Raw genomic sequence first — 56,070 nt, 5'->3', positions numbered from 1 at the left:
GGCCGCACGCGCCGCTGGGTCATCTACCGCAATTATTCGGAAGCTTCGGCGATACCGCCCGGCTGGCACGGCTGGATGCACCACCGTGTCGACGTCGCGCCGTCCAGCGAGGACTACAAGCCACGCGACTGGCAGAAGCCGCATCAGCCCAATCTGACCGGCAGCCCGGCGGCCTATCGCCCGAAGGGCTCGGTGCTCACCAATCAGCATCGCCCGCAGGTCACCGGCGACTACGATGCCTGGACACCCGGGTCGTAGCGACAGGGTGCAAGCCGGTCCTTTATCGCCACAATTGGTGTTTAGCTGCTTGCTGATCAGAAAACGGCGACTAGCCTTGGCGATCGACAGAATCGCCCGGGCGCGAACCACCGGTATCTTTGCATGAGCTTTTCTTACTCAATATCGGCCAGTCTGGCGCTAGCCGCCGGTCTTGCCGTCAGCACCGTGGCCTTCGCCGCTTCGCCTGAGCCCGCGGCACCCGCGCCGGCGCCGCCCGCGGGAGCGGACCGGGTTACCAATGCCGTTGCCGAGTTTGCCGGTATCGACAAGATCACCGGCCGGATCATCACCTTCGATGTCTATATCGACGAGACGGTGCAGTTCGGCGCTTTGCAGGTGACGCCGCGCGTCTGCTATTCGCGGCCGCAGGCGGAGGCGCCGAAGACCGATTCCTTCGTCGAGGTCGACGAGATCACGCTCGACCGCAAGATCCGCCGCATCTTCACCGGCTGGATGTTTGCCGAAAGCCCCGGCCTCAACGCCGTCGAGCATGCCGTCTACGACGTCTGGCTGAAGGCCTGCAAGCAGAAGTCGGATGTGCCGGCGCCCGACGGAGCCAAGGCTGACGCAACCAAAGCGGAGGCTCCCAAGCCCGCCGCAGCCAAACCGGAAGCCGCGACCACTCCGGACGTCACAACGCCTGATGTGACGGAGCCGGACGCTTCGGAACCCGATACTACCGACACCAACTGATCCCCCGGAACCGTCCTGGCCACAATGCGTTGGGCCACGGACGAGCGCACATTCATGCGTAAGGAGGATCTTCCGATGTCAGACAGCAAACGGATCACGGCTAGCAAGGCCGAATTGCTGGAACTCGAAAAGGGATTCTGGACGGGCGACTCCGCCTACTACGCGGCCAACGCCGACACCGAATGCCTGGTGGCATTTCCGCAGATGGCACAGGCGATGGACAATGCGGATCTGGCCAAGACCGCGGCCAAGCCCAACCGCTGGCGCAACCTGCAGATGGATCTCAAGGGCATTATCGAGCCGGGCAGCGACATCATCATGCTGACTTACGAGGCGCGTGCGACACGGGAGAATGGCGAGGCTTATGCCGCGCTGGTCAGCACCGGCTACGTCCATCGCGCCAACGGCTGGAAGATGATGTTCCATTCGCAGACGCCATTGGAAGCCGCTACCGGGAAGTAGGCTCAATCCTCAGGGATAGAATATTGCCTCGCCCTTCAACGCATCGGCGAGCATCTTCTCATACTTGCCGCGCGGCACGTCGACCGCGCCGAACCGCTTGAGGTGCTCGGTGGTGAACTGCGTATCAAGCAGAGCAAAGCCCCGCGCCTTCAAGCGCTCGACGAGGTAGAAGAGGCAGGTCTTGGAAGCGTCCGTCTCTCTGGCGAACATGCTCTCGCCAAAAAACACCCGGCCGAGCGACACGCCATAGAGGCCGCCGACCAGCCGGTCCTCACGCCACGCTTCGACCGAATGACAATGGCCTATCCGATGCAACTCGATATAGGCTTCGCGGATCGGCGCATTGATCCAGGTCGAGCGCCGCTCCGCGCGCTTTTCGGCGCAGCCGTCGATGGTCGCCTCGAAATCGAAATCGAAACGGATGTCGAAGGGATGTTTCTTGATCGTTTTCCAGAGACTTTTCGGCGTGTGAAAGCCGTCAAGCGGGATGATGCCACGTGTCTCCGGCCGCACCCAGAACACCTCCGGGTCGCCGGCACTTTCTGCCATTGGGAAGACGCCCGAGGCGTAGGCCTTGAGCAGCAGGTCGGTGGGGATGCGATAGCCGGGCGCATAGGGGCGGGTCATCGCGTCTCCGCGCTACTCTTCCTTGGCCAGGTATTTTTCCAGCCAGTGGATGTCATAATCGCCATTGGCGATGTCGGCATTGCCGACGAGATCGCGAAACAGCGGCAGCGTCGTCTTGATACCGTCGACGACGAACTCGTCCAGGGCGCGGCGCAGGCGCATCATGCACTCGACGCGGTTACGCCCATGTACAATCAGCTTGCCGATCAAGCTGTCGTAATAGGGCGGGATCTTGTAGCCGGAATAGACGCCGGAATCGACGCGGATGCCCAGACCACCCGGTGTGTGGAAATGGGTGATCGTACCGGGCGAGGGGGTGAAGGTGCGTGGGTCCTCGGCGTTGATGCGGCATTCGATGGCGTGGCCGTTGAACTTGATGTCCTCCTGCTTCACCGAGAGGCCGCCGCCGGAAGCGACGCGGATCTGCTCATGCACGAGATCGATGCCGGTGATCGCTTCCGTCACCGGATGCTCGACCTGCAGGCGCGTGTTCATCTCGATGAAATAGAACTCGCCATTTTCGTAGAGGAACTCGATCGTGCCGGCGCCGGAATAGCCGAGGTCGGCGATCGCCTTGGCGCAGATGCCGCCGATACGGGCGCGCTCTTCGGCATTGAGGGCCGGCGAGGGCGCCTCTTCCCAGACTTTCTGGTGGCGGCGCTGCAAGGAACAGTCGCGCTCGCCGAAATGCACGCCGCGGCCAAAGCCGTCGCCGAACACCTGCACCTCGATATGGCGCGGCTTTTCCAGGTATTTCTCGATGTAGACCGCATCGTCGCCGAAGGCCGCACCGGCTTCCGTGCTCGCCGTCTGCAAGGCGACCTCAAGGTCGGCCTCGGTAAGCGCTACCTTCATACCGCGCCCGCCACCACCGGCCGATGCCTTGATGATCACGGGATAGCCGATCTCGGCGGCAATGCGCCTGGCTTCCTTTTGGTCGGTGACGGCGCCGTCCGAACCGGGCACAACCGGAATGCCGAGGCGCTTGGCGGTTCGCTTGGCCTCGATCTTGTCGCCCATGATGCGGATATGGTCGCCGGACGGACCGATGAAGGTGATGTTGTGCGCGGCCAGTATGTCGGCGAACTTGGCGTTCTCCGACAGGAAGCCGTAGCCCGGATGCACGGCGTCGGCGCCGGTGATTTCGCAGGCCGCAACGATCTGATGGATGTTGAGATAGCTGTCGCGCGATGGCGGCGGACCGATGCAGACGCTCTCGTCCGCGAGCCGCACATGCATGGCGTCGGCATCGGCGGTCGAATGCACCACCACCGTCTGGATGCCGAGTTCCTTGCAGGCGCGCAGCACCCGGAGGGCGATTTCGCCGCGATTGGCGATGAGGATCTTCTGAAACATCAGGCCCGCTCTACTCGATCACGACGAGCGGCATGCCATATTCGACCGGCTGCGAATCCTCGAAAAGGATCGCGGTCACCGTGCCGGCGCGTGGCGAGGGGATCTGGTTCATCGTCTTCATTGCTTCGATGATCAGCAGCGTCTGGCCTTCCTTGACCTTCTGGCCGACTTCGATGAATGCCTTGGCGTCCGGCGACGGAGCCAAATAGGCCGTGCCGACCATCGGTGAGGTGACCGCATTCTTGGAAAGGTCCGCCACCACAGGCACGGCAACGGCGGCAGCCTGCGCTGCTGCCGGCGCATAGGCCGGTTGCGGCGCCGCGATTGCATGGACGGCCGGCGCCTGCCGCGAGACGCGCACCTTCAGGTCGCCCAGTTCAACCTCGATCTCGGTGAGGTTGGTGTCGTTCAGTATGCCCGCCAGATCGCGGATCAGTTGCTGGTCAACACCGGTCTTCTTTATCGACATTTTCGAGCCTTCTGTTTGTTGGCCGGTCATAGGCGTGCGGCCAGCGCCTGTAGCGCCAGCGTATAGCCGAGCGGCCCAAAGCCACAGATCATGCCGACGGCGACCGGCGCGACCATGGAGACGTGGCGGAATGGTTCCCGCGCATGGATGTTGGAAAGATGAACTTCGGCCACCGGCAACGGTGCGACGGCGCGGATGGCGTCGTGGATGGCAATCGAGGTGTGGCTGTAGGCGCCCGGGTTGATGACGATGCCGACAGCCTTGTCGCCGGCTTCCTGAATCCAGTCGACAAGGTCGCCCTCATGGTTCGATTGGCGGAAATCGATCTCGAACCCCAGCGCCGTGCCTGCCTGCTTGCAGTCGTCGGCGATCGCGGCAAGCGTCTTGCCGCCATAGATGCCCGGCTCGCGCTTGCCGAGCGCGTTGAGATTGGGACCGTTCAGGACGAAAACCGTTTTCAAAAAAGCCGACCTTTCCCGGCGCCGTCATCAAGCCGGCGCGCTGGGCCCTCTATAATGGGCATAGCCGCCCGCGGAAAGAGCGCAAGTGCGTTCTTTCACTGTCCACAACAGGCGGAAATGTGCCAGTGAGAGATAGCTGGCGAGCAAGATCAGAGCGCGGCTTTCGCCGCCTCGATCTTTTCAGCCAGCACTTCCTGCCCGAGCGCCCCGAACACCACCTCGTTGCCGACGACATAGGACGGCGTTCCGGTGATCGCCAGCTTGTTGGCAAGATCGTAGGTCTTGGCGAGGGCCTCGTTGATTGTCGGGTCCTTCATCTTCTCGCGCAGCGCCGCTTCGTCGGCGCCGAGCGACAGCGCGACCTTCATGGCCGCCGCCTCGGTGGCGCGTCCCTGACCGCCGAGCAACGCATTGTGGAACTCGCCGTACTTTTCCGGGTGCATCAGGTGGAAGGCCATCGAGACCACGCTCGCCTTCTGCGAATCCGGTCCGAGGATGGGGAATTCCTTGAGCACGAAACGCAGGTCCGGATCGGTCTTGGTCAGCGCCTTCATGTCGTCGATGGCACGTTTGCAGAAGCCGCAATTATAGTCGTAGAACTCGACGATGGTGACCTTGCCGGTCGGATTGCCGACGACGCCGTCGAAGGCGGAGTTGAAAATCTGGTCCTTGGCATCCTTGATCACGCCGAGATGAGCGATGCGCTGCTCTTCCTTCTGCTTGGCCTCAAGCGCGTCCTGGACCTCCAGAAGAACTTCCGGGTTTTTCAACAAATAGTCGCGGATGATGCCTTCGACCTCGGTGCGGTCGATCTTGGTATCGGCCGCCGCCGTCTCGACCGGCTGTGCGGTCCCGGCCTTGGCGATCTGCGGGTTTCCGGCAACGAATCCGAAAGCCAGCATGGCCAGAGCGACCGCAACCCCCGTGGTGCCCAGCAGCAGTGCCTTTTTCATCGTTCCTGTTCCTTCTGCCTGTTTTCCGGTCTGGCTATGTCGTGGCGCGGGGCCGGAAGGTTCACTTGATCTTGGTTGATGGCTTGTAGTTTATGATATCCTGGGCGCGAAGCCAGCGCGGCTCGCCGCGTTTCATCTGCTGCTGCGCCCGCATGGCGAAAATCTTCGCATCCTTGTAGTTGCCGGAATAGAAATGGCTTTCGGCGGTGGCAAGTTCAGCGCCAGGTATGTCGCCCAACTCGCCATAGGCCTGCGCCAGATAGCGATATCCGGCTGAATTTTCCTTGTCGCGACCGAGGCCATTGTTGATCTGCACGACGGCTTTTTTGAGGGAGTCGGGCGTGCCGACGGCCATCAGCGCCTGGCCCACGGACACCGGCAGCAGACCGGACCGAGCCGAATCGAGGCTGACCGCCTTGGCATAGGCGTCCGCGGCTTCCTTGGGCTTGTTGGCTTTCATCAGGATGTCGCCGCGCAGTTCCTGGAAATAGGCATTCTTCGGTTGCGCCTTGATCAGTGCATTGGTCTTGGCGAGGGCGGCGGCGATGTTGCCGAACAGGTAGGTCGACTGGGCGTCGCCGTACTGGGCGGCGAGGGTTCCTTGCATCTTTCGCATCAGCCGGGACGCGGCCGCCTGGCCTTCCATGTAAACGGCGATCTTCACCCGCATCATGTCATGGCGCTGCTGCAGCGCGGGCGGGTCCGGCCTGTCGACATTGGGGTCCTGTTTCACCAGCACTTCGAGATTGGCGATGCGGTCCTGCGGCATCGGATGGCTGATCCGATACGGATCGACCTGGGCGCCCGAAAGCGAAAGTGCGGTCTGGAAGCGGCGGAATGTCTTCAGCATGCCCATGCCGGACTGGCCGGTGGCGTTGAGATAGGTGATCGCCGAGCGGTCGGCCGTCATCTCCTCGGTGCGCTGATAGGCGAGGATGCTGCGCTGTGCCATTTCGCCGCCGCCGGCAGCCACGCCCATGCCGGCGCCGGCGAGACCGCGGCTGCTGGTTGTGGCACCGGCGACAATGGCGCCGGCGCCAAGCAATGTCGCGATGACGGCCATCGTCTTGGCTCGTTCGAGCTGGTCGCGCAGCTTCTGCTGGTGGCCGCCGGCAATATGACCGGCTTCGTGCGCGATGACGCCGATGATCTCGTTGGGCGTTTCAGCCGTCATCAGCGCGCCGGTGTTGATGAACAGCCGACGCCCGGTGACGAAGGCGTTGAAACTCTGGTCGTTGACCAGGACGATGTCGATGCCGTCATTCGCCAGGCCGGCCGCCCTGAAGATCGGCCGCGCGTAATCGCGCACCAGCGCCTCGATCTCGGCGTCGCGCACCACCGGCACGTTCTGGGCGAAGGCGCTGACCGAGCTCGACATTGCAACGGCAAGGCCAAGCGAAAGCGTCGCGAAGACGCGCGCTGCCTGGGCAATCGTCGATCTGGGTCGGCTCAACATGATGTGTCCACTGGTAGACGAGCGGGCGAAAGATGAAAAGTCGGCGCCGGAAACTTCCTCAACTTGTGATCCTCACATCAATCGGGCATTTGTGCGGCACATGCGCCAGTGCCTGGCGCCGTCAGTCATCGGGAATACTGGTTAAATGGTCGTTTCGCTCTCACGCCGTGGCAATGTCGAGCCCTTCCATGCGATGGACATTCTGGCAGAGGCAAACCGGCTGAAGTCCCAGGGCGTGCCGGTTGTTTCGATGGCCGTCGGCCAACCCTCCGATCCCGCACCGGTTCTGGTTCGCGCCGCAGCAGCCAAGGCGCTGCAGGATGGGCGCATCGGCTACACCGACGCGCTCGGACTGGCAGGTTTGCGCAAGGCGATAGCCGGACACTACGCCGATCACTATGGGCTTGATATCGAGCCCGGCCGGATCGCGGTGACCACCGGATCGTCGGCCGCCTTCAATCTTGCCTTCCTGGCGATGTTCGATCGGGGTGACCGCGTCGCTATCGCGGCACCCGGTTACCCTGCCTACCGCAACATCATGGCCGCACTCGGCATCGAGGTGGTCGAGATCGAGCTCGGCGACGCCGCCTACCTGCATGCCGGCCATTTGGAAGCCGCGCATCGTGAAAAGCCGCTGAAAGGCGTTCTCTTCGCCAGTCCCGCCAATCCAACCGGCGCGGTCATACCAGCCGATGAACTGGCGGCCCTGGTAAGGACGGCACAGGACCTCGGCATCGCCGTCATCTCCGACGAAATCTATCACCGGCTGGCCTATGCCGCCCCCGACACCACGGCACTTGCCTATGGCGGCGATGTGACGGTGATCAATTCCTTCTCCAAATATTACTGCATGACCGGCTGGCGAATCGGCTGGATGGTGCTGCCGCAGGAACTGGTGCGGCCGGTCGAGCGCGTCGCCCAGAGCCTCTACATCTCGCCGCCGGAGCTATCGCAGATTGCCGCGATCGAAGCGTTCAGGGCGACCGAGGAACTGGAGGCGGTAAAAGGCCGCTACGCCTGGAATCGCGAGCTCTTGATGAAACGCCTGCCGGAACTCGGCTTTCCGCTGGCGGCGCCCATGGACGGCGCCTTTTATGCGTTCTGTGACGTCACCAGGCATACCAATGACAGCATGGCCTTCGCGCGAAAGATGCTGGCCGAGGCGCATGTTGCAGCAACGCCCGGTCGCGACTTCGACACTCAGGCTGGGCACCGGACCATGCGTTTCTCCTATGCCGGCAGTCACGACGACATGGTCGAGGCAATGGTGCGCATCGAACGCTGGTTGAGGTAGCACCATGCCGGAACTTGAACAGGCCCCCAAACTTGATCGGGCATTGGCCGAAGTCGCCGCCGAAATGGCCGAGCGCACCGATCGCGGCGACGTCGCTTCCTACATTCCGCAGCTGGGCAAGGTCGATCCGAAGAAGTTCGGCATCGCGGCGGTCACCAATGACGGCCGCGTGCTGATGGCCGGCGATGCCGACCAGGCATTTTCCATCCAGAGCATCTCGAAAGTGTTCACGCTGACACTGGCGCTCGGCAATGTCGGTGACGCGCTTTGGCAGCGGGTAGGCCGCGAACCGTCAGGCAATCCATTCAACTCGATCGTGCAGCTCGAGCATGAGAACGGCATTCCGCGCAACCCGTTCATCAATGCCGGCGCCATTGTCATTTCCGACATCCTGCTTGCCGGCCACCAGCCGCGCGAGGCGATCGGCGAAATCCTGCGCTTCATCCAGTTCCTCGCCGACGACGAAACGATCATCATCGATCGTGAGGTCGCGGCGTCCGAACGGGCCACCGGCTATCGCAACTTCGCGCTTGCCAACTACATGAAATCCTTTGGCAATCTCCACCATGCGCCGGAGCTTGCGCTGGGCGTCTACTTCCACCATTGCGCCATCGCAATGAGTTGCCGGCAACTGGCGCTCGCCGGCCGCTTTCTCGCCAATGGCGGCAAGAACCCGGCGACCGGGCATTCCGTGGTGTCGGCCGAACGGGCACGCCGCATCGGCGCGATGATGCTGACCTGCGGTCACTATGATGGCTCCGGCGATTTCGCCTTCCGCGTCGGCATCCCCGGCAAGAGCGGCGTCGGCGGCGGCATATTGGGCATCGTGCCGGGCGTGGCGTCGCTTGCCGTCTGGTCGCCCGGCCTCAATGCCAACGGCAACTCCAAGCTGGGGTCGATCGCGCTGGAAAAGCTGGCCAGGATGATGAACTGGTCGATCTTCGCGCCGTGATGCATGTCGCCCAAAAGTGCGCAGCGGTTTTGGGACAACGACATGCATAAAAATCAAAGAAGCGTTTTAGCCTTTCGCGATCCGGAATAGCGCCAGATAAGAAAATCCCGCACCGTCTTCGAGACGGCGCGGGATTTTTGTCAACAAACTAGCTCAGGTGGCTGAAAGGCTTAGAAAAAGCCCTTCCGCTGCCACCATCCGCCGCGTTTCGGCTTGTCGTCGGTCTTGTCGTCGGTCTTGTCCTCGGCCTTGGCCGCGGGTTCTTCCGCTACGGTCGAAGACACCACCGGCTCGACCGGCGCATTCACCGCCGCCGGCTTGCGCCGCGACGGGCGGGCCTTCGGTGCCTTCTCGACAGCCGCTGCTTCGTCGGACGCCGTGGCCGGCGTCTCGACCGGTGCTTCCGCCTCGGCAGCCGGCTCTTCGGCGACGATTTCGGCTGCGGCCTTCTTCGGCTTGGCGGCACGGCGTGGCTTCTTCGGCTTCTCCGTGCTCGGCGCGTCGTCATTGGCCGGAGCAAGCACCACCGGCTCTTCGGCCGCTGCGGTAACCACCGGCTCGCTAGCGATCACCTCGGTTGCCGAGACTTCGCCTTCGGACGCGTCGGCTGCTTCGCCAGCACTTGCCTCAGCCTCGCCTTCACCGTCTTCGCGGCGGTTGCGCTTGCCGCCGCGCTTGCCGCGCCGGCGCTTCTTGCCCTGGCCTTCGTCCGAAGCTTCAGCTGTGGCAGGAGTTTCGGAAACACCAACAGGGGCATTGTCGTCCGCTTCCGCGTCGCCATCTCCGGCTGCCGAGTCCGAGTCCGAAAACTCGCCGGCCGGAGCCGAGACGGAAGCACCGTCCGCAGGGGCGCCATGTTCGCGATCGCGATCCTTGCCGCCACGCCGACGCCGACGCTTGCGGCGCTTGCGGTCGCGGCCTTCGCCTTCCTCACCACCGGCAGCGGGCCGCGGCTGCTGTTGCTGCGGCTGCTGGCGTGGCTGTTCTGCCTGGATCGGCGCCTCGTCGTCTTCCTCGATGACGGCAATCTCATCCTCGGGCTCGTCCGGCTCGACATAGGCCGGGAAGCTGCGCGCCTCGACAAAGCCTTCCGGCTTCTCAGCCAACGCGCCGCGGAAGATCGCATAGTGCTGCGAACCCACCGAATCGTCGGCCTCGACGGTGATCGTCAGCCCGAAGCGGCTTTCGAGTTCCACCAGCGTGCCGCGCTTGTGGTTGAGCACGTAGAGTGCTGTCGCCGCCGGCGTCCGCACCGTGATGTGGCTGCGCGAATCCTTGAGCAGGAATTCCTCGATCGCCCGCACCACCATCAGCGCGACCGACGAATCGGAGCGCACATGGCCGGTGCCGCCGCAATGCGGGCAAGGCTTCATGGTCGATTCCAGCACGCTGGCGCGGATGCGCTGGCGTGACATCTCCATCAGGCCGAAATGCGAGATACGGCCGACCTGGATGCGCGCACGATCGTTCTTGAGGTGATCCTTCAGCCGCTTCTCGACGGAGCGGTTGTTGCGGTTCTCCTCCATGTCGATGAAGTCGATGACGATCAGGCCGGCAAGATCGCGCAGCCTGAGCTGACGCGCGACTTCCTCGGCCGCTTCCAGATTGGTGTGGAGCGCGGTGTCCTCGATCGAGTGCTCCTTGGTGGAACGGCCCGAATTCACGTCGATGGCAACCAGCGCTTCGGTCTGGTTGATGATGATGTAGCCGCCGCTCTTCAGCGTCACTTGCGGCTGCAGCATACGGTCGAGCTGTGCCTCGATGCCGTTGCGCACGAAGATCGGCGTCGTGTCGCGGAACGGCTGAACCACCTTGGCGTGGCTCGGCATCAGCATGCGCATGAAGTCCTTGGCCTCGCGGTAGCCTTCCTCGCCGGAGACAAGAATCTCGTCGATATCCTTGTTGTAGAGGTCGCGCACCGAGCGCTTGATCAGGCTGCCTTCCTCGTAGACCAAGGCAGGGGCCGTGGACTGCAAGGTGAGATTGCGGACATTTTCCCAAAGCCGCATCAGATATTCGTAGTCGCGCTTGATCTCTGCCTTGGTGCGGCTCTCGCCGGCGGTGCGCAGGATGACGCCCATGCCCTGCGGCACTTCGAGATCGGCGACGACCTCCTTGAGCCGCTTGCGGTCGACCGCGCTGGTGATCTTGCGCGAAATGCCGCCGCCACGCGCCGTGTTCGGCATCAGCACCGAATAGCGGCCGGCCAGCGACAGATAGGTGGTCAGCGCCGCGCCCTTGTTGCCGCGCTCTTCCTTGACGACCTGCACCAGGAGGATCTGCCGGCGCTTGATCACTTCCTGGATCTTGTACTGGCGGCGCACCGGCTTGCGGCGGTTGCGCACTTCTTCCAGCGCATCCTCGGCGCCGACCGATTCGACCTCGTGATCGTCCGGATGCGAGGACTGCACTTCTTCCAGCATGCCGCGATCATTGTCGCCGGAGGTCGCTTCGCCGCCTTGTTCGGCCAGCGGGACGGCTTCGGAAATCACATCGGCCTCGACCGAGGCGGCGATCGACGTCGGGCCGCCTTCGCGGATTTCGCCTTCGTCCTGTTCGGCCGAATCCTCGCCATGCTCGGACGCATCTGCATGTTCGGACGAATCAGCCGCATGTTCGATGATCTCGGACGTATGCGAGATGTCCTCGACACCAGCGTCGGCACCTTCTTCTGCCTCGTCGGCAGCGTCGCTCGCCTCGCTGGAATCGGCTGCATCGCGCTTGTGCTCGCCCCGGTCGCGGGGCTTGCCGCCGCGCCTGCGGCCGCGCCGTCCGCGATCGCGGCTCTGGCGATCATCGCCGTCGCCGTCCTCGTTCTCCTCGTCCTCAGCCTCCTGCGCTTCCGCGCGCAGCAGTGCCTGACGATCGGCGACCGGAATCTGGTAGTAATCGGGGTGGATTTCACTGAAGGCGAGAAAACCGTGACGGTTGCCGCCATATTCGACAAAGGCTGCCTGAAGGGAGGGCTCTACGCGCGTTACGCGGGCTAGGTAGATGTTTCCTTTGAGCTGCTTCTTGTCCTGGGATTCAAAGTCGAATTCTTCAATACGGTTACCGCGTATGACGACAACGCGTGTTTCCTCCGGGTGGGAGGCGTCTATCAGCATTTTGTTGGGCATTATTTCGTTTCCCCCCGGCAGCCGTCAGCCGCAGCTTGCGAGGCAAAGCCTGCTGCTGCGTGTCTGGAATGTGGGTGCCGGATATTTGAACGTCCGTCGGCCGCCGCTTGAGCGCCATGGCGGTGCCGCCCGCAGCCATAATGGCGCGGTTTGATGCGGACCTTTCCATGATTGCGCTTGAAGCCATCGTCACCAACAGAACCTTTTGAACCAAAGCCCGGACGAACCGGACCAGCTTGTTTGCTCATACAGAGCCGGCACGGGAACAAACCCGGCCGTTTTCCTCACGCAGGCGATTCCCCCGCCACGGGAGCACGCCTGCGAAATTCGTCGCGATCACCTGAACCCTTTTCGCCTGAAGCGAAAGGAGCCGCCTTTACGTCTGACCCTGTAGCAAGAAGCTGCGGAGGAGGGCGGTTCCAGGATTGCAGTGATCCACCATCGCTTTTATGATTTGGCGGGGTGGAAGGCAACCCCGATTTCCGATGCCGGCAAAAAGCCGTTCCGTAGCGTAAAGCCAGGCTTGCGGCCCTGCATGAAAAGGCTTGGTTAACCTTCTCTGGATACCAATCGTTAATCGAGTTCGCGGCCTAACCGGCATTCCGACGAAACGACCGGGCGCCGGGCGCCAAACCGGGAGCGACTGCAAGAGAGATGGGATTGGCGGACTTCACAGACAAGGGATGTCGTGTCGGCGGCCGGATCCTGGCCTCTTTCTGCCTCTTGCTGCTGCTGGCGGCCTCATCCGTCTTGTCTTCAAATGCCAGTGCCGCCGACGCTCCGCTCGTGGCAAAAGGCTACAAGATGGCCGGCGATGCCACCAAGATGCGCATCGTCATGGATTTCGACCGCGAACCCGATATCAAATGGTTCCTGCTGCGTGGTCCCAACCGTCTTGTCATCGATCTCGCGAATACGAGATTCGCCGTGGATGCCAAGGATTTGAAGGCGCGGGGCCTGGTCAAGGGCGTGCGCCTGGGCGAACTCGGCGAGGGCGTTTCGCGTCTGATCCTCACCGGCAAGGGACCCTTTGCCGTCGACAAGCTCGACGTGCTCAAGAACGAGGACGGAACCGGCTACCGCATTGCCATCGATATGTCGGCGGCATCCGAACGCGAGTTCGATGCCGCACTTGCCAATCAGGCGCTGACCACCGGATCGACCGTTTCGACCGACAAGGGAGGGCGGGTCGGCACCGGGCCGGTCTCCAATCCGGGCCATCGGTTCACCGTCGTCATCGACCCCGGCCATGGCGGCATCGACGGCGGTGCCGAGGGCCTGAACGGCACCATCGAAAAAAACGTCACGCTGGCCTTCGCCACGGAGCTGCGCGACAAACTCGCGGCCGTCGGCAATTATGATGTGTTCATGACGCGCGACACAGACGAATTCCTGCGTCTGGACGACCGCGTGCGCATTGCCCGTCAGCATGAGGCCGACCTGCTTATTTCGATCCATGCCGACACGATCAGCGTCAAGGGCATTCGCGGCGCCACCGTCTATACCGTCTCCGACAAGGCTTCGGACCCCGAGGCGCAGGCGCTTGCCGACCGTGAGAACCTCTCCGACCAGTTCGCCGGCATGGAAATCAAGAACGACAACAAGGAAGTCACCGACATCCTGATCGACCTGATCCGCCGCGAAACACACAATTTCTCGATGAGTTTCGCCCACACGCTGGTTGGCCAGTTGTCGACCAGCGTCGGTCTTATCAACAATCCGCAGCGCTCCGCGGGTTTCAAGGTGCTCAAGGCACCCGATGTGCCGTCGGTGCTGGTCGAACTCGGTTATCTCTCGAACGCCAAGGACGAGGCGCAGTTGCTCAACGCCGACTGGCGCGGCAAGGCGGCCCAGAGCATAACCAACGCCGTCGCGCTGTTCGCGTCGGCCAAGGCCGGATCGGGAACCGGAGGTTGACATGACCGGCGACGCCTGCAACCAGAGGCGGCGTTGCGCGACGACAACACCCAGTGCTTTTATTTCCGGCCAGCAGCCGTGAAATCAGGCATTGCCGTATTTTGTCCACATGGCGGCGACAAGGGTTTTCGATTACGGATTGGGACCGGCTCGAAAGCTTGCGTGAAAGGCGGCTTCGTTTAGGAAATTCCCGAACCAAGGACTGGAGCGGGTATGATTCGTCTCATTGGCTATTTTTTCGGCATCGGCACGACGCTGGCCCTTCTGGTCGCGGCGGGCGTTGCGATCTACATCGGCCATTTGTCGAAGGATCTGCCCGACTACGAGGTGCTGGCCAAATACGAGCCGCCGGTGACCACCCGCATCCATGCGTCCGACGGCGCGCTGATGGCCGAATATGCGCGCGAACGGCGCCTGTATCTGCCGATCCAGGCCATTCCGGACCGCGTCAAGGCGGCCTTCCTGTCGGCGGAAGACAAGAATTTCTACAATCACCCGGGCATCGATGTGACCGGCCTCGGCCGCGCCATCATCGTCAACCTGCAGAATTTCGGCTCGGGCCGGCGCCAGGTCGGCGCTTCGACGATCACCCAGCAGGTGGCGAAGAACTTCCTGTTGTCCTCGGACCAGACCTACGAGCGCAAGATCAAGGAGATGATCCTCGCCTTCCGCATCGAGCAGGCCTATCCCAAGGATCGCATTCTCGAGCTCTACCTCAACGAAATCTTCTTCGGCTTCGGCGCCTATGGCGTCGCCGGTGCGGCGCTGACCTATTTCGACAAGTCGGTCAACGAACTGTCCGTGGCCGAGGCCGCCTACCTGGCCTCCCTGCCCAAGGGGCCGAACAACTATCACCCTTTCAAGCATGCCGATCGCGCGATCGAGCGCCGCAACTGGGTCATCGATCAGATGGTCGAGAACGGCTATGTCACGCGTGAGGAAGGCAACAAGGCCAAGGCCGAGCCGCTGGGCGTGACGCCGCGGCGCAGCGGCACCTATCTGTTCGCCGGCGAGTACTTCACCGAAGAGGTGCGCCGCCAGATCATCGCCCGCTACGGCGAGAATGCGCTCTACGAAGGCGGCCTCTCCGTCCGCACCACGCTCGATCCGAAGATCCAGCTCATTGCCCGCAAATCGATGCAGAACGGGTTGATGAAATACGACACGCTGCGCGGCTATCGCGGGCCGGTGACATCGATCGATGTCTCGGGCGACTGGGGCGTGCCGCTTGGCGCCGTCAAGGGACTGGAGGATGTTCCCGAATGGTCGCTCGCCGTCGTGCTCGACAGTTCGGCGACCGGCCTGTCGATCGGCCTGCAGCCCGCACGGCAGGCGTCGGGCGAGATCGTCAAGGAGCGCGTCGAAGGCACTATCAGCAAGGAGGACATGGGTTTTGCCATGCGCCATGTGGTCGCCGGCAAGACCGTCAAGGCCAAGTCGCCGGCGGAGGTGCTGAAGCCGGGCGACGTCATCTTCGTGCAGAAAAACGATGGTGCCGAGGGCACCTACAGCCTGCGCCAGGTGCCCGAAGTGGAAGGCGGCCTGATCGCCATGGACCCGCACACCGGCCGCGTGCTGGCCATGGTCGGCGGCTTCTCCTATGCGCAGTCCGAATTCAACCGCGCCACGCAAGCCATGCGCCAGCCGGGCTCCTCGTTCAAGCCGATCGTCTATTCGGCAGCGCTCGACAATGGCTATACGCCGGCCTCGGTGATCATGGACGGGCCGATCACGATCCAGAGCGGCAACACGAGCTGGACGCCGAAGAACTATGACGGCACCGTCGCCGGTCCGGCGACCCTGCGCTCCGGCATCGAGAAGTCGCGCAACCTGATGACGGTGCGGCTTGCCAATGACATGGGGATGAAGCTGGTGGTCGAATATGCCGAGCGCTTCGGTGTCTACGACCATCTGGCACCCTATCTGCCAATGGCGCTGGGTTCCGGCGAAACCACCGTGATGCGCATGGTGTCGGCCTATTCGATCATGGCCAATGGCGGCAAGTCGATCAAACCGTCGCTCATCGACCGCATCCAGGACCGCTACGGCAAGACGGTGTTCAAGCAGGACGAACGTGGCTGCCAGGGTTGCAATGCGCAGGAATGGCAGAACCAGCCGGAGCCGGAGCTGGTCGACAATTCCGAGCAGGTGCTCGACCCGATGACCGCCTACCAGATCACCTCGATGATGGAAGGCGTCGTGCAGCGCGGCACCGGCGCCACCATCGGCGAACTCGGCCGTCACATCGCCGGCAAGACCGGAACCACCAACGACGAAAAGGACGCCTGGTTCATCGGTTACACGCCCAACCTCGTCGTCGGCCTCTACATGGGCTATGACACGCCGCGCGGCCTCGGCCATGGCGCCACCGGTGGCGGCCTCGCAGCCCCGATCTTCAAGGACTTCATGCGAGTGGCGCTGGACGGCACGCCCAATGTCGACTTCAAGGTGCCCGAAGGCATGAACCTGGTCGCCATCAATCGCAAGACCGGCATGCGTGCCGCATCGGGCGATCCCGGCACCATCATCGAAGCCTTCAAGCCGGGCACCGGTCCCGCCGACAGCTATTGGGTGATCGGCATGGGCGCCGATGGCTCCAATGCCACCGGTGGCGCACTGTCGCCGCAAGCCAATCAGGCTATCCAGTCCGGCGGCGGCGGCCTCTACTGACGATTTTCAGGGGCGGATGGGCTGGCCTTGGGCCGGCCCATTTTGCTTTACAGCCGGCGGCGGCGTGCCTATGTATCGCGCCGACCGATTTCAGCAAACAGGACAGAACAGCCAGCCATGCGCGCGGAAACGCAGAATATTGTCGACGAGATCAGGCAGGCGATAACCCTGCTGAGGAGGCATCTTTGACTGGGATCAAGCCATAAAGCGGCTTGAATACCTCAATGTGCGCGCCGAGGACGCCAGCCTCTGGAACGAGCCGCTGGAAGCGCAGAAGCTGATGCGCGAACGCCAGAGCCTCGAAGAAGGCATCGCCTCGGTGAAAGGTCTGACGCAGGCGCTGGAAGACAATATCGGCCTGATCGAACTCGGCGAGGAAGAGCGCGATGAGGGCGTGATCGCCGAGGCGGAAGCCGCGATCCGCTCGATGCAAGGCGAAGCGAAGGCCCGCCAGGTCGAGACGCTGCTGTCGGGTGAAGCAGACTCCAACGACACCTATCTCGAAATCCATGCCGGTGCCGGCGGCACCGAAAGCCAGGACTGGGCCTCGATGCTGCTGCGCATGTACACGCGCTGGGCCGAGCGGCGCCGTTTCAAAGTCGAAGTGCTGGAAATGCATGACGGCGAAGAGGCCGGCATCAAGTCCGCCACGTTGATGATCAAAGGCCACAACGCCTATGGCTGGATGAAGACGGAATCGGGCGTTCATCGCCTGGTGCGTATTTCGCCCTATGACAGCAATGCGCGCCGGCATACGTCCTTCGCCAGCGTCTGGGTCTATCCGGTCATCGACGACACGATCGAGATCGACGTCTCCGAATCCGACGTCCGCATCGATACTTATCGTTCGTCCGGCTCGGGCGGCCAGCACGTCAACACCACCGATTCGGCGGTGCGCATCACGCATCTGGCCACTGGCATCGCGGTCGCCTGCCAGGCCGAACGTTCGCAGCACAAGAACAAGGCCAAGGCCTGGGAGATGCTGCGCTCGCGCCTTTACGAGGAAGAGCTGAAGAAGCGCGAGGCGGTTGCAAACGCCACCGAAGCATCGAAGAGCGATATCGGCTGGGGCCACCAGATCCGCTCCTATGTGCTGCAGCCCTATCAGTTGGTGAAGGATCTCCGCACCGGCGTCGAGAGCACCAGCCCGTCGAGCGTGCTCGATGGCGACCTCGACGATTTCATGGAAGCCTCGTTGTCGCAGCGCATCGAAGGCGGTGCCGGCGAAGCCGTGGCGGACCTGGACTAGGATATGCCCATATTCAGGTGAGGCTGGCCTGGCCTCATCTGAACATACCCCTGCGCACCACAGCAATGGAGGAGAGAGTGCCGAGCAAGCTCACCGGAAAATGCTTTTGCGGCGCGGTTCACTACGAGGTGGCCGACGAATTCCTCTATGCCGCGAATTGCCATTGTTCGGACTGCCGGCGCACCACCGGTTCGGCATTCAAGCCTTTCGCCGGTATCGAGCGTGAAAAGTTTGTCCTCACCGAAGGCGAGGACAAACTCCTGATCTTCGGCGACCAAAGCGGCCACAACGCGCATTGCTGCCAGTGCGGCTCCTTGCTTTATTCGCTCGTGCGCGACGGCGCCTACGTCGATGTCGCCATGGGAACGCTCGTCGACGACCCATCCATTCGTCCAACCGAGCACATCTTCGTCGGTTCGAAGGCGGGCTGGTTCACCATCACCGATGACCTGCCGCAGTATCAAGAGCACGTGATTGCCGGCTTCGACCAGCAATAGCTGGAACCACAGCGGGCCAATCCCGTTTATTCGACGCCCGTTTGCCGGGAATTGACCTTGGCCTCATCTCGTCGGCGGTAGCGGATGCCTGACGTCTGTAGAACGATGTCGGGAATGCATGTTCTTGCGCCGACCAAGGAATCAGCCCAGCATCCAAGGGCTGGGAGAGAAAAAGCATTTATGGCCGGACGCGGCATATCTGCGACCCGACGATCCGGCCACTGGGAAGATACGTTCCGGGAACGGGCAAGCGAAACGCTTGATGCTCGTTTGAAAGGAACGTTTCCATGTCTGCTGCCACACTCAGATCGGCCAATGCCGTTCAACCGGCTGGCCGACTTTTGTTTTCCCTGTTCGCGATCGGCGCGATGGCAATGCTGACGGCACCTGCCTTCGCGCATGACGCCACGCCCACGGCGGCAAAGCCACAAGGCTGGAGTTATCCGTTCGCATGCTGCGCCAACTATGATTGTCGCACGACCCATACGGGCGAAGTGCTGGAGAAACCCGAGGGCTATGTCATCGCCGGAACGGGTGAGGTCGTTCCAATGACCGACAAGCGTGTCAAGGACAGCCCGGACGGCGAGTTCCATTGGTGCGCGCACCAGGGGGGGCTCGACGCCGGCAGGACAATCTGCCTGTTCGTGCCGCCGCGCTCTTATTGACGATAGGAACGCATTCCGAAGTCCGCCTGAGCGCGTGTGACGGGACGGGCTTGCTGAGACCAGCCTGTCGCGGTAGCGCCGGGTGATGCTTGCTGACAGACAGTTGTCAGGAGCACCTCTTTATGCTGCCTTTGCCGCACAGGGTGGCGGCGACAGGAGGAGTTCGTTGATGACCATCAAGGCAAGCTGTCATTGCAAGGCGACGACGTTCGAGGTTTCGCAAGCACCGCAGACGGTGACGCAATGCACCTGTTCTTTCTGCTCGAAACGCGGCTCGCTCTGGGCCTATTACGTGCCTTCGCAATTCAAGCTCACCAGCCCGATGGAGAACGTCTCTTTCTATCGTTGGGGGTCGAAGACCGTAAAGCACGGTTTTTGCGCCACCTGCGGCTGCGGCACCTTTACCGAAACGCCGGACTGGTCGACAGGCGAGCCGGATTTCGACAATCCCAAGATCAGCGTCAACTCGCGGCTGTTCGATGATTTCGATCTCGAAAAGGTCGAAGTGGTTGTCATAGACGGCAAGAACCTCTGGTAGCTTATCCAAACAATTCCGGCACGGCGATGCGGCGCCACCACCGGGTATTGGTCTCTCGGGAAAAGCCGTGAACGGCGCTTTTGCCGTTCCGCTTTTCGCCGCAATTCATGGTACAAGTCGCGGGAAGGGCTGATTTGGCGCCACCGCAAGGCGTGACTTGGAGAGGGACCATCCTATGAAAAAGACTGTGCTCGTCGTCGTGGCGACGGCTGTGCTCGTGAGCGCCTGCACCACCACCGATCCGTATACAGGCGACCAGAAGATTTCCAACACGGCAGCCGGTGCCGGCCTTGGCGCCCTGGCGGGTGCCAGCCTTGGCCTGCTTGCCGGTGGCAACGACCGCCGCAACGCACTGATCGGCGCCGGCATCGGCGCGCTGGCCGGCGGCGCCATCGGCGCCACGATGGACCAGAACGAGGCCGAACTGCGCCGGCAGCTCGAGGGCACCGGTGTCAGCGTCACCCGCAGCGGCGACCAGATCATCCTCAACATGCCGTCCGATATCACTTTCAACTCGGATCAGGATGCGGTGAAGCCCGGCTTCTATCAGGTCCTGAACTCCGTCGCGCTGGTGCTGAAGAAGTTCAAGCAGACCACGGTCGACGTGTTCGGCCACACCGATTCGACCGGTGGCGACCAGCACAATTTCGATTTGTCGCAGCGTCGTGCTTTGGCGGTGGCGAACTATCTGTCCGGTCAGGGCGTGGATCAGCGGCGCTTCGCCGTCACAGGCTTCGGCAAGACACGTCCGGTCGCATCCAATGCCACAGCCGAAGGTCGGGCCCAGAACCGCCGCGTCGAGATCCAGCTGTCGCCGCTCACCTGATCCGTCCGGCAAGCGGATGCGAAACGGCCCTCATGCGGGGCCGTTTTTGTTTGAGCTGACATCGGCGCTCTGGATGGGTACGGTATAGATTTAGTTATTGCTAAAATATAGCTTTCCGGCGGCCATGGAAAGGAATAGCATCATGGCAGTCCAGCGGGGATGAGGCGGTGTAACCGGCCGCGCAATCAGCATTTTTCCGCCTCGGTCTTGCACGGCCAGATCAGAAATCTGGGAGGAATGCATGACAAGAACAGCCAGCCTTGGGCGCTGTGGCGTCCTCGTTTTAACAGGTTTGGTAGGCGCGTGGCTGAACGTTGCTTCGGCTCGGGCCGAGGACGCCAACAAGGCCGACATCGAAGCCTTGAAAAAGTCGCTCGCCAAATATGAGGATTACACCGCTGCCGTCCGCGACCTCTATCTGTCGACGGTCGGCTGCGTCTACTACAGCGGAGAAAAGATAGCGGGCGCGATGGATTACCCGAAGGGCGCCATGGGTATTCACTTCGTCAATGTCCCGAGTGTCGGCCAGAAGCTCGACCCGATGCACCCCAACGTGCTGATCTATGAACCGACCAAGAAGGGTTTGCGGCTGGTGGGCGCGGAATGGCTGGTGCCTCTGACGCCGGACATAAAGGAGCCTCCGAAGCTGTTTGGCCAAACCTTCATGGGGCCGATGGAGGGGCACTACCCTCTCATCCCGAAGGAGTTCGTCCACTATGACCTTCATGCCTGGCTCGGAGACAATCCGAACGGCATGTTCAGTCCGACGAACCCGAACGTGAAATGCTCGAAGGCCGAGTTTCCGATGCTGGAAAAACCGACCAAGATGATGCCTGGGCCGATGTAACGGGCGAACCAGGCTGGAGCTCTACCGAGAAGGCAAGCCGGATGGCTGGCTTGCCTTCGAAGCGGTCGGGATCAGACCTTGGCGACGATCCGCATGAAGGCCGGCATGTCATCGCCGAAGCCAACGGTGGAATCGTTGTCTTCCTGGTGACGTTGGCGGGCAGGGCGGCTGTTGTCTCGCTGCGGCCGGGTATCGCCGCGTTCCGGTGCGCGCTGTTCGTTGCGATCGGACGATTTGCGCTCGGTGTTTTCCGAACGGATCGCTTCCTTGCGCGAGCGCCGTTCGCCGACGTCGGCGGCTGCCGCTGCGACCTCGGCCACCGGCTGGTCCTCGCGGACTGTTTCCGGTGCCGTGTCTTCGCTGCGCTTAGCGTGGCGTTCGCGCGGTCTGCGCTCGCCGCCCTTTTCCCTGCTGCGGTCGTCGTCCTTGCGGCCGGCGCGGCGCGGTGCGCCCTTGCCACGGCGCGGAGCATCGTCCTCGCCGCCTTCGCTGGCAACCACCGTCGACAAGTCGCCGTCATGCCATTCGATCTTGTTGCCGATCAGCCGCTCGATGGCGTCGATGTATTTGGTGTCCGACTTGGTCGCGATGGTGAAGGATTTTCCGGAGCGTCCGGCGCGGCCGGTACGGCCGATACGGTGGACATAATCCTCGGCATGGATCGGCACGTCATAGTTGAAGACATGGCTGACGTCGGGGATGTCCAAGCCGCGCGCGGCGACGTCGGAAGCGACGAGGTAGCGCAGCTTGCCGTCGCGGAAATTGGCCAGCATCTGCATGCGCGCGCGCTGGTCCATGTCGCCATGCAGCGCACCGGCGTCGAAATCATACTTCAGCAGCGAGCGGAACAGTTCCGACACTTCGATCTTGCGGTTGCAGAAGATGATGGCGTTCTTCAGTTCGGCATCTTCGGCCTTGATCAGGTTGCGCAGCGTCTCGCGCTTGTCCCACGGCTTGGAGCCTGATTTGACCAGCCGCTGGGTGATGTTGGTGGCGGCGGACGCGGCCTTCGAGACCTCGACGCGCACCGGCGCATGCAGGAATTTCTCGGTCAGCTTGGTGATTTCCGGCGGCATCGTCGCCGAGAAGAACAGCGTCTGCCTGGTGAACGGGATCATCTCGCAGATGCGCTCGATGTCGGGAATGAAGCCCATGTCGAGCATGCGGTCGGCTTCGTCGATGACGAGGATCTCGACGCCATTGAGCAACAGCTTGCCGCGCTCGCGGTGATCGAGCAGGCGGCCGGGCGTCGCGATCAGCACGTCGACGCCGCGCTCCAGCTTCTTGTTCTGTTCGTCGAATGAGACACCGCCGATCAGGAGCGCGATGTTGAGCTTGTGGTTCTTGCCATATCGGATGAAATTCTCTTCGACCTGCGCGGCGAGTTCGCGCGTCGGCTCCAGGATCAGCGTGCGCGGCATACGGGCGCGGGCCCGGCCGTTTTCGAGGCGGGTCAGCATCGGCAGCACGAAGGAAGCCGTCTTGCCAGTGCCGGTCTGGGCGATGCCCAAAATATCCTTGCCGAGCAAGGCGTGCGGGATCGCACCAGCCTGGATCGGCGTCGGCTGGGTGTAGCCGGCGTCGGTGACTGCGGAAAGGACCTTCGGCGACAGGCCGAGGTCTGCGAAGGTCAACGCTTCTTGAGCGGTCGTGGTGTCTGAGGACAAGTGTTGTTGTCTTTGGCTGGTTCGGGGAAGCGCAACGGCGTCTAATGGCGTCGCGGCAAGCGCCACGCGCCTGCAAGATCGGTATTGCAATTAGGAGCAAGCCCTCGATTTGTCAACAGAAACGGGCAGCAATGGCACGATTGTGAAGTTGTAACCTTAATCGGGATGCTTAATCGACCTGTCGGTCGCAGAGCCGGCTCAATAGCGGAACTGTTCGGCGAGAATACGCTCGTTCCAGGAATGATTGGGATCGAACAGCAACGTTGCTGTCGCCGTGGGTGATTCTCGCACCGTCACCGAGGTCACCGCCTTGACCTCGGTATGGTCGGCGGCGGCGTTCACCGGCCGCTTTTCCGGCTCGCGGATGTCGAAGCGCACCGTCGCTTTGTTGGAGAGCAGCGCGCCGCGCCAGCGGCGCGGGCGAAACGGGCTGACCGGGGTCAGCGCCAGCAGCGGCGCGTCGAGCGGCAGGATCGGCCCGTGCGCCGAAAGATTATAGGCGGTGGACCCGGCCGGGGTTGCGATCATGACGCCGTCGCAGTTCAGTTCCTCAAGCCGGACCTGTTCGTCGACGGTGATGCGGATCTTGGCCGTCTGGTACGATTGACGCCACAGCGCCACCTCGTTGATAGCCAGTGCCGAAATCGTTTCGCCTTCCGAGGTCACGGCCAGCATCTCCAGCGGGCGGATGGTTTCGGCGACGGCGGCTTCGAGACGCTCGGTCAGGCCACCGGAACGATACTCGTTCATCAGGAAGCCGATGGTGCCACGGTTCATGCCGTAGACCTTCTTGCCGGTCCCCATCGTGTCGCGCAGGGTCTGCAGCAGGAAGCCGTCACCCCCAAGGGCAACGACGATCTCGGCCTCCTCGACGGAAGACTGGCCATAGCGCGCCGACAGGCTTTCCAGCGCCGTCTTGGCGTCAGCGGTGTCGGACGAGACGAAGGCGATGTGGCTGGCGGCTTTGCTCATGGCTCCCCGATGACGACCGGTTGGCAGCGGCAGGGCCGCGCCAATTTCGGGGTAGCATGGGCGGGGTAGGTCTGCAAACGGAGCCGCCATCCCGGATGGCAATGCCATTCCGGGATGGCGAGGCGACCGCGGGACGGCGGATGCGGACATGCGTTCGCGTATCATGTCAAAGGCTACGCGAATGTGATGGTTAAGACCGGCCTTAAAGTCTCGTAAAGCCGGATCGGTCATGTTAGCCGGCAGTGGATGGGTGGCGTGGGGGCTAGCCAGTCGAGGCCGACATATTGCCGGTAACACGCCTGATCATTGTCTTTCTGATGCTGGGAAGCTTCGCGCTGCTCTTTGCCGAACTGGTGCGCCAGTCCGAAGAGACGAGCTTCCGACCGCAGCCCACGGCGTCGCGCTGTGGTGACGCAGCCGGAGCGCCATGCCCGCAAAGGGCGGTGTAGCGCTGTAACCTGATCATCCTTTCGGATGACCGGCGACATTGGCGGCCGCTTCGGTGCGCGACATCGCGCGGCAGTTTCTCTCCTTAAAAGCAGAGGCCGGTCGGCTGCCGCACGTTCCACTCGTGAAAGCTTGCTGTTTGCACTCGCGGCGCTTGGCGGTGTAGATGGGTGCACCGATTGGCGGAAAGGTTTTTGGGTAGCCTCGTATCCGCCGTTGTTGGGAAACAAGCCCTGCGGCTCGTTGACTGGCCGGGTGTCTGGAGCAGGGGGTTCCATGTCGCGCAGCGTGTTGATTTCTGGTGGCTGCGGCTTCCTCGGCTCACATCTGGTCGACCGTCTGTTGCGGCGAAGCGATCTGGAAAAGCTGATCGTCGTCGACAATCTTTGGACCGGGACGCGAGACAACGTCGCACATATCGCCGATCCGCGTTTCGATCTGCAGATTGCCGATGCCGAAAGCTTTTCATCCCTTCAACGCTTCGATGAGATCATCCATCTCGCGTCGCCGGCTTCGCCGCTTTGGTACATGCGCGAGCCGGTACGCACGATCAAGGCCAACATCGGCGGCGCGCTCAATCTTCTGACGCTGCTCAAGCCCGGCGGCCGTTTCTGCTTCGCCTCGACCTCGGAAGTCTATGGCGACCCCCTGGTTTCACCCCAACCCGAAAGTTACAGGGGATCAGTGGACTGCACCGGTCCCAGGGCCTCTTATGATGAAAGCAAACGCTGCACCGAGGCATTGCTGTTCGAACAGCAGCGGGTTGTCGGGCTCGACATTCGCGTCGTCAGGATTTTCAACACATATGGGCGCGAACCCGCATCGACGACGGACGCGCCGTTTCGAACTTTGCCATCCAGGCTCTGACAACCGGGGTGCTGACGGTCTATGGCGACGGGTCCCAATCGCGCAGTTGGGGTTATGTCGACGACATCGTCGAGGGGCTGGAACGTTACTTCTGGCGCGACGGCATCTCGCATCGCGGCCCTCTGAACATCGGCAACGATCACGAGGTTTCCGTCCTGCGCATCGCGGAATTCGTCAGGTCGCTTGTCCCCGGCAGCCGCATCGAGCACCACCCTCCGGCTCCCCAGGATCCGACAAATCGGCGTCCGGACCTGACGTCGGCGAGGCATGTCCTTCCTGGCTGGGAAGCCAGGACGGGCTATCAGGAAGGCATCGGGCGCACCTTCGATTGGTTCCGTCAGCGAATTGCGGCCGGAACCGTTGCGGCCCCAACGGCCTGACGCGCCCGGCGTCGCGGCCAAAGCTCTTTCCTGGCTGCCCACTTGGTCACCACCGCATCGGGCGCACCCATCGGCGACCCCTGGCCCTATCCGCATAAAGATATTGACTGCATGTTTAGTCATAGTTACTCCTGAGGTCGCGAATTGAGTTGGACAGCCGGCGCCAGCCGGTGAATGGCCACCATGAAGAGGGGAATATCTCGACTGCGATGCGGCTTGCCGTTGCCGGTGCGCCGCATGCCGCAAATGCGATGTCGACGGCCGTTCTCGTGCCGTCGATCGGCATTGTCGCGGCCATCTTTTCGTCAGCAGGAAACGGACCTGAGGCCGTAACGCCGCCGGTCCCAACAATGGGAGCATACAGCATGAACTGGAAACTGACCGCGACGGCCATCGGCCTGTCGCTGCTGACTGTCACGGGCGTTGCCCATGCCGACGGCGAACTCAACATCTACAATTGGGGCAACTACACCAGTCCCGACCTGATCAAGAAGTTCGAGGAGACCTACAAGGTCAAGGTCACCGTCACCGACTATGATTCCAACGATACCGCCCTGGCCAAGGTCCGGCAGGGCGCCTCCGGCTATGACATCGTCGTGCCCTCGGCGAGCGTCGTGCCGGTCTGGATCAGCGAAGGTCTGCTCTTGGAGACCGATCCCAACAAGATGGAGAACTTCAAGAACGTCGATCCCAGGTGGGTCGATGTTCCATTCGATCCAGGCCGTAAATATACCGTTCCATGGCAGTGGGGAACGACCGGCATTTCGGTGAACAAGTCGGTTTATGCGGGCGACCCCAACACATCGGCGATCTTCCTCGACCCACCCCCCGAACTCGTCGGCAAGATCAATGTCGTACCCGAAATGGGTGACATCATGTTCCTCGCCATCGCTTACGAGGGTGGCAAATATTGCAGCAGCGACATGCAAATGCTGAAGAAAGTGCATGACAAGCTGGTGGAGGCCAAGGCGAAATGGCTTTCGCTCGACTATGCGGCCGTCGATGGCCTGGGCAGGGGCGACATCGCCGCGGGCGTCAACTGGAACGGCATATCGCTGCGCGAGCGGCTTGAGAACGACAAGATCGTCTATGGCTATCCCAAGGAAGGCTATCCGATCTGGATGGACAATGTCGCTGTCCTCAAGGACGCCAAAAACGTCGACAACGCCAAGCTGTTCCAGAATTTCATCATGGATCCGCAGAATGCGGCGCTGATCTCAGCCTTTGCGCGTTATTCGAACGGCATCAAGGGCTCGGAAGCCTTCATGCCCGACGACATGAAGACCGCGCCGGAAGTCAACATTCCCGCCGATTTCGCCGCCAAGGGCCAGTTCATGCAGGCATGCCCGCCCGACGTGCAGGCGCTCTACACGAAGATCTGGACCGATCTGCAGAAATGACCTGACCAGGCTTTCCCGCGCCGCAGCACGCGGCGCGGTCATCTCCGTCCACGCAACGCGATGCGCAGATCGCAGGAGACTTCCCATGACCGATCTCGACCTTTGCTACATGCCGGCCAGCGAGGCGCTGCGGCTGTTCAAGGCAAAGAAGCTTTCGCCCGTCGAACTGATGCAGGCCACCATCCGCCGCGCCGAAGCCACCAAGCCGACGATCAACTGCCTCACCTTCACGCATTTCGACGAGGCGATGGATCTGGCCAGGAAAGCCGAGGCGAAATACGCCAGGGGGGCCCGTACCGGGGCGCTCGAGGGACTGCCGATCGGCATCAAGGACGAGAGCTACATCAAGGACAAGCCGACCTCGCACGGCTCGCTGCTGTCCCGGGATGCCATCGGTGGCCATACGTCGACGATGAACGAGCGCATCATCAAGGCCGGAGGCATTGTCCATGCCCGCACGGCGACGCCTGAATTCAGCTGCGCCGGCTACACCTGGTCGAAACGCTGGGGCGTGACGCGCAATCCGTGGAACCCGGAATTCACGCCCGGCGGTTCGTCCGGCGGTGCCGCGGCGACGCTGGCGTCCGGCACGTCGTCGATCGCCACCGGCTCGGACATTGCCGGGTCGATCCGAATTCCCGCGTCGGCCTGCGGTCTTGTCGGCTTCAAGCCGCCTTACGGGCGCAATCCGGACGAGCCGCCGTTCAACCTCGATTTCTACTGCCACACCGGACCTTTGGCGCGAAACGTCGGGGATGCGATCCTGCTGCAGAACGTGATGGCCGGACCGAGCCCGCTCGACATCGCCACGCTCCGCCCCAAACTGCGCCTGCCCAGCGACTACAAGCCGATCAAGGGCTGGAAGATTGCTTTCTCGATGGACCTCGGTTCTTTCGAAGTGGACCCCGATGTGCGCAAGAACACGCTTGCCGCCTGCGATGTGTTTCGCTCGCTTGGCGCCACGGTCGAGGAAGTCGATCTGGGCTGGGGCGACGACGTGCTCAAGGCGGGCATGGCCTATCTCGAACATCTGTTCGGCGCCTCACTGTCGCAACTGCTCAAGGAGCACGGCAAGGACATGACGAGCTATGCCAGGCAGTTCGCCGAGGACGGGCAAAGGTCGAAGGCGACGGACTTTGTCGGAACACTGGAAGTGGCGGCCAGGATGTACCAGACGCTGGGGCCGCTGCTGGAGACCTACGATGTGCTGATCTGCCCGACCAACGCGCTTCCCGCCGTGCCGGCGGAGTTCGATCAGACAACGGGCACGGTCGAGATCAACGGCAAGCAGGTGAACCCGTCGCTTGGCTGGGTGATGACGACGCCGTTCAACATGATGAGCCGCTGTCCGGTTCTATCCGTGCCGTCGGGCCGGGCGGCAAGCGGCGTGCCGACAGGCATCCAGATCGTCGGCCGCACCTATTGCGATGCCGATGTCTTCCGGGCGGCCATGGCCTATGAGACGGCCAAGGGGCAGTGGTACACAAACGCCGAAACGCGCCCGTCGCTATAACAGGGCGATGCGGCCCTTGCCGCGATCGTGATTGATCTGCGGTTTCGGTTGTGGTGAGCCGACGCCGGACACCTCGAATAGACGGATCCGTGGCGGCGCCGGCGATCGCCGGCAGAAGATCCGAAAGGAGCTGGACGAAGATGGCGCAACAAAAAGCTGCGGCGGCAAAACGCAAAGGCGCAACGGCGAAGAATGGACGTGCCGCAAACGATGCCGCGCCGCCCAAGGACCGTCGGCGCGAACGCGGCGAAGCCAGCGTGCAGCGGATCATCGACGCCACCATCGAGCTCATCGCAGAGGAAGGGCTGGCAAGCGTCACCATGCAGCGCATCGCCGAACATGTCGGCTCGTCCAATGCCCTGGTCGTCTTCCATTTCCGCAGCAAGGAGAACCTGTTTCGCGCCGTCCTGCAGTATCTCAGCGATCGATACGACGAGCTGTGGGTGACGCTGGTGCGAGCGCCCGGCCTGTCGCCGGTTGAGCGGGCCCTGGGCGCGGTCGATTGCGCGCAACGTTTCGCCCGCCAGCACCCGAAATGGGTTTCGGTCTTTGTCGTGTTCTCCAGCGACCGCAAGAGCATGCAGATCTACAATGAGATCGGCCTGCCGAGCGATCTTGCCTACACCGCCGAAGCGCGCGAGCTGCTGATCGAGATTTCGCGCAGCGGCGGTTATACCGGCGTCGACATCAATACGCTGTCGGAGAGCCTGAATTATCTGGTTCATGGCGCCTGGTACTGGGATCATCTCAATCCATCCAGCCGCGACACCAACGTGCTGCGCAAGACCATGCTGCTCCTGCTGCATCAAGCGTTTCCGCGGCATTTCGAATTGATGCGCTGACCGCTTTCAGGGCTGCCGCAGATGGCAGCCGGCTCGCCGCTTTTGTTCCAGATACTCGTCGACGAGCTGGCGGTAGCGCACTTTGCCGAAACTCGGGAAATGGCCGCCATGCACGACCGAGACATCGAGGTCGCGCAGGCGCAGCAGTGTCGCCATGTAGTCTGATATGTCCGAGTGGTAGACGTCGTCGATCAGCGGGCCGTCATAGATGATGTCGCCTGATAACAGGATGCCCGTCCTGTTTTCATAGAGCGCGATGCCGCCGGGCGAATGGCCGGGCGTGTGGATCACCTCGAAGGCACGATCGCCGAGATCGACGACGTCCCCATGCTCGAGCAAACGGCCTGCCGGTGCGGGCGGAATACGGTAGCGCGCCGTGTTCCAGCCTTGCGGCTGGCAATCGAACATTTCGTCGGTCGCATAGGTGCCGGCTGCCGTCCACTCGTTACGCGGATCGGCGAGGATCCCGGCCTCGGCGGCGTGCACGCAGCGCTCGGGAAATTCGTGGTGACAGCCTATATGGTCGAAATGCGTGTGGCTGGCGACGCAAATCAGCTTGCGCTCGCTGACCAACGGCACGTGACGCCTGAGGCTGAAATGGCCAAGCCCGGTGTCGAAGAGGAGATCGCGATCGCGGCCGCGCACATGCCACATGTTGCAGCGGAAGAATGGTTTTATCCATGGCTCGTGGATCAAGGTTACGCCATCGCTCATGCGGATGGTCTCGTACCAGTCGGGAGCGTCGATGACCGCAAGCGTTGCCATGTTCAATCCGTCAGCAGGATGATCTGATCGGTATCGCAGGAAATCGCGACCCTGTCGCCCGGCTGGACGGTCGCCGTCGCGGGCAATTTGGCGATGATGTGGAGCGAAGGGTCCTCGACGGAAACGGCGAGCACGCGCTTGAAGCTGCCCTGGAAAACCACGTCGCTCACCTCGGCCGTGCCGAGCCTGACACCGCCGCGCGCCTCGCCGAAGACAAGATGCTCCGGGCGTATGGCCAGCGCAACGGCAAAGCCGACCGGCAAGGCGCCGGGCAGCGAGACCGGCCCGACCGGCGTCGCGACGGTGCTTGTCCTGTCGCTGGCCTCCGTGACCGTGCCGGCGAGGATCGTGCTTTCGCCCATGAAGGTCGCCGAAAAACGCGTCGCCGGCCGTGCGTAGACGCGCTCTGGCGGACCTTCGTCCTCGATGCGCCCGTCATTCATCACCACGCAATGGTCGGCCAGCGCCATCGCCTCTTCCTGGTCGTGCGTGACATGGATAAAGGCGGTGCCGACGCGCTTCTGGATCGCCTTCAATTCATCCTGCATCTGCCGGCGAAGTTTGAGGTCGAGGGCGCCGAGCGGCTCGTCGAGCAAAAGCACCGCCGGCTCGATCACCAGCGCGCGCGCCAGCGCCACGCGCTGCCGTTGGCCGCCGGAGAGCTGATGCGGCTTCTTGTCGAAGGCAGAGGCGAGACCGACCAGCGCCAGCGCCTCGCGCGCCTTTGCGGCGCGTGTCGCGCCGTCGACGCCCTGCATGCGCAGGCCGAAGCCGACATTGCTGCCGACGCTCATATGCGGAAACAGCGCATAGTCCTGGAACACCGTCGTCGTTGGGCGCTTGGCCGGCGGCACCGACGTGCAATCCTCGCCACGGATGAACACCTTGCCTTCGCTGGGCGTGACGAAGCCGCCCAGAATGGACAAGAGCGTCGTCTTGCCGGAGCCGGACGGCCCGAGCAGGATCGTGTAGCTGCCGGGCTCGATCTGCAGCGAGACATCCTTCAGCACGGTGTGCTGGCCGAAGCGATGCGAGACACTGCTGATGTCGACGAGGGGCGCGCTCATGCGGGCTTTCTCCGAAGCAATGTCAGTTCAAAAAACACCACCAGCACGATGGAGACGGCGAAGACCAGCGAGCCGACGGCATTGGTCTTGGGGTTGAGGCCGGAACGCAGCAGGTTCCAGATCTCGACCGGCAGCGTGGTGTCGAAGCGGGTGAGCAGGAAGGAGATCACGAATTCGTCCCAGGAGAAGGTCATCGACAGGAAGAAGCCGGCGAAGATGGCCGGCGCCATGACCGGCACGGTGATCAACAGCAGCACCTTCCATTCCGGCGCGCCGAGGTCGCGCGCGGCGCGCTCGATGTTGATCTGGTGGTCGCCCATCTGGCTGTAGATGATGGCAAAGCACAGCGGCAGATTGATCACGACATGGCCGATGCCGGCGGCAAGCAAGGATTTCGGTACGCCGGCCCAGTTGAACAGCACCAGCAGCCCCATGCCGATGATGAGATAGCTGACCGTCAGCGGCAGGGTGATCAGCCCGCGCAGCAGGCCGGAGCCGGGCAGGACGAAGCGGGCAAAACCCCAGGCGGAAAGGAAGCCGAGCGTCACGGCGGCGAGCGACGAGATGGACGCGACCAGCAGCGAATTGACCAACGCCGAAGTCAGCCGTGGGTCCGAGAGCACTGCGTCGTACCAGCGCAGCGATGGGCCGGTGAAGGGCGGGATCGGGAACGACGTCGCCTGCAGCGAAAACAGCACCAGCACGATCACGGGCAGGAAGATGAAGCCGTAGACGGCAAGCGCGTAGAGCCAGGAGGCGATGCGGACAATCCTGCGCATCTCAGGCCCGCTCGATCTTCAGCCAGCGGGCGCAGGCGAGATAGGCGATGGTGACCACCGCCATCAGGATGATCGACAGCGCCGAGGCCAGCGGAAAGTCGCCGCGCCGGCCGATCTGCATCATCACCAGCTGCGGCATCAGCAGCTCGTTGTTGCCGCCCAGGATCTGCGGCGTGATGTAGTCGCCGATGCACAGCACGAAAGTGAGGAAGGCGCCGACCATGATGCCGGGCAAGGTCAGCGGCAGCACGACATGCAGGAAGGTTCGCACCGGCCCGGCGCCGAGATCGGCGGCCGCCTTGCGGTAGCTCGGGCTGAGCTGTTTGAGATTGGCGAAGATCGTCAGCGTCAACAACATGACGAAGAAGTGCACGAAGCCGGTGATGGTGGCGAAACGCGTGTTGGCGAGATGCACAGGCTCGCTGATGAGGCCGGAGCCGGTCAGCGCCCGGTTTACGACGCCGTTCTGCGCCAGCACCAGCAGCCAGGAATAGGAGCGCACGACATAGGAGGTCCAGAACGGCAGCACCGCCAGCATCAGCGCCAGCCGCTGCCAGCGCTCCGGCACCTGTTCGGCGAGGATCCAGGCGAAGGGATAGGCGAGCAGCACCGAGACCACGGTGACGATCGCGGTCACCTCAAGCGAGTTCACCATCGCCTGCCAGTAGGAAGGGTTGGTGAAGAATTGGCTGTAGTTGGACAGCGTGAAGCCGCCGCCCTCATGCGCCGTCAGGCTGGAAAACCCCATGGCAATGAACGGCAGCACGAAGAACAGCAGCGTCCAGCCGAGCGCCGGCGTGACCAGCGCCCAGGGCAGAGCAGAGCTCGCCCGGGGCAGAGCAGAGCTCGCCCGGGGCAGGGTACGGCCCGCCCGGGGCAAGGGGTTGTTTCCAGCCGAGCTCATGAGCGCTATCGGCTCATTTCGCCTGCAGCATTTCGGTCCACATGTCCTGCATCTTCTTGTCGAGATCGGCGTTCGGCGCCGGATAGGCCTGGGCACGCGTCAGGAAGCCCGGCTGTTCGTCGAAGCGCAGCACCTTCTTCTGGTCGTCGGTCAGTGCTGCCTTGGTGTTGGCCGGCATGCCCCAGTAGCAGGAGGAGGTGGCAAGCCGCGCCTGGCCCTCCGGGCTCATAATGTACTGGATGAACTTCAGCGCCATGTCCTTGTTCTTGGAATCCTTGAACATGGCCAGCGACTGCGACCACAGAACCGCCCCCTCCTTCGGGATGGAGAAGTCCAGCGCCGGGTTTTCCTTGGCCAGGCCCGCCGTCACCCATTCGCCGCCGCCGACCAGTATGTCGACCTCGCCCGTCGCCAGCGCCGTCTGGCTGGCGGTCACTTCGCCGACCAGCTTGGCATTGGCTTTCATCTTCAAGAGCTCGTCCTTGAGGGCGGGCAGGTCGGCTTCGGTGAGATCGGCCGTCTTCTTGCCGATCGCCAGTGCGGCCATGCCGATGACCGGCAGGTAGTAGTCGTAGATGGCGACCTTGCCCTTGTACTTGTCGCCGGTCAGGGCCGCCATCGACTGCATGTCGGCCGGGTCGACCTTGGTCTTGTTGTAGCCGATCGTGTTGTAGCCGAACTTTTCGGTGATGCCGTAGCGCTTGCCGCCGACCATGGTGGAGCCGTCCATCTTCACCTGCGCAAACAGGTCGGCCAGCGGCAGCTTGTCTTCCGGCAGCGGCTCGAACAGGCCTTTTTCGACGCCGCGCGGCACGTCGATCGAATCGATCACCATCACGTCCCAGTCGCCCGGCTGCGACTGTTCGACGATGGCGAGACCTGCGCCGGTGCCCTCGAACTCCTTGACGTTGACCTTGACGCCATTGGCCTCCTCGAAGGGCTGCAGCAGTGCTGGATCGGCATGATCGCACCAGATCAGCGCGTTGAGGTCGGCGGCCTGGACAGCGCTGCCGGCTGCGAGCAACAGCGCCGCGGCCGCGCACGCAGCATGCAGATGGCTCTTCAACATGGAAAGCGAATTCATGGTCTTGGAATGTGCGGACATCGAGTGTTCTCCCTTGCCTTTGTGGCTTCTTGCAAAAAATTGAACCAATTCTAAAATTGAGTCAATTCTGTTTTTGTGGCAAGAGGCTGGAATGAGCGGATTGCGGGCAAGGCAAAAGGCGGACCGGCACAGGCGCATCATCGAGGCGGCGGCGGAACTGTTTCGCGAGGCCGGCTATGAAGGCGCCAAGATCGAGGCGATCGCCGCGCAGGCTGAGGTCTCGGTCGGCACCATCTACAACTACTATGAGAACAAGGGCGACATCCTCGGCGCCATCGTCTCGCTGGAGGTCAACGAGGTGCTGAATGCCGGGCAGGGCGTCGTCGCCAGGCCGCCGGCCAATGTCGGCGATGCGCTGGATACGCTGATCGGCATCTACATCGAGCACTCGCTGCACTATCTCAGCAAGGAGATGTGGCGGCAGGCGATGGCGATCTCGACGCAACTGCCCGACAGCCCGTTCGGCCAGGCCTACACCGCGCTCGACCGCGCGCTGACCGAACAGATCCGCGCCCTGATCGCCCGCCTGCAGGCGCTCGGCCTGGTGCGCCAGGACATCGACGGGGCGGCGCTCGGCGAACTGATCTTCAACAACATGAACATGATGTTCATCGAGTTCGTGAAACGCGACGCGGCGAGGATACCGGAGCTGCGCGCAGCGATACGGAGGCAGAACCGGATTTTGGTGGCGGCGATCGGGGTGTGAGGGAGTCAGGAGCAGACAGGAGAAAATCGTCGGTTCGGCATATTGTCATTTCACACCAGCGCTCGCCTCTTGAGTTGAATTTAAAACCTGGTACAACTTAAGGGGGCATAAAAAGGGGAGGCGTAAATGGCGACGTTTTCCATCTGGCATTGGGCGATCATGCTGCTGTTGATCGGCGTGCCTGTTTTCTTTGCCGTTCGATCAGCCGCGAAGCCTTCGCAGAATCCCGAGGCTCTTGTGGGCTTCGGCGGCTGGCTGATGCTGCTGGCGATCGGTCAGACCTTGTCGCCGCTGCGTACAATCGCCGACTTCGCCAATTCGGCCGACGGCTACCAGCAACTCATGACCCTCTCAGATGGACCCTTGGTGGTGTATGGCGAGGTTGCTCTCAATCTGGCATTTCTGGCGCTTCAGCTGGTTGTGCTCGTTTCGATGCTGCGGCGAAGCCACCGCTTTCCGCAATTGTTCCTGCTCCAGTGGCTCGCCATCCCTGTCGTTTTCGTGCTGGACACGATCTGGGTTGCGTCAGTTCTGGGCGTTCCGGTGAGCCTGGTGCTCGCAGGCGATGCGCTGGTGGCCCCCATAGTCTCGTTTGTGCTGACAGGGCTCTGGGTCGCCTACGTCTACAAGTCTGTCAGGGTGCGGAACACGTTCACCCGGGTTGGGGCATCGGCCCAGGTTGCGAGCGCGTCATAGGAGACAGCACAACTTGGGGCGCGCGGCGATCCGCGGGCAGAACCGAATTCTTGTGGCGGCGATTGGGGTGTGACCTCGTGCACCACTATGTCGCCATCGAAGCTGGAACGGCCAGATTCTGAGCCGACTGATCGAGACCGTCATCCGTGACCGCTGCGACCTTTTGGAAGGTCTTTACTTCGGCCTCATTTATACGTGCTGCCCGCGCTCTCGCCTGGAGATCAACCAGGCGCGCCACGAGCGCTTGCGACGTCTCGACTTCAGGGTTCATCATTTTCATTTGTCCGATTGAGTGGCGATCTGACGAGCGCAACCCGCCGGCATCCCTGCCGGCGGGCCTGGCCGGTTCGAAGTTTCAGTCGTAGACTTTCACAATCTTGCGTGTGCTCGGGTCCACCAAAACCGTTCGGTTGTCGACCACCGTATAGCGGTATTTGACGTTGGGAACCTCGTGGAGTTCGACCGTGTCTGGCAGAGCCGTGCCGATATTCAACTCCACCCCCGGAAGCTTCACAGAAGCCAAGGGTTGCTTCTTCACGTATTCGCGGACGACGGTGTCCTGTTCCGGTGTGATAACCACATCCTGTGCCGCAACCGCGCCGACGCTGGCCAATAGCAAGAGCGCCGCAGCGGCGCTGCTTAGGTGCATCCTCATTTGTTTTTCTCCTCTTGTAACCTGGCGGCAGCACGATCGGCTGGGCGCCAGCCACCCGAACACGTCGCCAGGCCAAACGTTCCTCATACGGGCCTCTGTCTGAATCCGCGCAGGACCAAAGTCTGGTTGGAAAACGCAATGGTCTTACCCGTTGGGAGTAGGCGGAACGGCTTAGGCCTAAAGGTTTTTGTCTCTCCAATTCGGAGAGAAACAGTGGAAAAAAGTGTCGGCCAGGCGCGATGGTTGCTCGCACCGATTTTCGCAACAGCCATCACCTTCTTGGTGATGGGGGTCGTTCTTGGCTGACATGGCGTGGATCGGCGCAGCTACGTCCCTTCCTGCGCTGATAGGACCCGTGAGCTGCTTCGACGGCGGGCGGGTCCTGTATTTCACCGTGCGCCCATGCATGCTCATTCGGCAGGCGTGGGCGCATTTCTAGCACATGTACCTTGGGAGGTTTATTATGGATCGGCGATCCTTCTTGACTGCAATGTTTGGCGTTGCCGGGGCAGCGGCCCTTGCAAGCGCTGTCCGCCCAACTGACGCAATGGCGGGTGTTCCAGGGGCCGGACACGGCATCCTCGATGAACTTGAGACGCCACAAACAGAGACCTTTGAAGAAGACGCACAGGCAGAAGTGCAGCAAGTCTACCATCGGGACTGGCACTACCGTCCCCACCGCCGCCGGCGGGGCTGGAGACGGGTTTGCCGCAGTTATTGGCGGCATGGTCGCCGTCGCGTCCGGTGCTACCGCCGACGTGGTCCTTCGGTCGTCCTTCGATTTTAACTGATCTTCCGCCTCGGCCCGTTCCGGCTCACGCGCCGAGAACGGGCCGGTTTAGATTCTTTTCGGTGAACGATCACAATGACATTGGTCCAGAGATCGAATGAGAGTGGCAGCGCGAACCAACCGGGAAATGGCAACGATGATCGTGCGCCCGGGTTTGTGGCCTCCGTCGCTTTGCCGGACAAAGAAAACATTGCCGACCTTGTCAGGCGAACAGAGCGCATGGCCATCTTGGTGGTTCTTGGACTGAGCGGCTGGTTGATGCTCGTCCCCGCTATTTATCTTGTGCTGACGCACGGGATATGAAGCTTGCGGGACATCCGTGCGCGCCCAGGGTTGGATTGCAATCGCATCGGATCGCGGCTTCCGCAGCCGTTTCGTGTCACCGGCAATGTGGGCGGGACGGGCTGTATTGCTGGCGCGAGGCGCAGGTGCTTGGATCACCGCGGCCTACGTCCGGCATGCTTGGAGCGCTATAATCCAACTAGCCGAACGTAATCGGCTTCTGGCTTGCCGTAGGTGCCGTTTGCGCAGGCCGCAAGTCCGCTGCGGTCCCTGATGTGCACTTCGCCACGTCGAGAATAGATGAAACCACGTCCTTCCAGAACTTGCAGCCCAACGGTAACGCCTGGGCGTCTTGCTCCAAGCATGACGGCGAGAAACTCATGGGTGATCGCAAGGCGCTCGCCGTGGACCCGATCGTCACACATTAGAAGCCAGCGCGCCAACCGCTCTTCAAGGTTTGATTTTGCGTTGATCAGGGCCGTATAGCTGGTCTGGATGTGGAAGTAGTGGACATAGCGCAACAGGAAAAGGCGCAACGTTGGGCTGTTCGCAAGAGCCTCCTTGAAGGGCTCGGTTCCCATCCTGAAAGCGCTGCCGGGCGACTGAACGTAGCATTGATGCGCTGCATAGTCAGCGCCCATCACGAGCGCGGCACCGGTCATTCCCTCAAAGCCGACAAGGCCCACCTCGGCTTCCTTACCTGAAGCCGTCGCGACCACAGAAGCGATGCCGTCCTCCAGGAAGTACACCGTCTCGATCTCCGAATCGGCTTTCTCTAAGGTCATTTTCGGCTCGAGGTCACACAGTTCAAGGTGTGGCTGCAAAAGCCCCAGGTCACCAGGGTTAAGTCGACGCAACAATTGGTTTTTATAGGAATCATTCTCTGGATTGGTCATAGCTCAATCCCGCTTGGGGCAAGAGCTTTCCAATCTCCTTGCCGTCCGCGCCCGTAAACACGTGCAGACGATTTCGAGAAGATACGCCCTCTGGCGCGCGATTGACAGTGAAATGCGACCTGATGCACGGCGTCCCCTCGGCCGCCGAATTACAAAACAGGGGTGTACAAAGTTAAAGGGTTGGAACCGTACAGAACTCTGCTTCGTACGAATCCGACAATTTGCGATCACAGCCAACGAGCCGGCATGATGTACATGATTATCGATGTCGAGCTAGAGCGACGAGAAGGCCACTGGTAGGGACCGACTGGCAAGGCGACGGCTGTGCCCCATAACGGGTCAAAAAGTTGGCATCTAAATTGCTTTGACAGGCATGGGGTGGGCGAGAGCCCGTCGCTTCGCAAATGGAGCGGCGGGTCTACCCTACCAGTGACTGTCGAATGGCCACGGCAGCAGAATGTACCGCCTTTCAGCAGAAACTAACGGAACATCCGTACTCGCCCAAAGTTGGATTGCAGGAAGCATCGCATGCGGGCTTCCGCAGCCCGTTTCGTGTCACCGGCAATGTGGGCGGGGCGGGCTGTTTTGCGTTGGTACGCAATTTATACCGCTGACTACTTGTGGGTAATCCAGTCCAACAAGCCAACGTTAACCTGCTCGCACCCGACATATTCGCGGACCAGGCTTTCAGCCAGGTGGCGCCATTCACACTCGGGAACGCCTGTTTCCCTGACCAGGTTTCGAAACGCCGAGCGGAGAATGTCGGCATCGAAGGCCGAGACGGCAACAGGACCTGGCTCCGGATCTCCCTCCCGGGCCATGTCATCGCGATGACGTTGGCGAAGGCGCTTGAGCAGTTCGCGCGAGGCCTCGATTGCGCGTCGGGAGTGGTCCATATCACGGCGAAATGAGGCAGTTCCGGCCAGGGAATGGTGCCGCAACCGAAAGCTGGTTTCTATAACCGCGCGTGCGACTTCTATATGCGTTTCTGCCATCGCGGCCTCCCTTCCTGCGAAAGGATTTATTTACTCTCTTGTCACGCGTGACCCAAGAAGGATTCAACGTACGGTTTGGTACGAAGGGATGGCGCGCAGATGGGCATGGTCCCGAACGAACGAAGGGCCTGAACGGCAAACTATTTGCGATCCAGGCCCCTAGCCGTCGGGTTCGCGGCGACATTGCGCCCGCGGAATGCCATTCACAAGCTGGACCTTGGTCTTGCCATTCCCGCGGGGGGCGTCAAAGTCGGAGACGCGCTGAACAGTTAGAACTTCATCGCGATGCCGACGCGGAAATCGTGCGTCTGAAGCGTGTGTTCCAGCGTGCATCCGCCGCCACAATATTCAAGCGACTTCTTGCCGAAGAAGGAGAAGTCGTATTCGCCGCGCAAGAACACGTTGTGTGTGAGCGCGACGTCGATGCCTGCTCCAACAACACCACCGACCAAGGTGGCATCCCGCTCAGCGTTTCCACCTGGGTAGAATGTCTTCAGCTTTGCAGCGGTTACACCAGCCGTGACGAACGGCATGTAGGCTCCCATGTCCATGCCAACGCGACCCTTTACGGATCCGAACAAACCTGTGGAGGCGTCAAGGACGCCTGGGCCTGGAATATCGTCGAAGGTGTTCTTCTTGAAGCGGTAGCCAAGCTCGCCTTCGACGCCATAGACAATCTTGCCGGATTGGAGGTTATAGCCTGCAAAGCCGCCGACCGTTGCCGAGCCGACATTATGCGTTGCGCCAGCCTGGGCGCCCGGTCCATAGATCTTGTAGTGTTCCAACGTTCCGGCACCGAACACGCCGGCGTATGGCCCTTGCCAGGTCCATTCAGGGGTATCGACAGGAGCGATCGTCATATCGGCAGCCATGGCCGGAGCCGCGGAAAGCGCAACGAATGAAGCGAGCAAAAAAGCTTTCATGAAATCCCCATCAAAATCGCCAATCGCCTTATATCGATGAGCCTGCAACTTTGTATATAGCTAGGAAGTCACACCCGTAGGCTAAGTTGCTGCGCCTGAATTCGGCGAAATAGGTATCGGGATGGCCGGTGCAAGCAGGCATCCCTCGAAGAGCTCAATACTTCCGCGTCAGGCTTCGATGCGGGCATTATCGAGAAATTCAAGTGCGGAGCGTGGAAGGGTGCCGTTCTGATCTTCAATGAAGCCGCTGCCGCACGGATCAGGCTTGCAGCTGTGTTCGTGAAGAATGCCGATGGGTATACCGGACGGCTCAATCCGCAGCAATCAGGAAGGATGCCGTCGACGCCATAGTTAGGCGGCGGCGCGCAGGGCGGTGACTCGCCCAATGTCCGGGTCCCTTCTCAGCCATCTATCGGTAAAGTCCCGGGTATTTGGCCTTCTCAGCCTGGCAATTTCCCGCTCTCTGGACCGCCATGGCGTAAGCTCTTTCATAGGTGCGAATGGCCTTCCGGAACTTAGGAGGATTAGGCGTCAGGTGTTTTTCTATCCCCTCGTACAAAAGCACAGGGACAGCAATGATAGCTTTTCCATCTTCTGTAGGCCTCAGCCGGCACCTTTGCATAACGCCGTTGAGGTTACCTGCCATTTTAGCGGCCAAATTTAACTTGGCATCGGGCATCCCGACCAGGAAGTGGATATTGTCCTGTCCTGCCGAAGCCGCCGAAGACGCGAAGCAAATTGCGGCGGCGAGTGCGACCAAAATGCGGATCAAAGTGACGTCCCCCCAATATTCCCAAATCTGAGCCAGGCTGAATATTTGGCAACCTAGCACCAAGCACACTATCCACAAATATGACACCTTCAAAACGCTCTCGCTCGATGCGCCAATGGGAGGGACTGACCTTAGGCGAATCGATTTGCTGGTGGCGCCGGAACCTTACGAGCCGGAGGAGGACGAAGAGGATGATCCGGATACGGTGATGCTCTGGGGCGGATACTCGCGTTGGCAAATGAAAAATTCCAGGTGGATAAGCGGTGGATCGAACCCGAACCTTGTTTTCTAAGCTTTTGAAAATGTTATGGTTTTTGCATTGTGCTGGTGCCCCCGGACGGCGCTAAAGGCCAAACCCACTTGAGGCGTTCCGCCCGAATTTACCTTAAGAAATCAAGGGGATAGAAGGGTATCTTCCCCCCGAAGTGGTTAAGCTCGGTGTACCTCTTTGTGCCCGAATGGTGTACCTTCTGTCAACATTCGTAGCCGAGTTTTTCGCTATCGATGACAGTTTGTCCTGTCCATTTGTCGTGCACCGTCAGAGGCGCACCCATATATGATGGCGAAGTAGTTGGGGGCACAATCATGAGCATACTTCGCGAGATACAGGCTGCGGTGATGAGTGATGGCGCGGAACTCAGCACGATCCTGCTAAAGACGAGGTTCCTGGCATCGCGCCTCGGCAGCGAACCACTTGAAGACTGGGTGAAGTACGAGACGGAAGGGTATCCCCGCGAGGTCGATGTGCCACAGTACCGGATCGTCGAAGTAAGCTACAAAGGAACGTGGTCGGGACCTTTTGGGCGGAGCATCCAGAACGCGCCGATACCACCTTTGGTAATTCAACAATACGCTGGCGTAGCATGGACTCAATACCAGGTGCGCGAGAGTATCGCAGGTGTGGAGGAGATGGCTGGGAAACAGCCCGGAACGCTTGGGATCAACGCCTCGAATCTCATACTCCTGCTTCAAGGCAAAGTGTACGACGACGATTGGATCTGCAATGCGGTCGTCGGGCAACTCTCGGCGGTCGCCATGAAGGAGATCAAGCAAGTGGTGCGCAGCCGCATCTTGGAACTCACAATCGAACTCGAGAAGCGAGTGCCAGAGGCGGTCAAGCTTACCCTGACAAAAGCTATACCGCAGAAGCCAGAGCGTAAGGCGGCGGTGACGCAAGTCTTCAATCAGACCGTGTATGGGAATTTTACCCACGTGATGGCATCGGAAGGTGCCCAAGTAACTCTGTCCATCACGGCAGGTGATGTTGGTTCGATGGCGAGCGCGCTGGTGAAGGCGGGGCTGCCTCAGGCTGCCGCGAAGGAATTTTCCGAAATCGTTGCGGCCGAACCGCCGGAGAGTGCCGAGAAGCCTCTCGGAAAGAAGGCACTGGCATGGGTCAAGAAGAACGTACCCAAGGCAGCAAGCGGCGCATGGAAGATCGGCTCATCTATCTTGACAGATGTGGCCACAGAGGCCGCGCTGAAGTACTACGGCCTGAAGGCATAGGCCACTTAGAGGTCAGTAGGAGGGTAGTAGATGGCGATATGGCCATATTTCTGCTCTGCCGACGGACCAACCTTGGACGTTATGCTCTCATCCCGCGTTGCCAGAAGTTTGAGATGACGGGACGATTGCCTGAAGCGGAGTTGCATCCGCTGTGAAACCGGCCATCGGTTAGACCCTAACCCCGACGCACCTCTTGGGGCGATGCATCGGGGCAGGGACGATGGTCAGCGGCTCAGAGCCCGTGCGCCTTTCGCGCCGCTGCTATGGCCATAGCGTGATCGTGGAAGACGTGCCATTCGCCCTTAGCCGCAGCTTTGCGCAGCGCCGGGTAGTCGGCGTCGTCGACATGCTCAAAATACGTCTCCAGCGTCAGCCCATGCTGCTGAAGCACATTGCGCTCCAGATGCTGAGAGAACGCAGTGACGACCACAGCCGCCTCAACCTCCTCGATCCCGAACGCTTCCCCGGTCGGGATTTCTCCGGTTTCCACGAAGGCGTCGACAATGAACTGCTGCTGCGGCTCGCTGTGGGTGTCGCGGAACCTGTCCAGACTTTGGTCTGCCGAGCGGACAAACTCCTTGAACTGGGCTTCGGTCAGTTCCTCCTTGTCTACGTCCTGTGGGTCTTCATCCACGGTCGGAACCTCCAGCCCCTCGTCGGGGGCCAGAGGCTTCTCGACGTCCGCCGTGGTTACCTGAAAGACTTCGGTGCCGCGTAGCCACGAGCCTCAAGGCCATCGACCACGGCCTTGTTGAACTCGGCCTGCGTGATCTGCCCGACCTCGGCCATGTCCTTGGCCTGGCGGTAAGAGACCTCGATGCCGCCGAGAACCCTAACCGTGGTCTTCTCGACCTCTGCCATAGGCGGGATCACCCCAACGTCCTGAGACCGGATCGCTCCTTGGGTCTTCACACCCATGCGCTGGGCCTGAAGCTGCTGGTTCATGCGGGACATCGAGAGTTCGACAGCGCGGTCAATCTCTTCCTGTTTGGCTCGCTCTGTCGCTTCGGCAGCCACGGCGTCTTGCTTGGCCCTGTCAGCTTCGGCCTGTGCAGCCTGAGCCCGCATCATGGCCTGAGCCAGCGGCGTGTTGTCGGTCTGGTACTTGTTCGGGTTGTCGATGTAGTCGGTCATTTCATTTCGTTCCTTCAATGTGGGTGTGTTGGCCTCGGAGCGGCATTGCGCCAAGACCTGTTGCTGTTGATGCAGTTGTGATGGTCAGCGTCGACCCTAACCCCCAACCGGGCTGGGGGTAGGTCAGCGTCGAGGCGTGAACCCGTAGGTCATCGTCTCTCGGCCTTCAGGACGCGCGTCGGGCGCGGCTGGCGTGGACGGTGCGGAGAGACCGCGGCTACCTCCGGCGGGCTCTCTGCGGGGCGCTGTGGGCGTCATGAAGACCTCAGTCATGCCTCGGGCAACCGCTGCCGGCTCTAGCTCTGGATACCCGTAAACCATGTAGCAGCGGTCGGCGACGACAAGGACATTGGAGATGCCGGTCAGCCGCTCCAGTTCGCTCGACGTCCCTGCTTGGCCCTTACCGAGCGCTTCGACGATGACTAGGGCCGTCTCCCGGCTGGGGTAGTCTTCGGGTGGCAGGGGGCCGCGTAGACCACTCATGCCCGATCGCCCTTCGAGGTCATCCGACCCATACGGTAGAGGTACGCAATCGGTGATGCCTCGGGGTCCGCGATCTCATCCACTATGAGCGGGTCGAGGGTGCCCATTGCAACCAGCCGGTCCATGGTCTGGTGATACTCCTTCACATCGTTTCGGTTCATCTCGCGCCACTGATCCTTGCGCGGCTGAACCACGATCCCCTCCGTTGTTGCTCGTCTCAAGCTCCTTCGCTCCTGTGCTGCTTTAAGTGACTCCGTTCGGCGCATCTTTGCGCGCTGTGGAAGGGCATGGTCGGATATCGCCCGCTGGCCCGGTAAATGGTCGAGCGTCAGCCGTTCGCGGCTGCCTCGCTTTCCTCGGTCATGGTCAAGTTTGTGCCGCTTGCCTCGCCTGTCCGCTTCCTGTCGGACCTTGGCCCCCAGCATCTCGCCCGCGACCATCTGGCTCCAGTCGGCCTGGGTGTAGCTTTCGCTCTCGGTCGAGGTCATGACCAAGAACAATACTTCCCGGTCGGTTAGTGCCTTTGGGTCACAATGCGCCTGCATGATCTGGAAGGCAGTCGGACGATAGACACAAACGCCCGTCTCGCTCACCATTCCGCGCCATGGCTGGCCGGTTTGGTGTTCGATGGTCGAGGTCCCATCCGGGTGCTGATCAAGATAGGGGGCGAGATACGCGTTGACGGCTACTGAGGTGACGAAGCGGTCATGGGGGTCAAAGTCTGGCCGTCGCATGGTGGCCAGAGCCTTTTCATCGGTGGTCATTTTTCGACGATGTAACTCCTTGTGTAATGTAGGTATCCAGTCGGATGACGATCATGGTGAGGTAGTCAGTGAACGCCCGAAGGCGAACCAATTTGGGGACTTAGGGGAACCCTCGGGTTGAAGACCAATGAGAGAGACCAAGGAGGGAAATCCCCACTCCAGGCTCAACTCGAGTCCAGCCTCAGGTGTCAATCAAGTCGGGACTGAGGGTGTCATCCCTGATTCGGGAGAGCCTTCGCTTTCCAAGCCTTCCATGCCCTTATTTGGTCTGCTCGGGTGTTCACATGCAGGGAAACCATTCGGGACGATGCTCCGGTGATCCTGCAGATGTCGACCTGGAGGAGGTCAGGGAAGTGGTCGGACAGGAAGCAGACTTCCATCTGTGGTGTCATCTCTGACCGACGAGCCTTGAACCTATCTAGGCATTCCTTGGCAGTCGTGACAATTGGATTTGATGCGATCTCTGACGCCATGGTCTTGACCGCACCGTCCCACCTTAGGTCGGCCCAAGATTGCCCCTCGGGTGACAGGACGTCGAAGGGATAGCTCCCCGCCTTCCTCGGATAGATACGCTTGCCTAGCCCGGCTCGGATCGCTTCGTCAGTGAGGCGTCTTCGGGTGACCCTAGCGTTGCCCGTACTGGATACCTCAAGCTGTTCTTGGAGTAGACCGAGGTGAGATAGGATTGCTCGGACTTGCCGAGATCCGACACCCTTGTAAGTGCCGTATTCAGTCACGGAGACCCAATTGCCCAAAGAGACGGTCTTGAGATCGCCGGTGGTTCGGTCGAGTACTTCGGTTGTGTATTCCATTGCTCCTTTGTTGGCGTGGTCGATTTGGGCGATTGTCCACCCTCAAATGCATAGATGAGCAGACACGCGTCTGAACATTCGCACCTCACCAAGACCGACCACCCCGGAGACACCTTCAAGCGCCCCCCGGAAGGAGCAACGAGGGTGCCTGTCGGGTCTGCACAGGGTGGTCGATCTGGGAGAAGAGCGTTGCGTAGGTGCTAGTGGAGGCCTTAATCGCCTTCGTCGTGCGGGTGCAAAGACCCTGCTCGGTGCTAGTGGGCACCCTATCCGTTTCGTAGTGCTAGTGGGGGCCTTTATCGCCCTTCCTAGTGGTGTGGGTTGTCCCTTCGTAGAGCTAGTGGTGTACCTATTCAGCGCCTCGTAGTGCTAGTGGAGGGGCTTGTCCCGAGACGGAGCTGTTGGGTAGTGCTAGTGGGTGGGTTTATGCCCCCGTCAGCACCTTCTGGACCGCTGAAGGTGAACAGCCGGCCTCCTTGGCAATCTGCCTCACAGAGCGTCCCTCAGCCTTCAGGGCCTTGATCAGGTGATGGTCGAGCGTAACGGGCCTGCCGGTCTTCCACGGCTCGCCTTGGGCCTCTGCCTTGGCCTTCGCCTTGGCAATGCCTTCCATCTGCCGCTCCTTCCGCAGAGCCGTCTCAAACTCTGCGATACTGGCGAGGATGCCGAACACCAGCTTTCCGGTGCGTGTGGTCGTGTCCAGCGATGCGTCATCCAGCACCTTGAAGCCGACGCCCTTCTTGTCGAGGTCCCTGACGATCTGGTGGAGGTGCGCCGCTGATCTCGCCAGACGGTCCACCTTGGTCACCACGAACAGGTCACCTTCACGGGCAAACTCAAGCGCCTTCTCCAACTCGGGTCGCGTCTCGTCCAAGCCAGACCGCTTCTCGCTGAAGACCTTCTCAGCGTCGGCAGCCGTCAGCTTCTCAAGCTGGGTGTCGAGGTCTTGGCCGGTGGTGCTAACGCGGGCGTAGCCGATGATCATCCTGTGCACTATCCTCTAAGATCGTTGGTGAACGATACTTAGTGGACGATTAGTGTACATGTCAAGCGAGGTGTTCACGAACGTATAGGTTTGTGAACGGTGCGCTTCCAAATCGCGGCGGTATCCAAAGCGCGGAGCTAAAGGCTGAGTGACCTAGGGAGACCAATGATTAGGTCGGTTGCGTTTGAGGCAAGAGGCGAAATCGGCTATCTTTGCGGAAAGCAGGAACGCGAGATGGAAGACAACAAACTTGGCAATGGCGGAAGCGCCGTTGAGATCGTCATGATCGTCGTCCTCCTCTTGGTAGCCATCGGCCTAGTCATAATCGTCGCGACTGGAATGCCTTGAACATCCCGGGGCTTGGTGCGACCTGGTCGCGCGGTGTGTGGTGGATCGAGAGGGGTACGGGGGGTCGGCGCGCGGGCTAGTTATCCAATCACTCGCGCAGATTTTTCTACCAAATATTTCGATCCCCTAATGTGATTTGAATTTTCGGCAGGTTCTCCCAATAGTGCCACTGAGAGGGACTGGGAGGTCACGCGGATGGAACGCTTGTTGAAGTCCGACGACGTCATACAACAAGCCATAGACCAGGCCATTCAGGGCGAAATCGTCTCTCTTAAGAAGGCCGTCGCTTTTATCCGAACGAAGCGGCCTGACCTAAAGGACGAGCTGGACGAATTGGGCAACGACAACCCACTATGTGAAAAGGTGGTCCAAATAGCTGCAAGAACTGGAAAGGGCGTTCTCTTCGACCTGCACGATTAGCCCTCCGGGTTCATGGCCACTTTGGGGCTTTGGTCCGAGTTGACATTTACCTTGCCCGCTCAAATTATCCGGCCAAAATGGGGGCAGGGGATCACATGCCGATAACACGTCTCGCGAACGGCACCTTCGAACCTGAGGAACTGTCCCTGCTCCAAGGGTTGTTCGATATGCTCTGTGAGGTGCGCGGGATTAACCGCGAAAGCCCCGAAGCTACGACGGCTGCCGAACGCCTGATTGCACGTTACCAAGCCGGCCTTCGCGGCGATGATCTTTTTCAGTCGGTGGCGGCGGAGTAGCTGCTGCTCTAAATCTCTTCAGGCAATCCTTCGGGGGAACCATTAAGGTCACCAGGGGTTTGGCTCGGTCTAACCGTGCGGGCCAACCATGGACGAGCTTTCTCCCGAGCAACAGCAGGCTACATCGCGTCTCATTCGGACGTGGATTACTTCAGAGACACTGCGCCATCAAATCCGCCAACTGCTGAACCTCCCAGTGGATCGGGATATGTCCGAGCAGCATCGGTCCATGCTTGACGAGTTAGATCGGAAACGCAACGTATGACCTCATGGCACAGCAGAGGTACGACCTAAGGCAAGACCCAATGGAACCATTTATCGGACAATAAGTTAAAGGCGCCAGGACTTGTGGGGACTCCCCTGATGACGAAGCGTGACAAAGCCGGTCACAAGACCGTTGCCGACCATCTGCTGGAGCTGATCCGAAACGAGGACAACCGCCACCAGGTTCAGCAGGCCTTCGGGCTGGAAGTTGACCCTGAGTTACCACCAACTCTAGCCTCATTGCTCGACGCCATTGAAGAGGCTCATCAGGAAACCCTAAATTACCCTGATGAGGCAGTTGAGGTACGACCTGAGGAGAGACCAAGACGGGACCTGGACGGTGTTCGACGTGTTCACCGGGCAGCCGGTTTCGCCTGATGGTTGGCCAGCGATAGGCCTCAATAGGGAATATGCCGACGATCTCGTAGACCTACTGAATGCCGAAGACCTCAAGTGCAGGCTCTCCCACCGCAGGTTCATCTGATGGAACTCCATTGGTTCAGCCCTGTGGTGCCCGTCAGGACCGAGAAGGTCGGCATCACGCTAGGCGTCAGCAACGTCGAGGCAGCCGCTGAGGAACTCATGAAGTGGCCCGAGAAGGGACCGAAGTGGAACAAGGCGGTGCAGCTCTGCATCGACTGCTTCGAGGACCGAGCGTCACCCCAGGATGTCCAGAAGGCCTTCGAGGAGGCTGCTAAGGAGCAGGGGATGCTCAGGTCTTTGTAGAGGCTACTCAAAGGAAAGACCCGCTACCGGAGGGAACAGGCAGCGGGCCCTTTGAGCGGCTACATCCCCTTGAGGAACAATCGACCCGCTCTGCATGGTTAACTCGCATCACACACGATCGTTCCGAGTAAGTTGCTTCTGGCTAGGGTAATCCCCCCTAAGGATCTAGTACGTCGCCCTCTTAGGACGCACGCGCCGGGATTGAGTGGCTTCGCGTATCGTTGGCGCAATGTCGTCTGCCAATTGCTTGAGCTTCGCCGCAATAGGTCGGATTGCCTCTATCAACGAGCCGACAAGCGCCCTGAACTCTATCGCTTCTCCCGCAGTCAACCGCGCAGACGAGTGCACAGCCAAGTTCCGCGCATTTCGTACACGTTGAAATAGGTCAAATACTTCACTCGGAATCTCCTTCTTGTTGTAAAGGACCGTCATCAGAATTGTCGGCGAGATGACATGAGAATTTGCGCCCATAGCGTCGGTCAGGAAAGCCTCCAATTCCTTATAGGAGTTCATGATCGCAGCCTCAGGATAGGTCTTAGCCAACTCCAGGTAGGGATCGCTGATCTCAAGGGCCGGGCGTTCAAGTTGCTGTTCGCTTGGGGGAGTTTGCTCCACTGCCTCCCTGGCTTTCTCCAGCTCATCCGCAAAAGTAGCACTGATGCCGGCAGGACCGCTGACTGCTCTCACTCGCGCGGCGAGCTTTACGAGTTGCTTGCGGAAGACCAACACAACCACGACGAGAGCCACCGGCCAAGCGATTGCCCCGATCAAGTTCACGAGGAGCGTTAGGTAGTCCAACAAGCCATCGCCAGTCTGTGGTGGGGCAGGGTGTGCTTCCATTAGGGTGCCGAAGCGAAGTTCGAACATCTACGATTTCTCTGGGTTAGGTATCCGCTGTACGAGGCAGCCATCATTGCATCGTCGCCTATCAAATCACTACGGACTGAATTTTTTGTACTCAGGTGGTCACGAAGCGATTTGAGGTGATGCATCAAGATCAGTCATGTTACGCAGCGTAGACTTTGGTCCGATTGTGCTGTCATAAAATTGCTGTTGTGCCTAAACGGATAGGGGCCATTATTCTATGTCGGGTACTTCGCCACCCACAAACAGCGTCGTGGGTTCCCCGTATTCGCCAAGCGGTGGGTTAGCCTCACGTGACCACGCAATGACACCAGCATGCTTCGTCGCAAGGCCCTTCGCGGTCCATTTCCTTGAGCGCCTTCATCACATCGCCTTTGTGGACGGCAACGAACTTGTCGGCGACGTCACACAAGTCCGGCCCCATCAGACCGATCCCCAAGTCTCGTGTTTGGTAATTGGCTCCGTGTAGAAGCGGTGCCGAGGCTCAACCGTCTCTTGAAAAAACAGCGCGATTTCGGCGCGGAAACCATCGAAATGTGCCTCAGCGAGCGGAACTAGCTGGTCAACGGACAATCTCCAATCATCCAGAGCTATTTTGGCGGCTTCCCCAGTGGGCTCCAACCGTAGGATTTTCTCCGGACCGATTAGAAGCGTTGCCTGCGCTTGCGCGTTGTCAGTCGTCAAGAACATTGCACCCTTGATAATTTCTAGCCAACTGAAGAACCCGCCCCGCACGGCAAACTTGCTGATCTCATAGGATGCATTGCCTGTGCCGATGGAAAAAATCTCAATTTGGTCTCGCGAGATGTCATACGCCGACAACGTGTCAATGACCGCCGCCATGATAGGGTTATTTGCCCACACGCCGCCGTCGAGGAAGACGTAGTCATCGCCCCCATGGCCAGAGAAGAATGCGGGAGCGGCAGACGTCGCACGCGCTGCCTCCCATGCCGCCATTAGATAGTCCTTTTTGTAGTCGTAGTGATGGTCAGTCTTGAGCACCGCGATTTCGGTCTTCGGCCCAAGGAAGGCAGGTATCACAAGCCGCGCCTCTGAGTCACCGAGCCGGGCGTCTTGAAAAATGCCATACAGTAGTCTCTCAAGGACGCGGTGGTCGTGCAGGACACGGAAAAACTGGCGGGCCAGCTTTAGCTTGGGATGCTGTGACCAGAACTCTGGAAAGACTTGGTTGCCGTTCTCGACGTAGAGGTCCCGGATTTCGGAAGCGGTCTTCTTGAGGCCCAGACCAAGGGCAATGATGCCGCCCGTCGAAGTCCCCGCAATCGTGTCGAAATAGTCCGCGATGGGCTGACCGTTCGTGATGTCGGCCTCTATGCGCGCTAGCAGCGTGGCAGCATAGACGCCGCGAATACCACCGCCATCGAGGGAGAGGATACGGAAGGGCTTATCCGATGGCCAGGGCAGCCGATCCCGGCGCTTCCTTAGCGAGTTGACCCTTCTCTCGGTAAACGGTCGCGGCCCGCGCTTCGGCAATGTTTTCGGGTCCAATTCCGCCTCCTCGCCAAACACCGTCTAGGTGCCATAGCTCGTAGTAAAGTAGCCACTCGGCGGACCACGCTATCGTCGTGTCTGCGATGAGAAGCTTGTTCGACCACTCTTGCCCGTTCGGATCGAATAGACAAAGCCCGGACAGTTCCGGGTGTTCCCTATAGAACAGCAAATGAGGAATTTCTTCGAAGGTCTTGCCATCGCGGGGTGTGAGCGGTGGATCGCGCAAGACGACATAAGGTTTGTCAGACGAGGTGGAGTCCCAAAACGCCTCAATTAGATACTGCCTCTGAAACCCTCGTATTGGTCCCTCCCAACTGACCATCGATCCCTTCGGCTGGGAAAACTGGAACTGCGGCCACCTAGAAGTCATCCGCGCTTGCTGTGAACCGAGGCTGCGGGGACGCTGGTGATAGGCCAGTCCCCGCATTACTCCTCGTCGTCCTCGCAATGGAAATTGTGGCTCGGGACTGCGGCCCTTGCCACTGCCGGAGCTGCGACAACGCTCGCCGGAAGAATTGTGCCGGTACCTCGCTCGAAACTCATCGAGCGGCGACCAGCGCTCTGGTCCATCCGCTTGGTGAACGTCTCGAAGGTCCTTTCCTTAACGCGCTCCCCAAACAGCTCTGCAAGAACCTTGAGCATGTCCTTGATGTCCGAATAGCGCGCCTTCTGCAATTCCTGGAGAAGGAATGCCATGTCCTCTGCGAGTGTTTTGCGGTCAGCTTGCGAGTTCGGCCACCGGTCGTTCAACCTGTCCGGTTGATAACTGGGGTTGCGCTCATCCGGCCCGCTGCTGATCATCAAAGCTGCCTTCATGTCCAACTGGATCTTGGCGGCAAAGCGTTCAAGCTGCGCCGTCAATCCGCGCGGATCGTAGCCACATGTCGCCGAGAGTTTGGTCAAGTAAACTGACGGAGGACGCTTGATATCGCGATCTTCGTACCTGAGGTTGAGGAAGCGCTTCATCAACTTGAGGGAATATACCTGCTGGGCATCAATGCGCTCGGGGACGACCGGCGGTAGGTCTTCCTGCTCGGCTTTGGCCAAAACAGAGAGATCAGGCAGACGGTTGACACCGAAGGCGCGGCGACGAGAGCGGATGTCATTGAGAAATTCCCGAGATGGATAGATGACGTTCTGGCGATACCAATTTGAGAAACCGTAAGGGTTTGATGGTACACGAGAGCCCTCTCCAGCATCGGGGCTATGGAAAATCTCACCTACCCGCTCGGCACGTGGCGTGTTGGCGGGGTCAAGAATTGTGACATCCATGTGCATGAAGGCGAACCGCATCTGAACCGCGCGCGTGCAGCGAACAAACTCGCGTACATCGGGGAACCCCTGCAGGGCGTCAAACAGCTGGTCCAGCACGTCGTCATCGGACCAATGTGCCGGGACGGGCATATCAACCAATGCGTCGACGTCGAACCTGTCGTCATCTGTACCGCTGATAATTGTCGCCCCGATTGACATCGAGCCCTGAGGGTAGATGAGGCTGGTGCTGTTCATCAGATATGGGCGCAGTGGGCTTGTCGGTCGCTCTAGGTGAGGCTTCAACCGCCGATACCGGTTGTCCGCCACTTCACGGTCATGGTCGCTCAGCTCAATAACCGTCACGACGTCCAGAAGAAGGTCGTCGAGGCCTGGCGCAGTGTCTTCGAAGGCCATTAGCCCCCCCCTTTGGACGTGCTAAAAAACGCTCACTCCTAACATATAGGAACGAAACAAGAATACGCAAGATGTAGCAGGAAAAAATCCTCAACGCACAAGATAGTGGGGGGAGCTCAGTTCAATTCAAAGCCACTTAGCGATGTGCGTCCGGGGCCGCGACCGGTCGAGCCCAAGCGCGGAATACGGTCAAAAGTGTCGAATATACCGCTTGGGCTCACGTTTCTCGGGAATGACAGTTGGCCGCCTGCATCTTTGGCCTGCGGAAACTTGATCTGCGTGGCGGGCTTCTTGTCCGCTGTAGCTGCTCCGCCCTCAGACCACGGCGCGTTCAGCCGCGTCTCGGCCTCCTCTTGCCTCAAAGATCACCGGCATGGCCTTCTCATGAATCGGCTTGATGAGGGCGTTTGCACATCATTTTATTGTTCGCAACAGACACTCAGTTTCAATCAGTTCTCTCATCGCCAATTGCCCCGGTCCAGTTGACCCTTGAAATAGTTCTTTAAGTGGCTCTTAGTTGAGGTTGGTGGGTTTGGATGTTGGGTTATGCGTTCGGTTGTGAAGTTTCTCGTTGTCGCGTCAGTTATTGTCGCCACAGCAAGTTCAACTAAGGCTCTGGAATACAAGCCGGTATCGTCGCCGGGCGAGCTTCCGTTTCTCATCGTCTCCGGTGAATTTGGGGTCAACGAACGCCTGGATGAGTTTAGCCGCGCTGTGACAAGCAGTGGGGCTAGGGTGGTCGTATTCGACTCGCCGGGGGGCAGTATCGGAAGTGCAATGCAGCTTGGACGGATGATCCGAGCAGCCGGCCTTGATACGCTTCAAGTCCGACAGTTGCAGTGCGCGTCGGCTTGCTCCTTGGCTTTCATGGGTGGCGTTCGCCGTGTTGCCGATCCGGGCTCTATTGGTGTTCACCGCTCATCCTTCGCCCCAGAGAGCGGAATGTCTACCGACGAAGCTGTGGCGAACGTTCAAGCCGTAACTGCCGAAATCATGTCCTACATGGCCGAGATGGGCGTGGACCCCAAGTTGATGGCCGTAGCATTGAGCTACGACAGGTCTGATATGCGATATCTATCTGCCAGTGAGATGGGTGAACTGCGCGTAACCAACATTTCCACCACACCGTCGTCCACTGACAAGTCGCGTGTGTCGCCAACGCCCAGTCCGGCCCCGGCTGAAGCCAGCGCAGACGAGCGGCAGCTAGAGAGCGCGGCGGTAGCATTTATCAAAGGGCTCATCGAGCACCATGGCGACAACGCAGATTTGGCGATCGCTCAGGTTCAAAATTCGTATGCTGGCATCGTCGATTATTACGGAAAGCCAACGGACCTAAGCTCGATCATCGCCGACAAGAGAAGCTATTTCCAACGATGGCCGGAACGGGGATACAATCTCAACGACGAGAGCGTCATAGTCACCTGTGCCAATGAGCGATGCATGGTGTCGGGCACTTACGACTGGGTCGTCCGCAGCCTGCCAAGGCACAAGCAGGCAAAAGGTGTGGCGCGCTTCAGCTACACGATTGCGATTGGGCAGAACCCCAAAATCATCGCTGAGACCAGCAAAGTTATGCGCTAGCGCAGTACAACGTCCGCAAGGGGAAGCGACGACTATTTAGCCAACCGCAGCGAAGGCCTTCTCCATCGCCTCAGTTGCCACCTTGAGCCGCGCTTCTTCGCCACCATAGTTGTCCCCAGCACCACCGCCTGAGTGGCCCATGATCGAGCGCTTGAGCTTCTCAGGGACCCAAGCGATCACCAGCAAGTCCTCCATTCGGTGCCGCAATGAGTGGGTGGTCACCTTCTTGTCGGTCACTGCGGCTCGAACGTGCTTACCAAGCGCGGCTGAGGCTTTGTCGCCACCGCCTTCATGGCCGTAGCGGGCAAACAGCATCTTGCTTTCGCCTGCCGCCTCGACGGCCTCATGCGCCGCCTGGAGGGCGTCACCAATGAGGGGGACCTTCCGACGAGACACTTCGGTTTTGACGCGGCGCTCGTCATGCCACTCAACGTCGATGTGCGGATATTGTGCCTCCAGCATAACGTCGCTAACCCGAAGTCCGGTGATCTCGGATAGACGGCAGCCGGTGCCTTCTAAGAGCCTCCAAATCTGTTGGAGATCGTTGGCAGCGCGGTCAAGCACCCGCTCCCGCGTCGCCGCCAATTGCTCGGGCGTGAAGGGGAGCCTCTTTCGCTTGTCCGGCTCCCTACTGCTGTCGGCAACGTCAAGTTTCTCAAATTGGTTCTTTGTGCCGGTTAGGTCAAACTCTCGAATGCCATGAGCAACGATGGCGCGCACGACGTTGAGGTATCGGTCCACGGTCGCGGCCGTAGGGATTTCCTTCAACATTGCGTCAGCAACGGTTCTGGCATCGGCACGCTTCATATCCGCCAACACCGGATCGTAGCCGAGAGCCGATATGACATGTCCAACGACGCGGTCGGCTTGCTGCTCGTCTCGCTTCTTCGATTTCTCGGAAGGATTGGTCTTGGTGAAGCGGTCCTTCAGATAGAGCCGCTTGGCGTCCTCTAGGGTGGGTGAGGGACCGACGGGCTTATTTGAGGAGGTCAGTAGCGTGAGCAGTGCCCGGTCCTCAGCAGAGACCCCAACGGGGTGGTCGGTCTGTTCGTCCCTCGGATAACCTTTGACGATCTCCTCAGCGACGACATCGCGAGCAATCCATTCGGCCAGTTCAGCAGGATCATCGGGCTCGCCGCCGCCAGCGCGGTATGGGTTGAAGCCGAGGTCCCGAAGTCGCTTGGTCGCTCGGTCGAACAGTTCGCGCGCTGTGAGCTTCGATGCCGGGGCCTTCACCCCATGCAACTCGTCCCATGCTTTGGCGAAGATTTGCTCTGCCTCGGCGTGGGTGGCGTCATACTGCTTGCGCACCTCGGCGTCGGTTTTGCCTAGGCGAAGGACCATCTCTGTTTTGCCCAGAATGCCTCGAAGTGCCTTGGGCACCTTCCGTCGATAGACCTTCCGATTGCCGCGCGGCTGGACATGTTCCAGTGCCATTTTCATCCTCGGTGTACCCCTCGGTGTACCTTTTGGTGTACCTCGGGGGACGTTGAAACCCTTGAGTTCCTTGATTTCTGGGGAGTGTCGGGTGGAAACTGGTGCCCCCGGACGGAATCGAACCGCCGACCTTCGGTTTACAAAACCGCTGCTCTACCAGCTGAGCTACAAGGGCACGGCGCTCCGGTTAGCATATTTGTTGCGCCAGTAAAGACAAAACTCCGTTTTTCCCGGCATGCCGCATGGGCCGTCGGCGAGGGCATCCTGAAAACCGCCGGATTGCTTCCTACATCTAGGGAAGGGTGCAATCGCTTCGAGCAGGGGTGTCGCATGATCAGATTTGTCATCATTCTCCCGATCATCTTCGTGGCCTGGATGCTGCTGGTGAAGATCATCAGCGACGTGAAGAAGGCCAACGTCGACTGGACCGGCGTCACCACCATCATCGGCTTCATCGCGCTGGCGTTCTGGCTGCGCCATGTCACGGGGATGGGGTGAGGGAATAGGGGAATAGGGG

General features: G+C 60.6%; 54 protein-coding genes, 1 tRNA gene and 1 pseudogene (1 of these 56 only partly in view). 26 read left to right on the top strand and 30 right to left on the bottom strand.

Annotation, left to right across the window (positions count from 1 at the left end; translation table 11 throughout):
* From AC0L2D_RS00280 to AC0L2D_RS00270, 3 genes are all read left to right on the top strand, one after another.
* Positions 1 to 258 carry the 3' portion of an NADH:ubiquinone oxidoreductase subunit NDUFA12 gene (locus tag AC0L2D_RS00280; RefSeq protein WP_013531353.1) on the top strand. It extends 141 nt beyond the left edge of the window, so 258 of the gene's 399 nt are visible here — the last part of the coding sequence; its start codon lies off the left edge, out of view; it ends in the stop codon at positions 256 to 258.
* A 123-nt stretch (positions 259 to 381) separates the two neighbouring features.
* On the top strand, positions 382 to 972 hold the full coding sequence (locus AC0L2D_RS00275) for a DUF2155 domain-containing protein (RefSeq protein WP_013531354.1): 591 nt from the start codon (positions 382 to 384) through the stop codon (positions 970 to 972).
* A gap of 75 nt (positions 973 to 1,047) precedes the next feature.
* Entirely contained in the window at positions 1,048 to 1,434 is a 387-nt protein-coding gene (locus AC0L2D_RS00270) for a hypothetical protein (RefSeq protein ID WP_024503882.1), read from the top strand.
* A gap of 9 nt (positions 1,435 to 1,443) precedes the next feature.
* On the opposite strand, the gene aat is transcribed toward AC0L2D_RS00270, so the two are convergent.
* The 6 genes from aat to AC0L2D_RS00240 form a co-directional block, all read right to left on the bottom strand.
* Complete coding sequence (gene aat, locus AC0L2D_RS00265; RefSeq protein WP_024503883.1) at positions 1,444 to 2,061, bottom strand: leucyl/phenylalanyl-tRNA--protein transferase; 618 nt, start codon at positions 2,059 to 2,061, stop codon at positions 1,444 to 1,446.
* Between the two features lie 12 nt (positions 2,062 to 2,073).
* Positions 2,074 to 3,417, bottom strand: a complete 1,344-nt coding sequence (accC, locus tag AC0L2D_RS00260) for an acetyl-CoA carboxylase biotin carboxylase subunit (RefSeq protein ID WP_013531357.1) — start codon at positions 3,415 to 3,417, stop codon at positions 2,074 to 2,076.
* 10 nt (positions 3,418 to 3,427) lie between these two features.
* The gene (gene accB / locus AC0L2D_RS00255; protein WP_013531358.1) at positions 3,428 to 3,886 is read right to left on the bottom strand and encodes an acetyl-CoA carboxylase biotin carboxyl carrier protein; all 459 of its coding nucleotides are present in this window, start codon (positions 3,884 to 3,886) and stop codon (positions 3,428 to 3,430) included.
* A 26-nt stretch (positions 3,887 to 3,912) separates the two neighbouring features.
* Positions 3,913 to 4,347 carry a type II 3-dehydroquinate dehydratase gene (gene aroQ, locus AC0L2D_RS00250; protein ID WP_013531359.1) on the bottom strand — a complete coding sequence of 145 codons (435 nt, stop codon included), beginning with the start codon at positions 4,345 to 4,347 and terminating at the stop codon, positions 3,913 to 3,915.
* Between the two features lie 149 nt (positions 4,348 to 4,496).
* Positions 4,497 to 5,300, bottom strand: coding sequence for a DsbA family protein (locus AC0L2D_RS00245; protein WP_013531360.1), 804 nt, complete (start codon positions 5,298 to 5,300; stop codon positions 4,497 to 4,499).
* A 61-nt stretch (positions 5,301 to 5,361) separates the two neighbouring features.
* Positions 5,362 to 6,756 carry a M48 family metalloprotease gene (locus AC0L2D_RS00240; protein WP_224675719.1) on the bottom strand — a complete coding sequence of 465 codons (1,395 nt, stop codon included), beginning with the start codon at positions 6,754 to 6,756 and terminating at the stop codon, positions 5,362 to 5,364.
* A 145-nt stretch (positions 6,757 to 6,901) separates the two neighbouring features.
* On the opposite strand from AC0L2D_RS00240, the gene AC0L2D_RS00235 reads away from it, so the two are divergent.
* Complete coding sequence (locus AC0L2D_RS00235; protein ID WP_224621584.1) at positions 6,902 to 8,050, top strand: pyridoxal phosphate-dependent aminotransferase; 1,149 nt, start codon at positions 6,902 to 6,904, stop codon at positions 8,048 to 8,050.
* 4 nt (positions 8,051 to 8,054) lie between these two features.
* The gene (locus AC0L2D_RS00230) at positions 8,055 to 9,002 is read left to right on the top strand and encodes a glutaminase (RefSeq protein ID WP_013531363.1); all 948 of its coding nucleotides are present in this window, start codon (positions 8,055 to 8,057) and stop codon (positions 9,000 to 9,002) included.
* 170 nt (positions 9,003 to 9,172) lie between these two features.
* Here AC0L2D_RS00230 and AC0L2D_RS00225 read toward each other — a convergent pair whose 3' ends face one another.
* Positions 9,173 to 12,121: an Rne/Rng family ribonuclease gene (locus AC0L2D_RS00225; protein WP_473540082.1), complete on the bottom strand. Its 2,949-nt coding sequence runs from the start codon at positions 12,119 to 12,121 to the stop codon at positions 9,173 to 9,175.
* Between the two features lie 654 nt (positions 12,122 to 12,775).
* Between AC0L2D_RS00225 and AC0L2D_RS00220 the strand changes: the two genes are divergently transcribed.
* The 8 genes from AC0L2D_RS00220 (at position 12,776) to AC0L2D_RS00185 (ending at position 21,330) form a co-directional block, all read left to right on the top strand.
* Positions 12,776 to 14,038 carry an N-acetylmuramoyl-L-alanine amidase gene (locus AC0L2D_RS00220; RefSeq protein ID WP_064993631.1) on the top strand — a complete coding sequence of 421 codons (1,263 nt, stop codon included), beginning with the start codon at positions 12,776 to 12,778 and terminating at the stop codon, positions 14,036 to 14,038.
* Positions 14,039 to 14,251: 213 nt separating this feature from the next.
* The gene (locus AC0L2D_RS00215; protein WP_013531366.1) at positions 14,252 to 16,708 is read left to right on the top strand and encodes a penicillin-binding protein 1A; all 2,457 of its coding nucleotides are present in this window, start codon (positions 14,252 to 14,254) and stop codon (positions 16,706 to 16,708) included.
* 117 nt (positions 16,709 to 16,825) lie between these two features.
* Positions 16,826 to 17,957 (top strand): peptide chain release factor 2 gene (prfB, locus tag AC0L2D_RS00210; RefSeq protein WP_013531367.1). Its coding sequence is split into 2 segments (ribosomal slippage): positions 16,826 to 16,891 and positions 16,893 to 17,957, totalling 1,131 coding nucleotides; the frame shifts between segments, so codons are not numbered across the junction.
* 77 nt (positions 17,958 to 18,034) lie between these two features.
* Positions 18,035 to 18,454, top strand: coding sequence for a GFA family protein (locus tag AC0L2D_RS00205; RefSeq protein ID WP_473540081.1), 420 nt, complete (start codon positions 18,035 to 18,037; stop codon positions 18,452 to 18,454).
* 287 nt (positions 18,455 to 18,741) lie between these two features.
* Positions 18,742 to 19,119: a hypothetical protein gene (locus tag AC0L2D_RS00200; RefSeq protein ID WP_013531369.1), complete on the top strand. Its 378-nt coding sequence runs from the start codon at positions 18,742 to 18,744 to the stop codon at positions 19,117 to 19,119.
* A 169-nt stretch (positions 19,120 to 19,288) separates the two neighbouring features.
* Complete coding sequence (locus tag AC0L2D_RS00195) at positions 19,289 to 19,657, top strand: GFA family protein (protein ID WP_013531370.1); 369 nt, start codon at positions 19,289 to 19,291, stop codon at positions 19,655 to 19,657.
* A 175-nt stretch (positions 19,658 to 19,832) separates the two neighbouring features.
* Entirely contained in the window at positions 19,833 to 20,483 is a 651-nt protein-coding gene (locus AC0L2D_RS00190) for a YiaD family glycine zipper/OmpA-like lipoprotein (protein WP_013531371.1), read from the top strand.
* Between the two features lie 241 nt (positions 20,484 to 20,724).
* Positions 20,725 to 21,330 carry a hypothetical protein gene (locus tag AC0L2D_RS00185; protein ID WP_013531372.1) on the top strand — a complete coding sequence of 202 codons (606 nt, stop codon included), beginning with the start codon at positions 20,725 to 20,727 and terminating at the stop codon, positions 21,328 to 21,330.
* A gap of 71 nt (positions 21,331 to 21,401) precedes the next feature.
* Here the strand turns inward: AC0L2D_RS00185 and AC0L2D_RS00180 are convergent, their stop codons facing one another.
* Both AC0L2D_RS00180 and AC0L2D_RS00175 read right to left on the bottom strand, forming a co-directional pair.
* Positions 21,402 to 22,997, bottom strand: a complete 1,596-nt coding sequence (locus tag AC0L2D_RS00180; protein WP_473540080.1) for a DEAD/DEAH box helicase — start codon at positions 22,995 to 22,997, stop codon at positions 21,402 to 21,404.
* 198 nt (positions 22,998 to 23,195) lie between these two features.
* A complete protein-coding gene (locus tag AC0L2D_RS00175; protein WP_013531374.1) occupies positions 23,196 to 23,969 on the bottom strand; it encodes an NAD kinase in 774 nt (257 codons plus the stop codon).
* Positions 23,970 to 24,692: 723 nt separating this feature from the next.
* Between AC0L2D_RS00175 and AC0L2D_RS00170 the strand changes: the two are divergent.
* Positions 24,693 to 25,663 (top strand): annotated as a pseudogene (locus AC0L2D_RS00170) (NAD-dependent epimerase/dehydratase family protein).
* 115 nt (positions 25,664 to 25,778) lie between these two features.
* Here the strand turns inward: AC0L2D_RS00170 and AC0L2D_RS00165 are convergent.
* Positions 25,779 to 26,057, bottom strand: coding sequence for a hypothetical protein (locus AC0L2D_RS00165; RefSeq protein ID WP_127370232.1), 279 nt, complete (start codon positions 26,055 to 26,057; stop codon positions 25,779 to 25,781).
* On the opposite strand from AC0L2D_RS00165, the gene AC0L2D_RS00160 reads away from it, so the two are divergent.
* The 3 genes from AC0L2D_RS00160 (at position 26,029) to AC0L2D_RS00150 (ending at position 29,418) form a co-directional block, all read left to right on the top strand.
* Positions 26,029 to 27,063, top strand: coding sequence for an extracellular solute-binding protein (locus AC0L2D_RS00160; RefSeq protein WP_013531376.1), 1,035 nt, complete (start codon positions 26,029 to 26,031; stop codon positions 27,061 to 27,063). The genes AC0L2D_RS00165 and AC0L2D_RS00160 overlap by 29 nt on opposite strands.
* A gap of 85 nt (positions 27,064 to 27,148) precedes the next feature.
* Positions 27,149 to 28,576, top strand: a complete 1,428-nt coding sequence (locus tag AC0L2D_RS00155) for an amidase (protein ID WP_473540079.1) — start codon at positions 27,149 to 27,151, stop codon at positions 28,574 to 28,576.
* 140 nt (positions 28,577 to 28,716) lie between these two features.
* Positions 28,717 to 29,418 carry a TetR/AcrR family transcriptional regulator gene (locus AC0L2D_RS00150; RefSeq protein ID WP_224675723.1) on the top strand — a complete coding sequence of 234 codons (702 nt, stop codon included), beginning with the start codon at positions 28,717 to 28,719 and terminating at the stop codon, positions 29,416 to 29,418.
* Positions 29,419 to 29,424: 6 nt separating this feature from the next.
* Here the strand turns inward: AC0L2D_RS00150 and AC0L2D_RS00145 are convergent, their stop codons facing one another.
* From AC0L2D_RS00145 to AC0L2D_RS00125, 5 genes are read right to left on the bottom strand one after another with little or no spacing between them, the layout of a single operon-like run.
* Positions 29,425 to 30,183: an MBL fold metallo-hydrolase gene (locus AC0L2D_RS00145; RefSeq protein ID WP_063172293.1), complete on the bottom strand. Its 759-nt coding sequence runs from the start codon at positions 30,181 to 30,183 to the stop codon at positions 29,425 to 29,427.
* 2 nt (positions 30,184 to 30,185) lie between these two features.
* Positions 30,186 to 31,250, bottom strand: a complete 1,065-nt coding sequence (locus AC0L2D_RS00140) for an ABC transporter ATP-binding protein (RefSeq protein ID WP_473540078.1) — start codon at positions 31,248 to 31,250, stop codon at positions 30,186 to 30,188.
* Positions 31,247 to 32,029 (bottom strand): ABC transporter permease, encoded by a 783-nt coding sequence (locus AC0L2D_RS00135; protein ID WP_013531381.1) that lies wholly within the window; start codon positions 32,027 to 32,029, stop codon positions 31,247 to 31,249. Before AC0L2D_RS00135 ends, AC0L2D_RS00140 begins: the two co-directional genes overlap by 4 nt.
* 1 nt (position 32,030) lies before the next feature.
* Entirely contained in the window at positions 32,031 to 32,933 is a 903-nt protein-coding gene (locus AC0L2D_RS00130) for an ABC transporter permease (RefSeq protein WP_337121976.1), read from the bottom strand.
* A gap of 13 nt (positions 32,934 to 32,946) precedes the next feature.
* Positions 32,947 to 34,038 carry a polyamine ABC transporter substrate-binding protein gene (locus AC0L2D_RS00125; protein WP_063172290.1) on the bottom strand — a complete coding sequence of 364 codons (1,092 nt, stop codon included), beginning with the start codon at positions 34,036 to 34,038 and terminating at the stop codon, positions 32,947 to 32,949.
* A gap of 91 nt (positions 34,039 to 34,129) precedes the next feature.
* Between AC0L2D_RS00125 and AC0L2D_RS00120 the strand changes: the two genes are divergently transcribed.
* Both AC0L2D_RS00120 and AC0L2D_RS00115 read left to right on the top strand, forming a co-directional pair.
* The gene (locus tag AC0L2D_RS00120; protein WP_063172289.1) at positions 34,130 to 34,744 is read left to right on the top strand and encodes a TetR/AcrR family transcriptional regulator; all 615 of its coding nucleotides are present in this window, start codon (positions 34,130 to 34,132) and stop codon (positions 34,742 to 34,744) included.
* A gap of 126 nt (positions 34,745 to 34,870) precedes the next feature.
* Positions 34,871 to 35,440: a DUF2569 family protein gene (locus tag AC0L2D_RS00115; RefSeq protein WP_473540077.1), complete on the top strand. Its 570-nt coding sequence runs from the start codon at positions 34,871 to 34,873 to the stop codon at positions 35,438 to 35,440.
* Between the two features lie 355 nt (positions 35,441 to 35,795).
* Here the strand turns inward: AC0L2D_RS00115 and AC0L2D_RS00110 are convergent, their stop codons facing one another.
* The 5 genes from AC0L2D_RS00110 to AC0L2D_RS00090 form a co-directional block, all read right to left on the bottom strand.
* A complete protein-coding gene (locus AC0L2D_RS00110) occupies positions 35,796 to 36,095 on the bottom strand; it encodes a DUF1236 domain-containing protein (protein WP_473540076.1) in 300 nt (99 codons plus the stop codon).
* 1,260 nt (positions 36,096 to 37,355) lie between these two features.
* The gene (locus tag AC0L2D_RS00105; protein WP_473540075.1) at positions 37,356 to 38,063 is read right to left on the bottom strand and encodes a Crp/Fnr family transcriptional regulator; all 708 of its coding nucleotides are present in this window, start codon (positions 38,061 to 38,063) and stop codon (positions 37,356 to 37,358) included.
* A 614-nt stretch (positions 38,064 to 38,677) separates the two neighbouring features.
* Positions 38,678 to 39,058 (bottom strand): hypothetical protein, encoded by a 381-nt coding sequence (locus AC0L2D_RS00100; RefSeq protein WP_013531389.1) that lies wholly within the window; start codon positions 39,056 to 39,058, stop codon positions 38,678 to 38,680.
* 269 nt (positions 39,059 to 39,327) lie between these two features.
* Positions 39,328 to 39,981 carry an outer membrane protein gene (locus AC0L2D_RS00095; protein WP_013531390.1) on the bottom strand — a complete coding sequence of 218 codons (654 nt, stop codon included), beginning with the start codon at positions 39,979 to 39,981 and terminating at the stop codon, positions 39,328 to 39,330.
* A gap of 409 nt (positions 39,982 to 40,390) precedes the next feature.
* A complete protein-coding gene (locus AC0L2D_RS00090) occupies positions 40,391 to 40,753 on the bottom strand; it encodes a hypothetical protein (protein ID WP_198032151.1) in 363 nt (120 codons plus the stop codon).
* A 585-nt stretch (positions 40,754 to 41,338) separates the two neighbouring features.
* Between AC0L2D_RS00090 and AC0L2D_RS00085 the strand changes: the two genes are divergently transcribed.
* Positions 41,339 to 42,259, top strand: coding sequence for an AbiTii domain-containing protein (locus tag AC0L2D_RS00085; protein WP_473540074.1), 921 nt, complete (start codon positions 41,339 to 41,341; stop codon positions 42,257 to 42,259).
* 232 nt (positions 42,260 to 42,491) lie between these two features.
* Here AC0L2D_RS00085 and AC0L2D_RS00080 read toward each other — a convergent pair whose 3' ends face one another.
* The 4 genes from AC0L2D_RS00080 to AC0L2D_RS00065 form a co-directional block, all read right to left on the bottom strand.
* Positions 42,492 to 42,893 (bottom strand): hypothetical protein, encoded by a 402-nt coding sequence (locus AC0L2D_RS00080; RefSeq protein ID WP_473540073.1) that lies wholly within the window; start codon positions 42,891 to 42,893, stop codon positions 42,492 to 42,494.
* Between the two features lie 56 nt (positions 42,894 to 42,949).
* Positions 42,950 to 43,393: a hypothetical protein gene (locus tag AC0L2D_RS00075; RefSeq protein ID WP_473540072.1), complete on the bottom strand. Its 444-nt coding sequence runs from the start codon at positions 43,391 to 43,393 to the stop codon at positions 42,950 to 42,952.
* Between the two features lie 479 nt (positions 43,394 to 43,872).
* A complete protein-coding gene (locus tag AC0L2D_RS00070; RefSeq protein ID WP_473540071.1) occupies positions 43,873 to 44,640 on the bottom strand; it encodes a hypothetical protein in 768 nt (255 codons plus the stop codon).
* A 1,236-nt stretch (positions 44,641 to 45,876) separates the two neighbouring features.
* On the bottom strand, positions 45,877 to 46,437 hold the full coding sequence (locus AC0L2D_RS00065; RefSeq protein WP_473540070.1) for a recombinase family protein: 561 nt from the start codon (positions 46,435 to 46,437) through the stop codon (positions 45,877 to 45,879).
* A 543-nt stretch (positions 46,438 to 46,980) separates the two neighbouring features.
* Between AC0L2D_RS00065 and AC0L2D_RS00060 the strand changes: the two genes are divergently transcribed.
* From AC0L2D_RS00060 to AC0L2D_RS00045, 4 genes are all read left to right on the top strand, one after another.
* Entirely contained in the window at positions 46,981 to 47,205 is a 225-nt protein-coding gene (locus AC0L2D_RS00060; protein WP_013533288.1) for a hypothetical protein, read from the top strand.
* A gap of 95 nt (positions 47,206 to 47,300) precedes the next feature.
* On the top strand, positions 47,301 to 47,501 hold the full coding sequence (locus tag AC0L2D_RS00055) for a hypothetical protein (protein WP_292656894.1): 201 nt from the start codon (positions 47,301 to 47,303) through the stop codon (positions 47,499 to 47,501).
* A 363-nt stretch (positions 47,502 to 47,864) separates the two neighbouring features.
* Entirely contained in the window at positions 47,865 to 48,143 is a 279-nt protein-coding gene (locus AC0L2D_RS00050) for a hypothetical protein (RefSeq protein WP_164748846.1), read from the top strand.
* 105 nt (positions 48,144 to 48,248) lie between these two features.
* Entirely contained in the window at positions 48,249 to 48,491 is a 243-nt protein-coding gene (locus AC0L2D_RS00045) for a DUF982 domain-containing protein (RefSeq protein WP_473540069.1), read from the top strand.
* Positions 48,492 to 48,656: 165 nt separating this feature from the next.
* Here AC0L2D_RS00045 and AC0L2D_RS00040 read toward each other — a convergent pair whose 3' ends face one another.
* From AC0L2D_RS00040 to AC0L2D_RS00025, 4 genes are all read right to left on the bottom strand, one after another.
* Positions 48,657 to 49,358 (bottom strand): hypothetical protein, encoded by a 702-nt coding sequence (locus AC0L2D_RS00040; protein ID WP_473540068.1) that lies wholly within the window; start codon positions 49,356 to 49,358, stop codon positions 48,657 to 48,659.
* 420 nt (positions 49,359 to 49,778) lie between these two features.
* On the bottom strand, positions 49,779 to 50,864 hold the full coding sequence (locus tag AC0L2D_RS00035; RefSeq protein WP_473540067.1) for a CBASS cGAMP-activated phospholipase: 1,086 nt from the start codon (positions 50,862 to 50,864) through the stop codon (positions 49,779 to 49,781).
* On the bottom strand, positions 50,761 to 51,189 hold the full coding sequence (locus AC0L2D_RS00030) for a type II CBASS E2 protein (RefSeq protein WP_473540323.1): 429 nt from the start codon (positions 51,187 to 51,189) through the stop codon (positions 50,761 to 50,763). Before AC0L2D_RS00030 ends, AC0L2D_RS00035 begins: the two co-directional genes overlap by 104 nt.
* 104 nt (positions 51,190 to 51,293) lie before the next feature.
* A complete protein-coding gene (locus tag AC0L2D_RS00025) occupies positions 51,294 to 52,535 on the bottom strand; it encodes a nucleotidyltransferase domain-containing protein (RefSeq protein WP_473540066.1) in 1,242 nt (413 codons plus the stop codon).
* Between the two features lie 546 nt (positions 52,536 to 53,081).
* Here AC0L2D_RS00025 and AC0L2D_RS00020 point away from each other — a divergent pair.
* A complete protein-coding gene (locus tag AC0L2D_RS00020) occupies positions 53,082 to 54,116 on the top strand; it encodes a COG3904 family protein (protein WP_473540065.1) in 1,035 nt (344 codons plus the stop codon).
* Between the two features lie 36 nt (positions 54,117 to 54,152).
* Here the strand turns inward: AC0L2D_RS00020 and AC0L2D_RS00015 are convergent, their stop codons facing one another.
* Together AC0L2D_RS00015 and AC0L2D_RS00010 are read right to left on the bottom strand one after the other, a co-directional pair.
* Entirely contained in the window at positions 54,153 to 55,553 is a 1,401-nt protein-coding gene (locus tag AC0L2D_RS00015; protein ID WP_473540064.1) for a tyrosine-type recombinase/integrase, read from the bottom strand.
* A gap of 99 nt (positions 55,554 to 55,652) precedes the next feature.
* A tRNA-Thr gene (locus AC0L2D_RS00010) sits at positions 55,653 to 55,728 on the bottom strand.
* 155 nt (positions 55,729 to 55,883) lie between these two features.
* Here AC0L2D_RS00010 and AC0L2D_RS00005 point away from each other — a divergent pair.
* Positions 55,884 to 56,051, top strand: a complete 168-nt coding sequence (locus tag AC0L2D_RS00005; protein ID WP_013531392.1) for a hypothetical protein — start codon at positions 55,884 to 55,886, stop codon at positions 56,049 to 56,051.
* The last annotated feature ends 19 nt before the right edge of the window (positions 56,052 to 56,070 follow it).

This window comes from Mesorhizobium sp. WSM4833, from assembly GCF_055811095.1.
This window is presented reverse-complemented; position numbering and strand designations above follow the sequence as displayed.

Coding starts and splice junctions, on each gene's coding strand:
- AC0L2D_RS00160 (WP_013531376.1), top strand. CDS start 26,029: ATGAACTGGAAACTGACCGCGACGGCCATCGGCCTGTCGCTGCTGACT.
- AC0L2D_RS00045 (WP_473540069.1), top strand. CDS start 48,249: ATGGAACTCCATTGGTTCAGCCCTGTGGTGCCCGTCAGGACCGAGAAG.
- AC0L2D_RS00110 (WP_473540076.1), bottom strand. CDS start 36,095: ATGAGGATGCACCTAAGCAGCGCCGCTGCGGCGCTCTTGCTATTGGCC.
- AC0L2D_RS00115 (WP_473540077.1), top strand. CDS start 34,871: ATGGCGACGTTTTCCATCTGGCATTGGGCGATCATGCTGCTGTTGATC.
- AC0L2D_RS00275 (WP_013531354.1), top strand. CDS start 382: ATGAGCTTTTCTTACTCAATATCGGCCAGTCTGGCGCTAGCCGCCGGT.
- AC0L2D_RS00190 (WP_013531371.1), top strand. CDS start 19,833: ATGAAAAAGACTGTGCTCGTCGTCGTGGCGACGGCTGTGCTCGTGAGC.
- AC0L2D_RS00040 (WP_473540068.1), bottom strand. CDS start 49,358: ATGTTCGAACTTCGCTTCGGCACCCTAATGGAAGCACACCCTGCCCCA.
- AC0L2D_RS00100 (WP_013531389.1), bottom strand. CDS start 39,058: ATGGCAGAAACGCATATAGAAGTCGCACGCGCGGTTATAGAAACCAGC.
- AC0L2D_RS00150 (WP_224675723.1), top strand. CDS start 28,717: ATGGCGCAACAAAAAGCTGCGGCGGCAAAACGCAAAGGCGCAACGGCG.
- AC0L2D_RS00055 (WP_292656894.1), top strand. CDS start 47,301: ATGCCGATAACACGTCTCGCGAACGGCACCTTCGAACCTGAGGAACTG.
- AC0L2D_RS00105 (WP_473540075.1), bottom strand. CDS start 38,063: ATGACCAATCCAGAGAATGATTCCTATAAAAACCAATTGTTGCGTCGA.
- AC0L2D_RS00065 (WP_473540070.1), bottom strand. CDS start 46,437: ATGATCATCGGCTACGCCCGCGTTAGCACCACCGGCCAAGACCTCGAC.
- AC0L2D_RS00020 (WP_473540065.1), top strand. CDS start 53,082: ATGCGTTCGGTTGTGAAGTTTCTCGTTGTCGCGTCAGTTATTGTCGCC.
- AC0L2D_RS00120 (WP_063172289.1), top strand. CDS start 34,130: ATGAGCGGATTGCGGGCAAGGCAAAAGGCGGACCGGCACAGGCGCATC.
- AC0L2D_RS00225 (WP_473540082.1), bottom strand. CDS start 12,121: ATGCCCAACAAAATGCTGATAGACGCCTCCCACCCGGAGGAAACACGC.
- AC0L2D_RS00005 (WP_013531392.1), top strand. CDS start 55,884: ATGATCAGATTTGTCATCATTCTCCCGATCATCTTCGTGGCCTGGATG.
- AC0L2D_RS00015 (WP_473540064.1), bottom strand. CDS start 55,553: ATGGCACTGGAACATGTCCAGCCGCGCGGCAATCGGAAGGTCTATCGA.
- AC0L2D_RS00050 (WP_164748846.1), top strand. CDS start 47,865: ATGACGAAGCGTGACAAAGCCGGTCACAAGACCGTTGCCGACCATCTG.
- AC0L2D_RS00230 (WP_013531363.1), top strand. CDS start 8,055: ATGCCGGAACTTGAACAGGCCCCCAAACTTGATCGGGCATTGGCCGAA.
- AC0L2D_RS00235 (WP_224621584.1), top strand. CDS start 6,902: ATGGTCGTTTCGCTCTCACGCCGTGGCAATGTCGAGCCCTTCCATGCG.
- AC0L2D_RS00125 (WP_063172290.1), bottom strand. CDS start 34,038: ATGTCCGCACATTCCAAGACCATGAATTCGCTTTCCATGTTGAAGAGC.
- AC0L2D_RS00070 (WP_473540071.1), bottom strand. CDS start 44,640: ATGACCACCGATGAAAAGGCTCTGGCCACCATGCGACGGCCAGACTTT.
- AC0L2D_RS00165 (WP_127370232.1), bottom strand. CDS start 26,057: ATGGCCGTCGCGGTCAGTTTCCAGTTCATGCTGTATGCTCCCATTGTT.
- AC0L2D_RS00130 (WP_337121976.1), bottom strand. CDS start 32,933: ATGAGCTCGGCTGGAAACAACCCCTTGCCCCGGGCGGGCCGTACCCTG.
- AC0L2D_RS00145 (WP_063172293.1), bottom strand. CDS start 30,183: ATGGCAACGCTTGCGGTCATCGACGCTCCCGACTGGTACGAGACCATC.
- AC0L2D_RS00025 (WP_473540066.1), bottom strand. CDS start 52,535: ATGGCCTTCGAAGACACTGCGCCAGGCCTCGACGACCTTCTTCTGGAC.
- AC0L2D_RS00195 (WP_013531370.1), top strand. CDS start 19,289: ATGACCATCAAGGCAAGCTGTCATTGCAAGGCGACGACGTTCGAGGTT.
- AC0L2D_RS00140 (WP_473540078.1), bottom strand. CDS start 31,250: ATGAGCGCGCCCCTCGTCGACATCAGCAGTGTCTCGCATCGCTTCGGC.
- AC0L2D_RS00155 (WP_473540079.1), top strand. CDS start 27,149: ATGACCGATCTCGACCTTTGCTACATGCCGGCCAGCGAGGCGCTGCGG.
- AC0L2D_RS00085 (WP_473540074.1), top strand. CDS start 41,339: ATGAGCATACTTCGCGAGATACAGGCTGCGGTGATGAGTGATGGCGCG.
- AC0L2D_RS00095 (WP_013531390.1), bottom strand. CDS start 39,981: ATGAAAGCTTTTTTGCTCGCTTCATTCGTTGCGCTTTCCGCGGCTCCG.
- AC0L2D_RS00200 (WP_013531369.1), top strand. CDS start 18,742: ATGTCTGCTGCCACACTCAGATCGGCCAATGCCGTTCAACCGGCTGGC.
- AC0L2D_RS00030 (WP_473540323.1), bottom strand. CDS start 51,189: ATGGTCAGTTGGGAGGGACCAATACGAGGGTTTCAGAGGCAGTATCTA.
- AC0L2D_RS00185 (WP_013531372.1), top strand. CDS start 20,725: ATGACAAGAACAGCCAGCCTTGGGCGCTGTGGCGTCCTCGTTTTAACA.
- AC0L2D_RS00245 (WP_013531360.1), bottom strand. CDS start 5,300: ATGAAAAAGGCACTGCTGCTGGGCACCACGGGGGTTGCGGTCGCTCTG.
- AC0L2D_RS00060 (WP_013533288.1), top strand. CDS start 46,981: ATGGAACGCTTGTTGAAGTCCGACGACGTCATACAACAAGCCATAGAC.
- AC0L2D_RS00175 (WP_013531374.1), bottom strand. CDS start 23,969: ATGAGCAAAGCCGCCAGCCACATCGCCTTCGTCTCGTCCGACACCGCT.
- AC0L2D_RS00215 (WP_013531366.1), top strand. CDS start 14,252: ATGATTCGTCTCATTGGCTATTTTTTCGGCATCGGCACGACGCTGGCC.
- aat (WP_024503883.1), bottom strand. CDS start 2,061: ATGACCCGCCCCTATGCGCCCGGCTATCGCATCCCCACCGACCTGCTG.
- AC0L2D_RS00270 (WP_024503882.1), top strand. CDS start 1,048: ATGTCAGACAGCAAACGGATCACGGCTAGCAAGGCCGAATTGCTGGAA.
- AC0L2D_RS00240 (WP_224675719.1), bottom strand. CDS start 6,756: ATGTTGAGCCGACCCAGATCGACGATTGCCCAGGCAGCGCGCGTCTTC.
- accC (WP_013531357.1), bottom strand. CDS start 3,417: ATGTTTCAGAAGATCCTCATCGCCAATCGCGGCGAAATCGCCCTCCGG.
- AC0L2D_RS00075 (WP_473540072.1), bottom strand. CDS start 43,393: ATGACCGACTACATCGACAACCCGAACAAGTACCAGACCGACAACACG.
- accB (WP_013531358.1), bottom strand. CDS start 3,886: ATGTCGATAAAGAAGACCGGTGTTGACCAGCAACTGATCCGCGATCTG.
- AC0L2D_RS00135 (WP_013531381.1), bottom strand. CDS start 32,029: ATGCGCAGGATTGTCCGCATCGCCTCCTGGCTCTACGCGCTTGCCGTC.
- AC0L2D_RS00220 (WP_064993631.1), top strand. CDS start 12,776: ATGGGATTGGCGGACTTCACAGACAAGGGATGTCGTGTCGGCGGCCGG.